The organism is Cryobacterium sp. TMT1-2-1, from assembly GCF_004403955.1.
GTDB lineage: Bacteria > Actinomycetota > Actinomycetes > Actinomycetales > Microbacteriaceae > Cryobacterium > Cryobacterium psychrotolerans.
In genome coordinates, this window is the sequence record NZ_SOHC01000030.1 from 1 (window position 1) to 56,483 (window position 56,483).

At 66.8% G+C, this 56,483-nt stretch carries 55 protein-coding genes, 2 tRNA genes and 2 pseudogenes (1 of these 59 running past the window's edge); 24 read left to right on the plus strand and 35 right to left on the minus strand.

The features are described from left to right. The 5 genes and pseudogenes from E3T33_RS05320 to E3T33_RS05340 form a co-directional block, all read right to left on the minus strand. Positions 1-753: pseudogene (locus tag E3T33_RS05320) on the minus strand (hypothetical protein); the annotation flags it as partial. Between the two features lie 52 nt (positions 754-805). Beyond that, positions 806-2,176 carry a dihydrolipoamide acetyltransferase family protein gene (locus tag E3T33_RS05325; RefSeq protein ID WP_092322731.1) on the minus strand — a complete coding sequence of 457 codons (1,371 nt, stop codon included), beginning with the start codon at positions 2,174-2,176 and terminating at the stop codon, positions 806-808. Positions 2,177-2,205: 29 nt separating this feature from the next. Then, positions 2,206-3,165: an alpha-ketoacid dehydrogenase subunit beta gene (locus E3T33_RS05330; RefSeq protein WP_241977232.1), complete on the minus strand. Its 960-nt coding sequence runs from the start codon at positions 3,163-3,165 to the stop codon at positions 2,206-2,208. Between the two features lie 68 nt (positions 3,166-3,233). Beyond that, positions 3,234-4,364 carry a thiamine pyrophosphate-dependent dehydrogenase E1 component subunit alpha gene (locus E3T33_RS05335; RefSeq protein WP_241977227.1) on the minus strand — a complete coding sequence of 377 codons (1,131 nt, stop codon included), beginning with the start codon at positions 4,362-4,364 and terminating at the stop codon, positions 3,234-3,236. Between the two features lie 4 nt (positions 4,365-4,368). Continuing rightward, entirely contained in the window at positions 4,369-5,475 is a 1,107-nt protein-coding gene (locus E3T33_RS05340; protein WP_174775363.1) for a histidinol-phosphate transaminase, read from the minus strand. A 73-nt stretch (positions 5,476-5,548) separates the two neighbouring features. On the opposite strand from E3T33_RS05340, the gene E3T33_RS05345 reads away from it, so the two are divergent. Then, positions 5,549-5,941: a phage holin family protein gene (locus E3T33_RS05345; RefSeq protein ID WP_092322728.1), complete on the plus strand. Its 393-nt coding sequence runs from the start codon at positions 5,549-5,551 to the stop codon at positions 5,939-5,941. Here the strand turns inward: E3T33_RS05345 and E3T33_RS05350 are convergent. Both E3T33_RS05350 and E3T33_RS05355 read right to left on the minus strand, forming a co-directional pair. After that, positions 5,925-7,391 carry a hypothetical protein gene (locus E3T33_RS05350; protein WP_092322726.1) on the minus strand — a complete coding sequence of 489 codons (1,467 nt, stop codon included), beginning with the start codon at positions 7,389-7,391 and terminating at the stop codon, positions 5,925-5,927. The genes E3T33_RS05345 and E3T33_RS05350 overlap by 17 nt on opposite strands. Positions 7,392-7,407: 16 nt before the next feature. Further along, a complete protein-coding gene (locus E3T33_RS05355) occupies positions 7,408-7,707 on the minus strand; it encodes a hypothetical protein (RefSeq protein WP_092322725.1) in 300 nt (99 codons plus the stop codon). A 130-nt stretch (positions 7,708-7,837) separates the two neighbouring features. On the opposite strand from E3T33_RS05355, the gene E3T33_RS05360 reads away from it, so the two are divergent. Beyond that, positions 7,838-8,365, plus strand: coding sequence for a low molecular weight protein-tyrosine-phosphatase (locus E3T33_RS05360; RefSeq protein WP_092322723.1), 528 nt, complete (start codon positions 7,838-7,840; stop codon positions 8,363-8,365). After that, positions 8,362-9,744, plus strand: a complete 1,383-nt coding sequence (gene purB / locus E3T33_RS05365) for an adenylosuccinate lyase (protein ID WP_092322720.1) — start codon at positions 8,362-8,364, stop codon at positions 9,742-9,744. Before E3T33_RS05360 ends, purB begins: the two co-directional genes overlap by 4 nt. Before the next feature lie 138 nt (positions 9,745-9,882). Here the strand turns inward: purB and E3T33_RS05370 are convergent, their stop codons facing one another. From E3T33_RS05370 to E3T33_RS05440, 15 genes and pseudogenes are all read right to left on the minus strand, one after another. Next, positions 9,883-10,137 carry a hypothetical protein gene (locus tag E3T33_RS05370; RefSeq protein WP_241982832.1) on the minus strand — a complete coding sequence of 85 codons (255 nt, stop codon included), beginning with the start codon at positions 10,135-10,137 and terminating at the stop codon, positions 9,883-9,885. Beyond that, positions 10,134-10,754: a hypothetical protein gene (locus tag E3T33_RS05375; RefSeq protein WP_241977225.1), complete on the minus strand. Its 621-nt coding sequence runs from the start codon at positions 10,752-10,754 to the stop codon at positions 10,134-10,136. Before E3T33_RS05375 ends, E3T33_RS05370 begins: the two co-directional genes overlap by 4 nt. Positions 10,755-10,850: 96 nt before the next feature. Then, the gene (locus tag E3T33_RS05380) at positions 10,851-12,224 is read right to left on the minus strand and encodes an NAD(P)(+) transhydrogenase (Re/Si-specific) subunit beta (protein WP_134574921.1); all 1,374 of its coding nucleotides are present in this window, start codon (positions 12,222-12,224) and stop codon (positions 10,851-10,853) included. Beyond that, entirely contained in the window at positions 12,221-12,529 is a 309-nt protein-coding gene (locus E3T33_RS05385; RefSeq protein WP_092322717.1) for a proton-translocating transhydrogenase family protein, read from the minus strand. The genes E3T33_RS05380 and E3T33_RS05385 overlap by 4 nt, the downstream gene beginning before the upstream one ends. Beyond that, entirely contained in the window at positions 12,529-13,677 is a 1,149-nt protein-coding gene (locus E3T33_RS05390; protein WP_092322716.1) for a Re/Si-specific NAD(P)(+) transhydrogenase subunit alpha, read from the minus strand. The genes E3T33_RS05385 and E3T33_RS05390 overlap by 1 nt, the downstream gene beginning before the upstream one ends. A gap of 214 nt (positions 13,678-13,891) precedes the next feature. Continuing rightward, positions 13,892-15,277: a replicative DNA helicase gene (gene dnaB / locus E3T33_RS05395; protein WP_092322714.1), complete on the minus strand. Its 1,386-nt coding sequence runs from the start codon at positions 15,275-15,277 to the stop codon at positions 13,892-13,894. A gap of 464 nt (positions 15,278-15,741) precedes the next feature. Continuing rightward, entirely contained in the window at positions 15,742-16,191 is a 450-nt protein-coding gene (gene rplI, locus E3T33_RS05400; protein ID WP_092322713.1) for a 50S ribosomal protein L9, read from the minus strand. 9 nt (positions 16,192-16,200) lie between these two features. Continuing rightward, positions 16,201-16,464, minus strand: coding sequence for a 30S ribosomal protein S18 (gene rpsR, locus E3T33_RS05405; protein WP_035835236.1), 264 nt, complete (start codon positions 16,462-16,464; stop codon positions 16,201-16,203). Between the two features lie 53 nt (positions 16,465-16,517). Next, the gene (locus tag E3T33_RS05410) at positions 16,518-17,021 is read right to left on the minus strand and encodes a single-stranded DNA-binding protein (protein ID WP_092322711.1); all 504 of its coding nucleotides are present in this window, start codon (positions 17,019-17,021) and stop codon (positions 16,518-16,520) included. A gap of 249 nt (positions 17,022-17,270) precedes the next feature. Continuing rightward, positions 17,271-17,618: pseudogene (rpsF, locus tag E3T33_RS15525) on the minus strand (30S ribosomal protein S6); the annotation flags it as partial. A 242-nt stretch (positions 17,619-17,860) separates the two neighbouring features. Then, positions 17,861-18,859, minus strand: a complete 999-nt coding sequence (locus E3T33_RS05420) for a hypothetical protein (protein ID WP_092322708.1) — start codon at positions 18,857-18,859, stop codon at positions 17,861-17,863. A gap of 192 nt (positions 18,860-19,051) precedes the next feature. Further along, positions 19,052-20,386 (minus strand): sugar ABC transporter substrate-binding protein, encoded by a 1,335-nt coding sequence (locus tag E3T33_RS05425; protein WP_092322707.1) that lies wholly within the window; start codon positions 20,384-20,386, stop codon positions 19,052-19,054. A gap of 45 nt (positions 20,387-20,431) precedes the next feature. Then, complete coding sequence (locus E3T33_RS05430) at positions 20,432-21,253, minus strand: carbohydrate ABC transporter permease (RefSeq protein WP_092322705.1); 822 nt, start codon at positions 21,251-21,253, stop codon at positions 20,432-20,434. Positions 21,254-21,259: 6 nt separating this feature from the next. Beyond that, positions 21,260-22,156: a sugar ABC transporter permease gene (locus E3T33_RS05435; protein ID WP_092322704.1), complete on the minus strand. Its 897-nt coding sequence runs from the start codon at positions 22,154-22,156 to the stop codon at positions 21,260-21,262. Next, complete coding sequence (locus E3T33_RS05440) at positions 22,146-23,576, minus strand: CCA tRNA nucleotidyltransferase (RefSeq protein WP_092322702.1); 1,431 nt, start codon at positions 23,574-23,576, stop codon at positions 22,146-22,148. The genes E3T33_RS05435 and E3T33_RS05440 overlap by 11 nt, the downstream gene beginning before the upstream one ends. A gap of 129 nt (positions 23,577-23,705) precedes the next feature. Between E3T33_RS05440 and E3T33_RS05445 the strand changes: the two genes are divergently transcribed. From E3T33_RS05445 to E3T33_RS05470, 6 genes are all read left to right on the plus strand, one after another. Next, complete coding sequence (locus E3T33_RS05445) at positions 23,706-25,925, plus strand: DUF6049 family protein (protein ID WP_135109375.1); 2,220 nt, start codon at positions 23,706-23,708, stop codon at positions 25,923-25,925. Continuing rightward, entirely contained in the window at positions 25,918-27,549 is a 1,632-nt protein-coding gene (gene murJ, locus E3T33_RS05450; RefSeq protein ID WP_241982833.1) for a murein biosynthesis integral membrane protein MurJ, read from the plus strand. The genes E3T33_RS05445 and murJ overlap by 8 nt, the downstream gene beginning before the upstream one ends. 159 nt (positions 27,550-27,708) lie before the next feature. Further along, complete coding sequence (gene trxB, locus E3T33_RS05455; protein WP_134476113.1) at positions 27,709-28,683, plus strand: thioredoxin-disulfide reductase; 975 nt, start codon at positions 27,709-27,711, stop codon at positions 28,681-28,683. A gap of 10 nt (positions 28,684-28,693) precedes the next feature. Continuing rightward, positions 28,694-29,017: a thioredoxin gene (trxA, locus tag E3T33_RS05460; RefSeq protein WP_092322696.1), complete on the plus strand. Its 324-nt coding sequence runs from the start codon at positions 28,694-28,696 to the stop codon at positions 29,015-29,017. 140 nt (positions 29,018-29,157) lie between these two features. Then, on the plus strand, positions 29,158-30,477 hold the full coding sequence (locus E3T33_RS05465) for a PLP-dependent aminotransferase family protein (protein WP_092322695.1): 1,320 nt from the start codon (positions 29,158-29,160) through the stop codon (positions 30,475-30,477). Between the two features lie 39 nt (positions 30,478-30,516). Then, a complete protein-coding gene (locus E3T33_RS05470; protein ID WP_092322693.1) occupies positions 30,517-31,473 on the plus strand; it encodes a D-alanine--D-alanine ligase in 957 nt (318 codons plus the stop codon). Positions 31,474-31,701: 228 nt separating this feature from the next. Here the strand turns inward: E3T33_RS05470 and E3T33_RS05475 are convergent, their stop codons facing one another. From E3T33_RS05475 to rpmH, 9 genes are all read right to left on the minus strand, one after another. Continuing rightward, the gene (locus E3T33_RS05475) at positions 31,702-32,058 is read right to left on the minus strand and encodes a hypothetical protein (protein WP_134574923.1); all 357 of its coding nucleotides are present in this window, start codon (positions 32,056-32,058) and stop codon (positions 31,702-31,704) included. 1,563 nt (positions 32,059-33,621) lie between these two features. Next, positions 33,622-34,599 carry a ParB/RepB/Spo0J family partition protein gene (locus tag E3T33_RS05480; RefSeq protein ID WP_134574924.1) on the minus strand — a complete coding sequence of 326 codons (978 nt, stop codon included), beginning with the start codon at positions 34,597-34,599 and terminating at the stop codon, positions 33,622-33,624. Positions 34,600-34,604: 5 nt separating this feature from the next. Further along, entirely contained in the window at positions 34,605-35,528 is a 924-nt protein-coding gene (locus E3T33_RS05485; protein WP_134476109.1) for a ParA family protein, read from the minus strand. An 88-nt stretch (positions 35,529-35,616) separates the two neighbouring features. After that, positions 35,617-36,246, minus strand: a complete 630-nt coding sequence (gene rsmG / locus E3T33_RS05490; RefSeq protein ID WP_134574925.1) for a 16S rRNA (guanine(527)-N(7))-methyltransferase RsmG — start codon at positions 36,244-36,246, stop codon at positions 35,617-35,619. A gap of 14 nt (positions 36,247-36,260) precedes the next feature. Then, positions 36,261-36,764, minus strand: coding sequence for a R3H domain-containing nucleic acid-binding protein (locus tag E3T33_RS05495; RefSeq protein ID WP_241982842.1), 504 nt, complete (start codon positions 36,762-36,764; stop codon positions 36,261-36,263). Positions 36,765-36,849: 85 nt separating this feature from the next. Further along, positions 36,850-37,824, minus strand: a complete 975-nt coding sequence (gene yidC, locus E3T33_RS05500) for a membrane protein insertase YidC (RefSeq protein ID WP_092322687.1) — start codon at positions 37,822-37,824, stop codon at positions 36,850-36,852. 8 nt (positions 37,825-37,832) lie between these two features. Then, the gene (gene yidD / locus E3T33_RS05505) at positions 37,833-38,150 is read right to left on the minus strand and encodes a membrane protein insertion efficiency factor YidD (RefSeq protein WP_174843273.1); all 318 of its coding nucleotides are present in this window, start codon (positions 38,148-38,150) and stop codon (positions 37,833-37,835) included. Further along, positions 38,151-38,489, minus strand: a complete 339-nt coding sequence (gene rnpA, locus E3T33_RS05510; protein ID WP_134574926.1) for a ribonuclease P protein component — start codon at positions 38,487-38,489, stop codon at positions 38,151-38,153. It lies immediately after the preceding gene. Positions 38,490-38,495: 6 nt separating this feature from the next. Further along, positions 38,496-38,633, minus strand: a complete 138-nt coding sequence (rpmH, locus tag E3T33_RS05515; protein WP_010204566.1) for a 50S ribosomal protein L34 — start codon at positions 38,631-38,633, stop codon at positions 38,496-38,498. A 398-nt stretch (positions 38,634-39,031) separates the two neighbouring features. On the opposite strand from rpmH, the gene dnaA reads away from it, so the two are divergent. The 10 genes from dnaA to E3T33_RS05565 all read left to right on the plus strand — a co-directional run bounded on the left by dnaA (position 39,032) and on the right by E3T33_RS05565 (position 49,904). Beyond that, positions 39,032-40,462 (plus strand): chromosomal replication initiator protein DnaA, encoded by a 1,431-nt coding sequence (gene dnaA, locus E3T33_RS05520; RefSeq protein ID WP_092322684.1) that lies wholly within the window; start codon positions 39,032-39,034, stop codon positions 40,460-40,462. Positions 40,463-40,821: 359 nt separating this feature from the next. Continuing rightward, complete coding sequence (dnaN, locus tag E3T33_RS05525) at positions 40,822-41,970, plus strand: DNA polymerase III subunit beta (protein WP_134574927.1); 1,149 nt, start codon at positions 40,822-40,824, stop codon at positions 41,968-41,970. Positions 41,971-41,998: 28 nt separating this feature from the next. Continuing rightward, positions 41,999-42,886, plus strand: coding sequence for a phosphogluconate dehydrogenase (NAD(+)-dependent, decarboxylating) (gnd, locus tag E3T33_RS05530; protein ID WP_134574928.1), 888 nt, complete (start codon positions 41,999-42,001; stop codon positions 42,884-42,886). A 6-nt stretch (positions 42,887-42,892) separates the two neighbouring features. Continuing rightward, positions 42,893-44,068, plus strand: a complete 1,176-nt coding sequence (gene recF / locus E3T33_RS05535; protein WP_134574929.1) for a DNA replication/repair protein RecF — start codon at positions 42,893-42,895, stop codon at positions 44,066-44,068. Beyond that, complete coding sequence (locus tag E3T33_RS05540) at positions 44,061-44,549, plus strand: DciA family protein (protein WP_134574930.1); 489 nt, start codon at positions 44,061-44,063, stop codon at positions 44,547-44,549. Before recF ends, E3T33_RS05540 begins: the two co-directional genes overlap by 8 nt. Before the next feature lie 122 nt (positions 44,550-44,671). Beyond that, positions 44,672-46,648 carry a DNA topoisomerase (ATP-hydrolyzing) subunit B gene (gene gyrB / locus E3T33_RS05545; RefSeq protein WP_092322676.1) on the plus strand — a complete coding sequence of 659 codons (1,977 nt, stop codon included), beginning with the start codon at positions 44,672-44,674 and terminating at the stop codon, positions 46,646-46,648. A 31-nt stretch (positions 46,649-46,679) separates the two neighbouring features. After that, positions 46,680-49,226, plus strand: coding sequence for a DNA gyrase subunit A (gyrA, locus tag E3T33_RS05550; RefSeq protein ID WP_241982843.1), 2,547 nt, complete (start codon positions 46,680-46,682; stop codon positions 49,224-49,226). Continuing rightward, the gene (locus E3T33_RS05555) at positions 49,219-49,623 is read left to right on the plus strand and encodes a DUF3566 domain-containing protein (protein ID WP_092322673.1); all 405 of its coding nucleotides are present in this window, start codon (positions 49,219-49,221) and stop codon (positions 49,621-49,623) included. Before gyrA ends, E3T33_RS05555 begins: the two co-directional genes overlap by 8 nt. Before the next feature lie 97 nt (positions 49,624-49,720). Continuing rightward, positions 49,721-49,794, plus strand: a tRNA-Ile gene (locus tag E3T33_RS05560). 37 nt (positions 49,795-49,831) lie between these two features. Then, positions 49,832-49,904, plus strand: a tRNA-Ala gene (locus tag E3T33_RS05565). Between the two features lie 130 nt (positions 49,905-50,034). Here the strand turns inward: E3T33_RS05565 and E3T33_RS05570 are convergent. Beyond that, positions 50,035-50,559: a hypothetical protein gene (locus E3T33_RS05570; RefSeq protein WP_092322569.1), complete on the minus strand. Its 525-nt coding sequence runs from the start codon at positions 50,557-50,559 to the stop codon at positions 50,035-50,037. A gap of 122 nt (positions 50,560-50,681) precedes the next feature. On the opposite strand from E3T33_RS05570, the gene E3T33_RS05575 reads away from it, so the two are divergent. Then, positions 50,682-51,221, plus strand: coding sequence for a peptidylprolyl isomerase (locus tag E3T33_RS05575; RefSeq protein WP_092322567.1), 540 nt, complete (start codon positions 50,682-50,684; stop codon positions 51,219-51,221). Positions 51,222-51,233: 12 nt separating this feature from the next. Continuing rightward, positions 51,234-52,073, plus strand: coding sequence for a rhomboid family intramembrane serine protease (locus E3T33_RS05580; protein WP_092322566.1), 840 nt, complete (start codon positions 51,234-51,236; stop codon positions 52,071-52,073). Between the two features lie 82 nt (positions 52,074-52,155). Here the strand turns inward: E3T33_RS05580 and E3T33_RS05585 are convergent, their stop codons facing one another. Beyond that, entirely contained in the window at positions 52,156-52,398 is a 243-nt protein-coding gene (locus tag E3T33_RS05585; RefSeq protein ID WP_092322564.1) for a cell division protein CrgA, read from the minus strand. Between the two features lie 85 nt (positions 52,399-52,483). Here E3T33_RS05585 and E3T33_RS05590 point away from each other — a divergent pair, with 85 nt between their 5' ends. The 3 genes from E3T33_RS05590 to E3T33_RS05595 are packed head-to-tail and all read left to right on the plus strand — an operon-like array spanning position 52,484 to position 54,093. Next, the gene (locus tag E3T33_RS05590; RefSeq protein ID WP_241982834.1) at positions 52,484-53,287 is read left to right on the plus strand and encodes a class E sortase; all 804 of its coding nucleotides are present in this window, start codon (positions 52,484-52,486) and stop codon (positions 53,285-53,287) included. Between the two features lie 9 nt (positions 53,288-53,296). Beyond that, positions 53,297-53,458 carry a hypothetical protein gene (locus tag E3T33_RS15200; protein WP_166784409.1) on the plus strand — a complete coding sequence of 54 codons (162 nt, stop codon included), beginning with the start codon at positions 53,297-53,299 and terminating at the stop codon, positions 53,456-53,458. Beyond that, a complete protein-coding gene (locus E3T33_RS05595) occupies positions 53,455-54,093 on the plus strand; it encodes a gamma-glutamyl-gamma-aminobutyrate hydrolase family protein (protein ID WP_092322563.1) in 639 nt (212 codons plus the stop codon). Before E3T33_RS15200 ends, E3T33_RS05595 begins: the two co-directional genes overlap by 4 nt. Positions 54,094-54,146: 53 nt before the next feature. On the opposite strand, the gene pknB is transcribed toward E3T33_RS05595, so the two are convergent. Both pknB and E3T33_RS05605 read right to left on the minus strand, forming a co-directional pair. After that, positions 54,147-55,844: a Stk1 family PASTA domain-containing Ser/Thr kinase gene (pknB, locus tag E3T33_RS05600; protein WP_092322561.1), complete on the minus strand. Its 1,698-nt coding sequence runs from the start codon at positions 55,842-55,844 to the stop codon at positions 54,147-54,149. A 58-nt stretch (positions 55,845-55,902) separates the two neighbouring features. After that, on the minus strand, positions 55,903-56,483 hold the end of the coding sequence (locus tag E3T33_RS05605; RefSeq protein WP_092322560.1) for a serine/threonine-protein kinase. The gene runs 1,120 nt beyond the window's last position; only the last 581 of its 1,701 coding nucleotides appear in the window; its start codon lies off the right edge, out of view; the stop codon is at positions 55,903-55,905.

Consider the following 56,483-nt stretch of genomic DNA (forward strand, 5'->3'; position numbering starts at 1 on the left):
GTCCGTCGCTGCCGCTGCAGGCGCCGTCGGCGTCGTGGTCGGCGTCGTGGTCGGCGTCGTGGTCGGCATCGTGGTCGGCATCGGGTCGGCGCCCGCGGCCAGTCCGAGCAGGAGCGGGGTGCCGGGCTTCAGCTTCGCGACCGCGGCGAGCGCGCCGTCCGCGGTCACGGCGTCCGCGGTCACCGCCTCCGCGGCGAGCTCGCGGGGCAGGATCGCGACCACCGCGTCCGGCGAGGCGACCACGTGGAACTCCTCCCTCCCCGCCGCATCGGTGCCGACGTGCCGGGCCGCGGGATCGCCGCCCACCTTCAGCAGGTGGGATGCCCCGAGGCGGCCGAGTTCGTCTTCAAGCGCTGCGGCCGCGGCCGTCGCATCCGGCGTTGGCGTGAGCAGGAGCGGGACACCGAGCGCCACCGCGGCAGAGGAGGCCAGGAGCTGGGCAGCCAGGTCACCCACCGACGCCGTGACGACCAGCCGCGACTCGGAGTACAGGGCGGCGCTGGCGGCGATGGCATTCCGCACCGGATCGGCGTCGGCTATCACGGTGAGCGGAGTGCCCGGCCGGGCCGTTGTCGCGTCGAGCACGGGCGAGGGCACCCGCCCGGGCACGCTCGGGCGCTCGCTCGCTGCGGGGGCATCCGTCTGCGGTGCCGGTTCGGCCACGCAGCCCGACAGGAGGAGGGCGCCCAGGAGAAGGGTGCCGAGGATGCGGGCGCCGGCGCCGCGGGTGGCGCCCCGGACTGAATGCCCCATCGACCCCTCCCCTGCTTCCCCGATGACGTGCTTCCCGGACGACTGCGGCCCGCTATTCGAGCAGCAGCGCCGGTTCCTCGATGATGCTCGCCACGTCGGCGAGGAACCGGCTGGCGACATCCCCGTCGACGACGCGGTGGTCGAAGCTCGCCCCGATCGTGGTGACGTACCGCACGCGGACCTCACCGTCGACGACCCACGGTTTCTGCTTGATCGTGCCCAGCGCGACGATTCCGGCCTCGCCGGCATTGAGGATGGGCGTTCCGGTGTCCATGCCGAACACGCCGATGTTCGTGATCGTGATCGTGCCGCCGGCCATCTCGGCGGGGCTCGTCTTCCCGTCGCGGGCGATGATCGTGAGCCGTTCGAGAGCAGAAGCCAGCTCGAGCAGGCTCATGTCCTGGGCCTCCTTGATGTTGGGCACGATGAGCCCGCGCGGTGTCGCCGCGGCGATGCCCAGGTTGACGTAGTGCCGGATGATGACCTCGTCGTCGGTGAAGGTCGAGTTGACGGTGGGGTTGCGGCGCACCGCCCAGATCATGGCCTTGGCCATGATCAGCAGCGGCGACACCCGCACCCCGGCGAAGTCGGTCGACGCCTTGAGTCGCTTCACGAACTCCATCGTGCGGGTGGCGTCGACGTCGACGAAGAGGCTCACGTGCGGCGCGGTGAACGCGCTCTTGACCATGGCCTGGGCGATGGCCTTGCGCACCCCCTTGACCGGGATGCGTTCCTCGCGGTCGGCGGGCCACTCCGGGGTCTCGATGTTGCGGAAAACGCTCACCTGGGTCGCCTCGCGCAGCACGTCCTCGCGGGTCACGTCCCCGATCGGGCCGGTCGGGGTGACCTGGGAGAGGTCGACGCCGAGGTCCTTGGCGAGCTTGCGGATCGGCGGTTTGGCGAACACCGGTCCCACCGGGGCGCCGGGCACCTGCTGCGGGAGTGGGGTGGCAGCCGGGCGAGCGGATGCCGCGGCGGGCGGGGCCATCGACTCGTGCGCCACGCGGGCGCCGCTGTGCCGTTTGCGGCGGGTCGGCATCGTCGCCGCGGCGCCGCGGCCGACGAGGACCGCGGCCGATCCGTCCTCGGTGATCGTGTTGGCGACATCGGCGGCCGCGTCGGCAGCCTCCCTGATCGGCGCCGGCACGTCGGCCCCCGGCGCAGCGGCGGCGTCCGAGGCCGCGTCCGACCGGATCGTGATGATCGGCGTCCCGACGTCCACCGTCGTCCCGGCCGGCACGAGGATCTCGCCGACGACGCCGACGAACGGGGACGGCAGCTCGACCAGCGACTTGGCGGTCTCGATCTCGACGAGGACCTGGTTGATGGTCACCGTGTCGCCGGGAGCCACCTTCCACTCGACGATCTCGGCCTCGGTGAGTCCTTCGCCGACATCCGGGAGGGTGAACTTCGACACGGTCATGCTGTGCCTTCCTTGAGACGAATCATGGGTCAGTAGGCGAGGGCGCGGTCGATGGCCTCGAGGACGCGGTCGGGGCTCGGCAGGAAGTGGGTCTCGACGGCCGCCGGCGGGAACGGGGTGTCGAAGGCCGAGACCCGCAGCACGGGGGCCTCGAGCGTGTAGAACGCCTTCTCGGCGACGGTCGCGGCGATTTCGGAGCCGACGCTGACGAAGCCGTGCGCCTCCTGGGCGACGACCAGGTGGGCCGTCTTCTCCACGGAGGCGAGGATCGGTCCGTAGTCGATCGGGGAGAGCGAGCGCAGGTCCACGACCTCGATGCTGATGCCCTCCGCCTGGGCGATGTCGGCGGCCTGCAGCAGCACGCTCACCATGGCGCCGTGGCCGACGACCGTGACATCCGTGCCGGTGCGCACGACGCGGCTCGCGTGCAGCGGGCTGCCGCTCTCACCGAACTGCACCTCGCCCTTGGGCCAGTACCGGCTCTTGGGCTCGAAAAAGATCACCGGGTCGTCGGAGGCGATGGCCTCCTGCATCATCCAGTAGGCGTCGTGCGGGTTCGACGGGCTGACCACGCGCAGGCCCGGCGTGTGCGCGAAGTACGCCTCCGGGCTCTCCTGGTGGTGCTCGATCGAACCGATGTGGCCGCCGTAGGGGATGCGGATGACGACGGGCATGACCAGCTGCCCCTCGTGGCGGTTCCGCATCCTGGCGAGCTGGCTGGTGATCTGGTCGAAGCCGGGGAAGACAAAACCGTCGAACTGGATCTCGCAGACCGGGCGGAAGCCGCGCATGGCCAGGCCGATCGCCGTGCCGATGATCCCGGATTCGGCCAGCGGGGTGTCCAGCACGCGCTTGTCGCCGAATTCGGCGAAGAGCCCCTCGGTCACGCGGAAGACGCCGCCGAGCGGGCCGATGTCCTCGCCCATCAGCAGCACCTTCGGGTCGGCCAGCATCGCCTGCCGGAGCCCGGCGTTCAGGGCCTTCGTCATGGGCAGGTTCGCGGATGCCGCGGGGGCGCCGTCGGTGACGGTCGGGCCGGTGGTCACCGTCTCGTCGTTCATGCCTGGCCCCCTTCGAAGGATGCCTCGTAGCGTTCGAGCCAGGTCTTCTGTTCAGTGATGAGCGGGTGGGGCTCGGCGTAGACGTTGTCGAAGATGATCGAGCGTTCCGGCGCGCGGATCTCCAGCGCCCGGCGGCGCACATCGGAGGCGTAGTCGGCGGCTTCCTCATCGACGGAGTCGAGGAACTCCTGCTCCACGCCGAGTCCCTGCAGATAGGTGCGGAACCGCGCGATCGGGTCGCGGGCGACCCACCGGGCCAGCTCGTCCGGGTCGCGGTACTTGGTCGGATCGTCGGCCGTGGTGTGGGCGCCGACCCGGTAGGTGAGAGCCTCGATCAGGGCCGGGCCGCGGCCGGCGCGCGCGTCGTCCATCGACTTGGCGGTCACGGCGTAGCTGGCGAGCACGTCGTTGCCGTCGACCTGGATTCCCGGGATGCCGAAGCCGCCCGCGCGGAGGTACAGAGGCGTGCGCGACTGGCGGGTGACCGGCACCGAGATGGCCCAGTGGTTGTTCTGCAGGAAGAACACCTGCGGGGTCTGGTAGCTGGCCGCGAAGACGAGCGCCTCGTTGGCGTCGCCCTGCGAGGACGCTCCGTCGCCGTAGTAGACGATCACGGCCTGGTCGGTCTCCGGGTTGCCGGTGGCCGTTGATCCGTCAAGCTGCATGCCCATCGCGTAGCCGGTGGCGTGCAGGGTCTGCGAGGCGAGGACGAGCGTGTAGAGGTGGAAGTTGCCGTGGTCCTCAGGGTTCCAGCCGCCGAGGGTGACACCGCGCAGCATCCGGAGGATGTCGACGGGGTCGAGCCCCCTGATCATGCCGACGACGTGTTCGCGGTAGGAGGGGAAGACGTGGTCTTGCGGCCTGGTCGCGTAGGCGGAGCCGACCTGGGCGGCCTCCTGGCCGTGGCTGGGCACCCACAGGGCCAGCTGGCCCTGGCGCTGCAGGTTGGCCGCTTCGGTGTCGAACTTCCGCACGACGACCATGTCGCGGTAGAACCGGCGGTGGTCGTCCTCGGTCAGCCGCTCGAGGTAGGGCAGGAACTCGGCCGCGGCGTCATTCGGCCGGAACACGCCCTCCGTGGAGAGCAGCTGCACGGTCGGAAGTGCGTCATTGGGGGTGGCTGCCACGGTTCTAACCTAACCGGCGGGCCGGGTTGCCCGTCGGTAGATTTCCGACAATGTCAGCCGCGATCCGTAGGAGTTCCTCCACAGCCGCTTCCTCGCCGATCGAGACCCGGATGCCGTCCGGCTGGAAGGCACGCACGACGAGGCCTGCGTCGAAGAGCCGGTCGGTGACCTCGGTCGTCTGCTCGCCCGTGGGCAGCCAGAGGAAGTTGCCCTGGGGGTTCGGGATGTTCCAGCCCTGCTCGCCGAGCGCCCGCCAGGCCGCGTCGCGGCGCTTGGCGATGACCGTGACCCGGGCGAGCAGCTCGCGTTCGACGTCGAGGGAGGCGATGGCGGCGGCGGCGGCGGGCCCGGTGACGGAGAGGGGGATCGCCGTCGAGCGGGCGGCGTCGAGGATCGGGACCGGGCCGAGGGCGTAGCCGACCCGGAGTCCGGCGAGCCCGAAGGCCTTGGAGAAGGTGCGCAGCACGACCAGGTTGGGGTACCGGGCGAGCAGCAATTGCCCGTTGACCGCGTCGGGGGCGGTCACGAACTCGGCATAGGCCTCGTCGAGGATGACGAGGAGGTCCCGCGGAACGACGGCCATGAACGCGTCGAATTCCTCGGCCGTGACGATGGTGCCGGTCGGGTTGTTCGGGCTGCAGACGATGACGACCCGGGTGCGGTCGCTGATATTCGCCGCCATCTCCGGCAGGTCGTGGCCATGGTCGGCGCGGTTCGGGACCTGCACGCTGGTCGCCCCGCTGACCGTGACGAGGCCGGGGTAGGCCTCGAACGAGCGCCAGGAGTACAGCACCTCGTCGCCGGGTCCGGCCGCGGCGAGGATCAGCTGGGCCAGCAGCGCCACCGACCCGGAGCCGACGTGCACCTCGTCGGAACCGACACCGAACCTGGCGGCGAGGCGTTCCCGGAGCGCCAGGGCGGAGGCATCCGGGTAGCGGTTGAACGCGGTGACGGCGTTCACCGCCTCGATGACGCTGGGGAGCGGGTCGAACGGGTTCTCATTGCTCGACAGCTTGAACGCCGACGCGTCGGCCGGTTTGCCCTGGCGGTAAGCAGGCAGGGCAACGATCTCGGGACGCAGACGGACTGATGGCAGGTCAGAGGGGCTCACTCGGCGAGTCTACGCCGCGGCATATTCACCTGACCGCATGCGCACGGCCCCGGTCCGGTGCCATAGTGGACGCATGGGCAGATTCCTGATCAAGCTGATCCTCAACACGGTCGCGCTGTGGCTGACAACCCTGATCGTCACCGGGGTGCATGTCGAGCCGTACGCGGACACGACCGTGGCAGCCGTCCTGACCTTCGCGCTGGTTGCCCTGATCTTCGGCCTCGTCAACACCGTCATCGGCACGCTCGTCCGCATCATCGCGTTGCCGCTGTACATCCTCACCCTGGGCCTGCTCGCGCTGATCGTGAACGGCCTGCTCCTGATGCTCGTCGCCTGGATCTCCGAGCTGATGGGCTTCGGCCTCGTCGTCGACGACTTCTGGTGGGGCGTGCTCGGCGCGCTCGTGCTCGGCATCATCAGCTGGCTGCTCGGGATTCTCGTGCGGCCGGTCACTGCGCGCCGCTAGAACCCGATCGGGTTCCCCGCCACCGGGAGGCGACGCCGGGGGCCGTACCCACGGTCGCCGCGAGCAGCGTGCGGAAGTCGGCCAGCGCCGGAGCCGGGGAGGCGTCGATCATGCGGGCGGTCTCCCGGTAGGTCACCAGTCCGTGAGCCGGTAGCGGCGAGGCGGGCACCGCCGCGTCGGCGTACAGCTCCCGGCTCACGGTGAGCCGGGCCGCGGCATCGCGGGCGGCGCCGCCGAGCGCGGGCACGAGATCCTCGGAGTGCTCCACCGCGATCACGGGCAGCCCGGGCGGCACCGGCACCTTGGCGACCGGTGCGCCGAAGGTGGCCACCGCGACGGTGTTGAATTCCCCCGCCGCGGCCAGCTGCGCCGCGACCAGGCCGCCCTGGGAGTGGCCGACCGGGATCACCGCGTCGGTGGGGCGGATGCCGGCCTCGTGCATGGCCTGGACGACCGCCCGGTACGAGCCCGCGCCCTGCTCGGCGACCGCGGTGATGTTGGAGGTCATGTCCCACGGTTCGCCGGCGGAGACCGGGCTCCACTCGGCCGTGCCGCCGATGTACACCAGCCAGGCGGCGTCCGCGGCGCCGCCGTACCGCTCGATGCGCACCTGCGGCCCGCCCGTTGAGACGCGGGGGATCCGGGCGGCGAGGTCCGCGAACCCGCCCGGCGGCCTGGCCGGTCGCGGCTTCCCGACGCGGGTGACCGTGACCGGCGTCTCCCGCAGCATCCCGATCGAACGCGCCACGGCGAGCGTGCCGGCCGCGGTCGTCGTCACCCCGAACAGCCCGGCCCCCTCGTCGCCGAGGGCGGCGGAGACCGGGAAGGGCACACCGACCGCGCCGGCCGCCACGTCATCGACCGAGGACACCAGCACCCGCACCAGGGCGACCACGGCCGGGTTCGCCAGCAGGCGGGGGTCACCGATCCACAGCCCGGCGACGTCCGGGCCCGGGCTCCGGGCGGTGCCGGGGCCTCTGCTCCGGGCGGTGCCGGGGGCGTCGCGCCGCAGCAGGCCCCCGAGCAGCCAGGCCACCGCGCCTGCCGTGGCGGCCGGGATCGCGGCGGCGAAGACCAGCGGAGCCAGCCGGCCCAGGCTGTGCCCGAGCCAGGCCCCCGTCATGCGGGCGAGCATCGCGGCGGTGCGATCGGCCTGCCCGTATGCCTCCGCGGCCACCACGAGCGATTCGGCCAGCTCCCCGCTGCGGGCTTCGACCGCGTCGATGGTTTGCCGGGCCGCGAACACCGCGAGGCCTGGGTCCTCGGCCGACCAGGCCGGCGCCGGAAGGGCCTCCAGGGCGCGGATGCGTTCCAGTCGAGCCTGCCAGTCCCTCGCGTCGGCCCGCAGGAGCGCCAGCCGCGCCGCCTGCGCCAGGAGCGCGTCGGTGGAGACCATCGTGGTGCCGCCGCCGGAGAGCACGAGCGCGCCGGGGGCGTCGTCTCCGTTCATTGCGCTGCCCGGCCGGTCATGGGGCCGTGAGCCTCGAAATGGACGCGTGCACGGCGTCGAGGGCGTCGTCGAGCTGCCGGCCGGCCCGGCACAGGTCGCCGGCCAGGTCGCCGAGGCGTGCCGCGTAGCCCCGATGCGCCGCCGACTGCCACGAGTCGCCCAGATCGGCGGCGGCCACCGAGCCTGCTGCCAGGTGCACCTCGTCTCGGAGGTCGCGCAGCAGCATCCGTTGCTCGCGCAGCGCCCAGAGACGCTCGGCGTCCCGCTCGGCTGCCGTCGGGTCGCCGAACAGTCCCGCAGGCAGAAGACCCTCCACGGCACCTCCTCCATCGACTTTCCCGAGCCTGCCCGACCGCGCCCGCCCGCCCCCGGCCGCGCCCGGGTTTGTTCAGTGTTCACGAAAAGGGCGGGTGTGCAGGACAGGAAACGGGGTCCACAATGGGTGAATGAGTTTCGCCGCCCTCAACCCCGATGAGGCGACACCCTTCCGCATCATTTTCGTGTGCACCGGCAACATTTGCCGCTCGCCGATGGCGGAGGTGATGTTGCGCGACCTGATCACGCGCTCCGGGTTGAGTCGACTGATCACCACGAGTTCGGCCGGCACCGGGGACTGGCATGTGGGCGAGCAGGCCGACCGGCGCACGATCACCGCCCTCGCCAAACGCGGCTACGACGGCAGCCACCACCGTGCGCGCCAGTTCGACCCCACCTGGTTCACCGACCTCGACCTCGTCGTGGTGCTCGACCGCTCGCAGGAACGCATCCTGCGCAACTGGGCGGGCACGGAGCACGACCGCGGCAAGGTGCGCCTGCTGCTCAGTTTCGACCCGGATCAGGCCGTCCTCCAGGACGTTCCCGACCCGTATTACTCCGACGATGCTTTGTTTGACTCGGTTTTAGGCATGATTGACAGTGCGAACCAGGCGCTTTTCAAGCAGCTCGCACCCGCAATCAGACAGGGAGTCCGATGAGTCCACTACCCCCCCAGGTCCTCAGCCCGCTCGACGGCCGCTACCGCGCAGCCGTCACCGAACTGGGCGAGTACCTGTCAGAGGCGGGACTCAACCGCGCACGCGTGCAGGTCGAGGTCGAATGGCTGATCACGCTGACGGACCACAAGCTGTTCGGCTCCTCCCCGCTGGACGCGGAGCAGAAGGCAGCCCTGCGCCACATCGTCACCTCCTTCGGCCAGGCCGAAATCGACGAGCTCGCCGCGCTCGAGGCCACCACCCGGCACGACGTCAAGGCCGTCGAGTACCTCGTGCGCCGCCGCCTCGTCCCCCTCGGCCTGGAGCACATCAGCGAACTCACGCACTTCGCGGCCACCAGCGAAGACATCAACAACCTGGCCTACGCACTGACCGTGCGCGCGGCCGTGGGCGATGTCTGGCTGCCCAAGCTTCGCGCCGTCATCGAGGCCCTGCGCGGCCGGGCCGTGGAATACCGCGCGGACGCCATGCTCGCCCGCACCCACGGCCAGCCGGCGACGCCGACGACCATGGGCAAGGAAATCGCCGTCTTCGTCTACCGCCTGGAACGCATCGCCGGCCAGGTCGAGGGCAACGACTACCTCGGCAAGTTCAGCGGCGCCACCGGCACGTTCGCCGCCCACGTCGCGGCAGAGCCATCCGTCGACTGGCCGGCCATCTCACGGGAGTTCGTCGAGGGCCTCGGTCTCACCTGGAACCCGCTCACGACTCAGATCGAGTCCCACGACTGGCAGGCCGAGCTCTACACCAGGGTCTCGCACGCCAACCGGGTGCTGCACAACCTGGCCACGGACATCTGGAGCTACATCTCGATCGGCTACTTCCGTCAGATCCCGCAGGCCGGGGCGACCGGCTCGTCGACGATGCCGCACAAGATCAACCCGATCCGGTTCGAGAACGCCGAGGCCAACCTGGAGCTCTCGAGCGCCATCCTGGACTCGCTCTCGGCCACGCTGGTCACCTCGCGCCTGCAGCGCGACCTGACCGACTCGACCACGCAGCGCAACATCGGCGTCGGATTCGGCCACTCCCTGCTCGCCCTCGACAACATCGTGCGCGGCCTCGGCGAGATCGACATCGACCGAGTGCTGCTCGCGGCCGACCTCGATGCGAACTGGGAGATCCTGGGCGAAGCGATCCAGACCGTGATCCGCGCCGAGGTGACGGCCGGGCGCTCCACGATCGCGGACCCTTACGCGCTGCTCAAGGAGCTGACCCGCGGCAAGCGCATCGGGCAGGCCGACCTGGCCGCGTTCGTCTCGGGCCTCGAGATCGGCGACGCCGCCAGGGCGCGTCTGCTCGCCCTCACCCCGGCCGGCTACGTCGGTCTGGCCGATCCCCTGATCGACCACCTGCGCTAACCCCTCCCGCGCCGCTTGCCTGCAGTCGCGCATCCGCGCATCCGCGCATCCGCCGAGTTTGGCACTTCCGGTCGAGTTTGCCTGGCGCACCAGGCAAGGTCGACCGGAACGGACAAACTCGGCGGTGTTCGGTGGGCCTTAGGCGCCGTGGTTCTGCTCGTCGAGGTCGGTCTTCTCGGCGTCGTTCGGCTTCATGTTCAGCGTGAACATGGCGACGGAGATGAGCACCACGATGAACGTGACGCCCAGGGAGATCACGGACAGCACGACCTGGCGCGTGCTCATCAGCACGACGAGTCCGACGACCAGTGCCAGCACTCCGGAGAATCCGATGAGCTCGGCCGGCTTCATCCTGTCGGATCGGCTGGGCTGGTGCGGGGTGTTCTGGGTCACGAAGGGTCCAAATCGTTGGGGACGGATGCCGGGGCCGGCTCATCGGTCGGCGCCCACTTGAGGGAGAGGCCGGCAATGACGAGGTACACGCCCAGGATGACAAGGTAGGCGCCGAACAGGCCGACCGCGACGACGGCGTTGGGTGGCAAGAGCAGGAAGGCGAGGGAGAGCCCCGCGGTCAGGCCGCCCACGAGCATCCAGTCCCGGGAGGATGCCGACCGCCCGCGCACGCGGACACCGCTGTACAGCTCGAGGAAGCCGGTCACTGCGGCCCAGACGCTGACCAGGTAGAGGAAGAAGCCGAGCCCGCCACCGTTAAGTGCGAGGGCGAGCGCTCCGGCAACGACGCCGACCGCGCCCTGCACCGCGAAGAGCATGCGTTCGCGGGGGTCGCCCAGCGTGCGCCAACTCAGTCCGGCCAGCAGCAGGCCGCCGGCGAGGGCGAACGCGCCGAAGACCAGGAGCCCGAACTGGGCGGCATGATCGGCCGTGAAGGTGATGACCGCCGCCGGGATGAGGGCCAGGGCGGCACGAATGACGGGAACCGTCCAGTACCGCGCGCCGGACCGGACATCGAGCCGCGCACCAACGGTGCCGGCTGCCTGGGCTTTCGCCACGCGCACCTCTTTCGTTACGGAATCTCGTACCGGCCCAGTCTACGCGCGGGCGGTGCGGGCCCCGGAGCGGGCGGGCAAACGACAGAGGTCGCCCGGTCAGAGGGCGTTGACGGCCCCCAGCACCTTGGTCAGCGAATCCTTCGCGTCGCCGAAGAGCAGCGAGGTCTTCGGGTCGTAGAGCAACTCGTTCTCGATCCCGGCGAAGCCGGGGCGCATCGAGCGTTTCAGGAAGATGACCTGCCGCGCCTGCCCGACCTCGAGGATCGGCATCCCGTAGATGGGTGACCCGGGAGAGGACTTGGCCGCCGGGTTGACCACGTCGTTCGCACCGACGACGAGGGCGACATCCGCGTGCTTGAACTCCGGGTTGACCTCGGCCATCTCCTTGAGCGACTCGTACGGCACGTTCGCCTCGGCCAGCAGCACGTTCATGTGCCCCGGCATCCGGCCGGCGACGGGGTGGATAGCGAAGTCAACCTCGACCCCACGGGCGGCGAGGGTGGTGGCGAGTTCGGCGATGGTGTGCTGGCCCTGGGCGACGGCGAGCCCGTAGCCGGGCACGATCACGACCCGCTGGGCGTAGGCGAGGAGCACGGCGACGTCCTCCGGCCCTGACGAGCGCACCGGGCGGTCGCTCTGCGCGGTCGACCCGGCGGTCGATCCGCCGCGGAACGCCCCGAACATGATCCCGCTGACGCCGCGGCCCATGGCGGATGCCATCGCGCGGGTCAGGATCGTGCCGCTGGCGCCGACGAGGGTGCCGGCGACCACGAGCAGCAGGTTGCCGAGCACGATTCCGGATGCCGCGACCGCGAGCCCGGTGAAGGCGTTCAGCAGGGAGATGACGATGGGCACGTCGGCCCCGCCGACCGGCAGCACGAGCAGGAGCCCCGCGGCGAGGCCGAGCAGCAGCAGGGCGATCGCCCAGCCGGCCGACCCGGTGGCGATGACGAAGCCCCCGACGACGAGCGCTGCGATCAGCACGGCCGACATCACCCAGCGCATGCCCGGGAAGATGACCGGTCGCGTGGTGATGAGTTCCTGGAGCTTGGCCACCGTCACGGCGGAACCGGAGAAGGACACAGCGCCGACGAGCATCGTGAAGACCACGGCCACCCGCACCGAGGTGTCGGCGTTGTGTCCGAGTTCCAGCACGGCCACGAGCGCGGCCGCCCCGCCGCCGACGCCGTTGAAGAGGGCCACAAGCTGAGGCATTTGGGTCATTTGCACGCGCCGGGCGATCGGAGCGGCAATGGCCGAGCCGACGGCGATCGCCGCGAGGATGAGCGGAATGTTCTCGAGCCTCGACGACAGGAACACCGTCACGACGGCCAGCAGGGCCCCCGCGGCGCCGATCAGGTTGCCTCGCCGGGCGGTGCGCGGGGAGTTGAGTCCCTTGAGCGCCAGGATGAAGCAGACGGCCGCGATCAGGTAGAGGATCGCCGTCCATTCGGGAGACAGCAGGCTCATTTGGTGCCCTTCCCGGCGTCGGTCGTGGGCTTTCGGCCCCGGAACATCCCCAGCATCCGGTCGGTCACCACGAAGCCGCCGACGAGGTTGGCGGTGGCGAGCACGACGGCGACCAGGGCGACAACCAGCAGTCCGGGTTCGGTCGTCTGTCCGGCGACGATGATCCCGCCGATCAGGATGATCCCGTGGATCGCGTTGGCGCCGGACATCAGCGGGGTGTGCAGCGTGCTCGACACCTTCGAGACAACCTCGAAGCCGACGAAGACGGACAGCACGACCACGGTCAGGAGTGTGATCGGTTCCATTAGCGTTCTCCCTCCAGGGCGGTGGCCGTCGGCGCATGTGTGACCTTGCCGTCGTGGGTCAGACAGGCACCGGCGAGAACCTCGTCGGTGAAATCGGGGGCGACGATGCCGTCGGCGGAGGTCATCAGCGCGAGCAGGTTGGCGACGTTCTTCGCGTACAGCCTGGAGGCGTCGGTGGGCATCGCGGATGGCGCGTCCTTCATGCCGACCAGGATCACCGCCCCGTCGCCCGCGGTCGTCGGGACCCCGACATCCTGCCCGGCGACCACGCCTTCGACGTTGCCGCCGGTTTCGGCGGCGAGGTCGATGACGACGGATCCGGCCCGCATGGCGGCGACCATGGCGCCGGTCACCAGCAGCGGGGCCGGCCGGCCCGGGATGGCCGCGGTGGTGATGAGCACGTCCGCGGCGGCGACGTACGGCGCGAGCAGCTCGCGCTGGCGCACCGACCGGTCTTCGCTGAGCTCGCGGGCGTAGCCGCCGGCTCCCTCGACCGCGTCGAGGTCCAGGTTGATGAAGGTGCCGCCCATCGACGTGACCTCGTCGGCGGAGGCGGGGCGGACGTCGTAGGCGGAGACGCGCGCGCCGAGGCGCTTGGCGGTGCCGATGGCCTGCAGGCCGGCGACGCCGGCGCCGAGCACGAGCACTCGGGCCGGCGGGATCGTGCCGGCCGCCGTCATGTAGAGCGGGAAGAACCGGGGAAAACGGATGGCCGCCTCGAGCACCGCGCGGTAGCCGGCGACCAGGGACTGGGAGCTGAGCGCGTCCATCGACTGGGCGCGGGAGATCCGCGGCACCAATTCGAGCGCGAAGGCGGTCACGCCTGCGGTGGCGAGGGCGGACACGGTGTCCAGCTCGGCGGCCGGCGAGGCCAGGCCGATCGTGATCGTGCCGCGGCTGAGGCCGGTCGCTTGTGCGGGCGTGAGCGGCCGCACGTGGCAGTAGACGTCGAGCCCGGCGGTGTCGAGTTGCGGCACGACGCGGGCGCCGGCATCCGTGTACGCAGAATCCGGGTAGCCGGCCGCGGTTCCGGCGCCGGCTTCGATCTGGATCTCGACCCCAAGGTCCTTCAGCTGGCCGACCGTCTCCGGTGTGGCCGCGACGCGACGCTCACCCTCACGGCTCTCTCGTGGCACTCCAACTTTCACGGTTTCCCCTTCGTTGCGGTACGTCGGGGGCGGTCGCGACCGGTAGCGGACCCGACCACGTGCGCGACGGTGCTGCACTGGTCCTCGTAGCGTAGCGGGGGCGACGCCCGCGACGCGGTTGCCATTCCGAGAACAGCGCCGATGATGACGACGTCACGTTCGATGGTGGCCATGGTTCCTCCTGCACTGTTTGCCAGCGCAGTACAGCGGCGGGCTACGCGCCGGGAACCATGTCCGCGAAGCGGGAGTAGTGGCCGTGGAAGGCGACCGTGACCGTGCGCGTGGGGCCGTTGCGGTGCTTGGCCACGATCAGGTCGGCCTCGCCCGCGCGCGGGTTGTCTTTTTCGTAGGCACTCTCGCGGTGCAGCAGGATAACCATGTCGGCATCCTGTTCGAGGGAGCCGGACTCGCGGAGGTCGGAGATGGCCGGCATCTTGTCGGCGCGCTGCTCGGGGCCACGGTTGAGCTGCGAGAGCGCGATGACGGGGACCTGGAGTTCCTTGGCCAGCAGCTTGAGCGCCCGGGAGAACTCACTGACTTCCTGCTGGCGTGACTCGACGCGCTTTCCGGAGGTCATCAGCTGCAGGTAGTCGATGATGACCATCTTGAGCCCGACGCGCTGCTTGAGCCGACGGCACTTGGCGCGAATCTCCACGAGGGTCATGTTGGGGCTGTCGTCGATGTAGAGCGGGGCGTCGTTGATGCGGCCGCGGGTCTGGGCGATCGTCGTCCAGTCGCGGGCATCGACGGTTCCCTTACGCATGCTCTGCAGCGGCACGGATGCCTCCGCGGCGAGCAGGCGCATCGCGATCTCACTGCGTCCCATTTCGAGGGAGAAGAAGATGCTGGGCATGTCGTGGTGGATCGAGGCGGACCGGGCGAAGTCGAGCGCGAGCGTCGACTTTCCGAGCGCCGGCCGGGCCGCGACGATGATCAGCTGCCCGCCGTGGAACCCGTTGGTGAGCTCGTCGAGGTCGGCGAACCCGGTGGGGACGCCGCTCATCTGGCCGTCCTTGAGCTTGGCGGCCTCGATCTCGTCGATCGCGGCGGTGACCGCGTCGGTGAGGGGGACGTAGTCCTCGGTCTGGGTGCCGCCCGTGACGGAGTAGATCTCGGCCTGCGCGGTGTTGACCAGGTCGAGCACTTCGCCCTCGCCGGAGTAGCCCATCTGCGCGATCCGGGTGCCGGCCTCGACGAGGCGGCGGAGCAGCGCCCGCTCGGCGACGATTGTGGAGTAGAAGCCCGCGTTGGCCGCGGTGGGAACGAGGCTGGTGAGCGTGTGCAGGTACTCGGCGCCGCCGGCCCGGGAGAGTTCGCCGATCTTCGTGAGTTCGTCGGTGACGGTGATGACGTCGGTCGGTTCGCCGTGCGAGTAGAGCGAGAGGATCGCGTCGAAGATGATCTCGTGCTTGGGGATGTAGAAGTCCGTCGAGCGCACCGTCTCGACGACGTCGGCGACGGCGTCCTTGCTCAGCATCATGCCCCCGAGGGCGCTCTGTTCGGCGAGGAGGTCGTGCGGCGGGGTGCGCTCACGGTATTCGGTGGCACCGCGTGGATCTGCGTTGCGCGGGTCGGCCAGACCCAGGTGAGCGATCGACACTCCGCCTCCTTTTTGTGTATTTGTTACCGGTGTATCAGGACCCGCTGACAGTCGCGGCCCGGCGCGCGCGCACTCCGGGAAACCCCGCGTTGCCAGACTAGGGATCGGCGTGCACCGGGCCAAACGGCCCTGTGGACAAGCCTGTGGATAATCTGCGCGAAACGCCGTGGGAGTTGTGCACAACCTGTGGACTGATCTGGGGATAACTTAAGAGCATTTCGTAATAAATGCCTTTTGACCAGGAAATAAAACTATGCACACCTGTGTGTAAATACTTGTCTAAAGTGCGCCTTGAACGTTGTGTGTGCTGGTGATTCCTGTGTATAAACGCCGCTATGAGTCGGCCCGAATTGACCCCCACACTGGGCGCGCTGGAGGCGTTGTCCAGGGGTAGCGGTGGACCTTAAACAGGTGTAGCGGCGAACCCCCGAGGGGATCCGCCGCTACGCCGCCGAGATCGTCGCTTACTTAGCGGCGACCACCAGCAGGGTGATGGTGGCGCTGAGCTCGTCACGGAGACGAACAGTCGCCGTGTGCTCACCGACCATCTTGATCGGGCTGAGCTCGATCTTGCGCTTGTCGATCGCACCGAGACCAGCAGCCGCGACTGCTTCGGCGACATCGGTGGTCTTGACGGAGCCGAAGAGGCGTCCGCCCTGGCCGGCCGTGACGACGAGCTTGACCTTGGTGTTCTCGAGGGCCGCCTTGAGGGCCTGCGCCTCTTCCAGGGTGGCGTGCTCGCGGGCTACGCGGGCTGCCTTGATCTGGTTGATCTGCTTCTCGCCACCGCGGGTCCACGCAACAGCGAAGCCCTGGGGAACGAGATAGTTGCGGGCGAAGCCGTTCTTAACTTCAACGACGTCGCCGGGTGCACCGAGTCCGGAGACCTCGTGCGTCAGAATCAATTTTGACATGAGGGCTCCTTACCTGCCTGAGCCCGCGTAGGGCAGCAAGGCCATTTCGCGGGCGTTCTTGACGGCACGGGCGATGAGGCGCTGCTCCTGGACGGAGACGCCGGTGATACGGCGGGCACGGATCTTTCCGCGCTCGGAGATGAACTTCCGGAGAGTGGGGACATCTTTGTAATCGATGACACCAACCCGGATCGACTTCGCGGGAGCGGCGTTCTTGCCACCCTTAGCTCCGCGAAGCGGCTTGCGGCGGTCGCCGCTCGACTTTCCAGCCATGATTTCCTAACTTTCTAAAAAGTGTGATTCAGCCAACAACCGTGAGGTTGGGCTTAGAAGGGAGTCTCGTCGCTGAAGTTTCCCGGGCTGTTCCAGACGTCTCCGCCTGAAGCTGCTGCCGGTGCGGCGGGAGCGCTGGCTGCCCAGGGCTCGTCGCCGCCACTCGAGGCGGGTGCGCCGCCGCGAGATGAAGACTGCGCGCGGGTGAGCGAAGCGGTTGCGTAGCGCAGCGAAGGACCAATTTCGTCGATCTCGAGCTCCATGCTCGTGCGCTTCTCACCTTCCTTCGTCTCATACGAACGCTGTTTGAGACGCCCGGTAGCGATGACACGGGAACCCTTGGTCAATGATCCGGCGACGTGCTCAGCGAATTCACGCCAAACGCTCGCGCGCAGGAACAATGCGTCGCCATCTTTCCACTCGTTTGCTGCGCGATCGAAATTGCGCGGAGTGGATGCGATGGTGAAGTTGGCAACCGCCAGCCCGTTCTGCGTGTAACGCAGTTCCGGATCGCTGGTGAGGTTGCCCACCACGGTGATTACGGTCTCGCCGGCCACGGGCTACTTGTCGCTTGCCTTGTCGGCGTCAGCCTTGGCGGCTGCGGGCTTTGCTGCGGCAACCTTGGCGGCCGGAGCGGCAACCTTGGCGTCGGCCTTCGCTTCGGTCTTGGCCTCGGCCTTGACCTCTGCCTTGGCCGGAGCCTCGGTAGCGTCGGCCTTGGCTGCAGCAGGCTTGACCGCTGCGGCAACCTTGGCGGCCGGGGCGGCAGCCGCGGCTTCAGCCTTGGCGGCAATCACCTTGGGGTTGGCAGCCTTGCGGGCGGCCTTCTCTGCGGCGAGCTTGGTCGCAACGACGACCTGGGCAATGCCCTCTTCGGCGCGGAGAACCTTGGTGCGCATGACTGCTTCGGAAAGCTTCAGCTGACGGTCGAGCTCGGCCGTTGCGGATGCGTTCGCGGTGAAATCGACGACGGCGTAGATGCCTTCGGACTTCTTGTTGATCTCGTACGCGAGACGACGACGACCCCAGACATCAACCTTGTCAATGGTTCCACCATCGTTGCGAACAACGTTGAGGAACTTGTCAAGGCTGGGAGCTACGGTGCGCTCATCGATCTCGGGATCGAGGATAACCATCAATTCGTACTGGTGCATGACTAACCCACCTCCTTCGGACTAAACGGCTGCAGAATCTCTGCAACAGGAGGGTTGTGACATGTGTTGAACGCGGAGGCCGGGAATCCGGCGCACAGACAACCTGCCCAGACTACCGGATGCGGCGGCCCTCCGCCACCACGCCCGTCCTTCGTCCCGCCCGCCGAGTTTGACCGTTCCGGTCGAGGTTGCCCGGTACGCGGGGCAAACTCGACCGGAAGCCTCAAAGTGGGCGCCCCGGCTCATCGCTCCGGCCTCAGTCCGGCATTGATTAATCGTGCCCGGAGAGCGACGGGATTCAACGCGACATCCCACAGCCAGCGGACCATTCCGCGTCCGGGGGCGCGGAGCCGGTCTTCGCGAACCTTCTCCCGCCAGACGATTTCTTCGATCGGGAGTCCGTGTGTGTATTCGTTGCGGGTGTACTTGACCTTGCCGTCGAACTCTCCGAGGACCGGGACCCTGCGAACATGGTGCCGCGCCTCCCAGGTGAAATCGACGATGTCCTCCCCACCTTCGATTCGTGGGTAGGACACCTGCAGAAGCGGGGCCGGGAAGCCGGACAGGAAGATGTTCGCGCGGCTCGCGGATTCGCCCGGAGAGCCCGACAGCCCGTCCGCGAAGCCGGCGGCCAGCCGAGCGCCGCGACATCCGCGAACTGAGCCGAGGCGCGCGACGGCTTCGACGAGCTCTCCTTTGGCGATGTCGCGGTCGCGCTGCCCATCAGGCAGTCGGTATGCGGCGCTGAGCCCGGCGTCCAGGCTCACCACGGCCGAGAGGAACCGGGTGCTCCGAGCCAGGTCGACGAGCGTGCGCAGCCTGCTGGTCACGAGGAAGCCGTCGATGTCCGTGACCTCATCGTCCGGCAGCGAATCGTGATGCCAGACGATGCCGTACTTCGACCCTCGAGTCCCTCCGCCGCGGGCCATCAGGTGAACCTCGCGGGGCCAGGACCCGAGGATGGGAATGCCCCAGACCCGCGCGGCCGAGAAATGTGAGAGCACTGGGCGCGCCTGCCTGGTCAGCACGACGGACTTCACCCGCAAGAGGTACCGGGCGTCGTCATCCGCTGCGTCCCACACTCGAGCTGAAAGGTACACGCCACGCGAGAGGCGGTTCTTCTCGCCGTTCTGATGTGCCCGGCGCAGTGCCCGGCCGTCCAGCCCGACCAGGGCCTGGTCGCGCGTGAGCTCAAGCTCCGCCTGCGTTGGGAGATCGCGGCTGTCCATGCCGACGATCATGCAAGGCGCCCTGGTCGCGGCGGCGTGGCGGTGCCGAGCTGTGCACAAAGATCAGGCGCGGCATCCTCGGGAGGAGGCTGCTAGTGCCGCCGAGGTTGCCTGTTGCGGTCGAGTTTGACTGGTGTGCCGGGCAAACTCGACCGGAACCGTCAATCTCGGCGAAAGGGGCGGGGCGGGCGGGGGCGGGGGCGGCTACTTTGCGGTGGCGGCGTTCGCCGCGTCCTGGGCGGCGCGCACGCCCTCGGCCACGGGGGTGCGCCCGAGGAAGACCTCCTGCAGGAGCGGCCGCATCGCGTTGTCGGCGGCGGGCCAGCCGGATCCCTTCGGCGCCGGGGCCGTGCCGTTCTCGAGCACGTCGTAGAACGGGCTGATGTCGACGTCCAGCGACGCCCAGTAGTCCGAGTAGTCCTGCTGCGCGGCGAGCACTGCCGGCGAGGCCGAACCGCCGGCGCCGATGAAGCCCGACCCCTTCGCGCTGCCCAGCCAGGCCAGCACGCGCTTCACCTCGGCGGGATGCTCGGACGCCGTGCTGCCCGCGGCGACGATGCCGTCGACGCCGCTGATGGCGCCGGCCGGTCCGGCCGGAAGCCGGGCGACCCCCCATTCGAAGTCGGCGCCCTCGTTGACGTTGGCCAGGTTGTACACCCCGCTCTGGAACAACGCCATCTTGCCCTGCAGGAACTGGTCTCGGCTGAAGTCACCGTTCGTGTTGGTATCCGCGGCGGACGGCGACACGTGGTGCTTATTGATCAGGTCGACCATGTACTGGAAGGCCTCAACGCCCTTCGGCGACGCGAACGCGTACTCCTCGCCGTCCTGGAACTCCGCGCCGTTCGAGGCCAGGTAGTTCAGCAGGATCGCCTGCACGTCGTAGGCCGAGTTGTAGCCGAACTGGGCCAGGCTGCTTCCGTCGAAGCCGGCGCTGTCGGCCGTCTGCCCGGCGGTGTCCCGGGTCAGCCTCTCCAGCAGGGGCAGGAGTGTGTCATCGGCGCCGGTCGGGTCCCAGCGCAGGCCGTCGAGGTCCGCCGCGGTGAGGCCGGCATCGGCGAGCAGTTCGGCGTTGTAATAGACAGCGATGCCGGGGTCGGCCAGCTGCGGCACTCCCCAGAGCACCCCGTCGCGCGTGTACTGGTCGACCACGGCCGGCGCCCACGCGGACGAGGCATCCGGCCCCAGCGTCTTGTCGATGTCGAGCAGCGCGCCCGCGTCGGCGTAGACGGGGTAGTTGCCGCCGTCGACCCAGAAGATGTCGTCGACACTCTGGCCCGCGACATCCGTGCGCAGTTTCTCCCAGTAGTCCGCCCAGGGGATGACGCTCAACTCGACGTTGACGTCGGGGTTGTCCTTCTCGAATTCGGCGAAAGATGCTTCATAGGCCTTGGCGACCTGGTCGTCCCAGAGCCGCACGGTGACGGTGGTCTGGTCGGCCGGGCCCTGGCCCGACACGGTCAGCGCGGTGACGACCCCGGCGATGACGAGAACGACGGCCGCGGCACCCGCGGCGAGAACTGTTGAACGCTTGGGCATGGTTTCCTCTGCTGCTCCGGCGAACGGCCGGGAATTCCTCTCAGATTACTTCAACCCGGAGAAGGTAATGGAACGCACGAACTGCCGCTGGAAGACGAGGAAGAGCACGAGCAGCGGCACCAGGGCGAGCGTCGTCGCCGCCATCACGAGGGTCCAATTGCCGTTGAACTGGCTTTGCAGGGATGCCGTCGCCACCGTGACAACGCGCCATTCGCTGCCGCTGGTGACCACGAGCGGCCACATGAAACTGTTCCAGTGGCTCACGATCGTGATGAGTGTCAGGGTGGCGATGATCGGCCGGGACAGCGGCACGACGATTTCGACCAGCACGTCGAGGGTGCTGGCGCCGTCGAGCCGGGCCGCGTCAATCAGTTCCTGGGGGATGCCGCGGAAATACTCGCGGAGCAGGAAGATCGCGTACGGCGACGCGAACGCGAACGGCAGCACGAGGCTCCAGAAGCTGTTGCGCAGCCCGGCCTCGGTCATCATCAGGTAGAGCGGCACCACGAGCACCACCGGCGGAATCATCAGCGTCGACAGGTAGACCCAGAACAGCGCGTTGCGGCCGGGGAAGTCGACGCGCGCGAACGCGTAGGCGGCCAGGATCGACGAGATCAGCTGTCCGACCAGGATGAGCGTGGCCGCGAGCAGGGTGACCAGGATGGCGCGGCCGAACTGCGCGGGACCGGTGATGAGCGCCACGATGTTATCGAGCGTGAACGGGTCCGGCCAGGCGAGCGCCGACTCCCGGGCGAACTGTTGCCTCGGCTTGAACGCGGTCAGGACGCTCAGCAGGAACGGTGCCAGGGTGAAAACGGCCCCGGCCACGAGCACGAGGTAGACGGCGGCCGGCCGGGTCCAGCGCATCAGGACTCACTCCATCTCATAGGTGACCCTCCGCCGGAAGTAGAGCTGCTGGGCGAGCGTGATCGTGACCAGGATGACGAGGAGAACGACCGCCATCACCGCCGCGCGGCCCAGGTCGAACGCGCTGAAGGCCTCATAGTAGATGCGCGCCGCGACGACGTCGGTCGTGCGGGCGGGACCGCCCTGGGTCAGCGCGTACACCTGGTCGAAGACCTGGAACGCCGAGATGACGGTCGTCACCAGCACAAAGAACATCGTCGGCCGGAGCAGCGGCAGTTTGATCTGCCAGAACAGCGACATGCCGCCGGCCCCGTCGATCCTGGCCGCCTCGAGGACCTGGTCCGGGATGTTCAGCAGCCCGGCCATGAAGAAGAGCGTCACGTAGCCGACGTTGGTCCAGATCACGACGGCGGCCACCGACGGCAGCGCGAGCGAGGGGTCGCTCAGCCATTCGATCCGCTGGCCGATCAGCGTGTTCAGCGCCCCGTCGGTCGGCGCGAGGATCCATTTCCAGACGACGCCCAGGGCGAGCGGGGCGGCGATCCACGGAAGCACGTAGATGGTGCGGAACCAGGCGGAGCCCGGCAGCCCGCGGGTCAGGAGGGTTGCCGCCCACAGGCCGATGGCGGTCTGGATCGGCACCACCAGCGCCACGAAGACCAGCGTGACCAGGAGCGAATTGCCGAACACGCCGTCGGTGAGCACCGACCGGTAGTTGTCGAGGCCGACGTAGGAGATCGGCCCGATCAGGTCCCAGCTCTGGAAGCTGAGCCAGACGACGACGAGCACCGGCAGCAGCAGGAAGCAGACGACACCGAAGAGGCTCGGCGCCAGCAACGAGTACCCGGTGAGGGCGTTGCGCCGTCGGATCGCGCCACGACGGGCGACACCGCTACCGGCCACGCCCCGCCCACCAGGCCTGCAACCGCCGGGTTGCCTCTTCCTCGCCCAGCGGCCCGTCGTCGAGACGCTGCTCGAGCAGGTACCGGTAGGCCTCGCCCACCTCGCGTCCGGGCTTCACGCCGAGGATGGCCATGATCTGCTCGCCGTCGAGATCGGGGCGAACCGCCGCCATCTCCTCCTGCTCGGCCAGCTCGGCCACCCGCTGCTCGAGGTCGTCGTAGGCGAAGCCGAGCCGGTCGGCCTTGCGGCGGTTGCGCGTGGTCACGTCCGCCCGGGTCAGGATGTGCAGGCGCTCGAGCTGGTCGCCGGCGTCGCGCACGTAGCGGCGCACGGCCGAGTCGGTCCAGGCGCCCTCGGTGTAGCCGAAGAAACGCAGGTGGAGTTCGACCAGCCGCCCCACGGCGTTGATCGTCTCATTGTCGAAACGCAGGGCACGCAGGCGCTTCTTCGCCAGCTTCGAACCGACCACGTCGTGGTGGTAGAAACTGACCACCCCGCCCGGCTCGAGCCGCCGCGTGGCCGGCTTGCCGATGTCATGAAGCAGGGCGGCCAGGCGCACGACCAGGTCGGGCGCGGGCAGGTTGCCGCGCTCCCGTTCGTAATCGATGGCCTGCTCCAGCACGGTCAACGTGTGCTGGTAGACATCCTTGTGGTGGTGGTGTTCGTCGACCTCGAGCCGGAGGGCCGGAATCTCGGGCAGCACGATCTCGGCCAGCCCGGATTCCACCAGGATTTCGATCCCGGACCGCGGACGGTCCGCTTTCAGCAGCTTCGACAGCTCCTCGCCCACGCGCTCGGCCGAAATGATCCGGATGCTGTCCGCCATGGCCGTCATCGCGGCCCTGGTGTCCGGGTCGAGGGTGAACCCGAGCTGAGCGCTGAACCGGGCGGCCCGCATCATTCGCAGCGGGTCGTCACCGAAAGACACCTCCGGCGCGGCGGGGGTGCGCAGGATCCCGGCGAGCATGTCGTCGATGCCGCCGGAGGGGTCGACGAGTTTCACCTCGGGCAGCCGCAGGGCGAGCGCGTTCACGGTGAAGTCGCGCCGCACGAGGTCGTCTTCGAGGCTCGCGCCGAAGACCACGTCCGGCCGCCGCGTCTGCCCGTTGTAGCTGTCGGCGCGATAGGTCGTGATCTCGACCGTGTCGTCGCCGACCTTTGCCCCGATGGTGCCGAACGCACGACCGATGTCCCAATGCGCGTCGGCGAGGGGCTTCACGATCTTCAGGATCTGGTCCGGAGAGGCATCCGTCGTGAAGTCGAGGTCGTTGGTGACTCGATCGAGGAAGGCGTCGCGCACCGGTCCGCCGACGAGGGCAAGCTCGTGCCCCGCGGCGGCGAATGCGTTCGCCAGTCGGGACACCGTGGGGGAGGCAGCCAGGTCGCCCAGCCGCGCGAGGGCTGCCGCGACGCTCTGCATCTCCCCATGTTAGTTGCTGGGGGGAGCGACTGGCTGCCCGGCGGAGGCTTCTCCCGGCAAGCACGCCGTAGAATCGCCTCTATGGAGGCCGGGACTAAGCGCGCGCGTCGGCCTGTGCACCCGGGGGTCGTGCGCAGCCTGACCTCGCGACTGCGGATGCCGCTTTCGGTGCTGCTCGTCACCCTCCTCCTCGCCCTCACCGGGTTCGCCGGCACGTTCCCCGGCTCCTCCGCGGCCCACGCGGCCGCGACCCCGCCCGACACGGTGAGCATCGACGTGTTTCCCACCGGGTCGCCGATCCTGCGCCCCGGCCAGCCGCTTCCGGTCACGGTGCGCATCACAAACAGCACAGCAGACTCAATTCCGGCCGGCACCATCAAGCTCTACCTGGCCAAGCGCGCGCTGACTTCGCGGTCCGCGCTGGACTCCTGGCTGAAGCCCAAGGACATCGGCGATCCGGGCGACCGGATGCTGAGCCACCCGACGACGACCATCCAGCCCGGCAGCACGGCGAGCGTCAAGCTGAGCGTGCCCGCCGACGCCATCGGCCTCGGTGCCGCGAATGCGTGGGGAGCCCGCGGGATCGCGGCAACCCTGACGGCAGACGGGGAGGTGCTGGCGCAGGGACGCGGCACCTTCGTCTGGTACTCCGGCGACCCGGTCACCCCGGTGAAGCTGGCCGTTGCGATGCCGATCACGGCCCCGCAGTCATCGGCGGGCCTGATCCCGGCCGAGGAGCTGGAGACGTACACGCAGGAGTCCGGTCTGCTCTCACGCCAGCTCGACGGCGTGATCGACCGCCCCGTTGCCATCGCGATCGATCCGATGATCATCGCGTCGATCCGCATCCTGGGCAGCTCCGCGCCGCCGAGCGCAACCGAGTGGCTTTCCCGCCTCTCCGCGGCCACGAACGATATATTCCCTCTCAGCTATGCAGACGCCGACATCGCCCTGCAGGCCCAGGCCGGCTCGAAAACGGTGCTCTCCCCGATTTCGTTCGAGTGGCTCATCGACCCCGAACTCTTCACCGAGGCCCCGGCCACGCCCCAGCCGACGCCCGGCACCATCGCGCCGACTCCCGGTCAAGCGACCACTCCTTCGCCGTCCCCGACCCCGGGCGAGGTGACGCCACCCACGAGCGCGGGGCTGCTCGACTGGGACTACACGATGACGGATATCGGCTGGCCGGCGGCCGGCGTCGTGGCGAAGAACGATCTCGACGTCTTCGCCGCCAGCGGCCTCACCACGACGATCCTCAGCGGCAGCAATGTCACCCAGTCGGCGGACGACCCCACGCCCAACACCGTGCTCTCCCTCGGCAGCGGGCGGGGCCTCGCCACCGACGACGCCATCTCCCGGGCGTTGCGGACGGCCGCGCGCGCAACCACCGACGACGAGTGGCACGAGGCGGTGGCGGAGGCGTCGTCGCAATTGGCGGTGGTGTCGGCGGAACGTCCGGGCACCGCGCGCATCCTCCTCGCCACCTTTGACCGGGGCTGGCCGGCGAGTCCCAACCGGCTCGGCGAGACCCTCGACGCCCTCGCTGCCCTCCCGTGGCAGACCCCCGCCACGCTGAGGGAAGCGCGTTCCGCCCCGCAGGCCGCCACCGTGGCCTTCCAGGCCCAGGCGGAATCGGCAGCCCGGGTGGACCAGGGCCGTCAGCTCCTTCGACGTGAGGCCGAGGTCGGCGCCTTCGCCACCGCCCTCGAGGACCCCGTGCGCGTCACGGGCGCACACCGGCTCGAACTCCTGGCGCTGCTGTCCGCGTCGTGGGCCGACGATCCCGCAGCCTGGCAGCAGGCGACCGCGGCGAGTTCCGCCGCGTCCGGCGCCCTGCTGAGGTCCGTCACCGTGACCACCAAGGGCCCGATCAACGTCGTGGGCAGCAAGGTGGACATTCCGGTCACCTTGAGCAACGCCCTCGGCCAGGCCGTGAGCGTCAGGGTGCAGGTCGTGCCCTCCAACGGCCGTCTCGTCGTCGGGAATGACGTCGAGGCGACCATTGACGCCGAGTCGGCGCGCACCGTGAAGGTGCCGGTGACGGCCGCGGTCGGCAACGGAGACGTGACGCTTCGCGTCTCGCTCTACACACCGGCCGGCACGCGGATCGACCGTCCGGCGGAGATCGCGGTGAGCGTGCACGCCGACTGGGAGGGCCTGGGCGCCCTGATCTTCGCCGCCATCGTCGTGCTGTTCTTCGGTTTCGGCGTCTGGCGCAACATCCTGCGCCGCCGCCGTGAAGGCGCGGCCTCCGCGGGCGCCGGGACCGAGCCTGTCGCCGGGACCGGAACAGGGACGGGGGCGGCGACCGATGACGTCACCACACCCGCCGCGGAGCCGCGTGGTTAGCGCCGCCGACACCGCCGATACCGGCGGAATCGGCCGGGCGAGTGCCCTCCTCGCCTCGGGCACGATCGTTTCCCGGGTTCTGGGCTTCGTGAAACTGATCGTTCTCGCCGGGATGATCGGTGCGATCGGCAACGGCGCCGACGCCTTCGCCCTCGCGAACCAGCTGCCCAACACCGTCTACGTCATCGTCGCGGGCGGCATCCTCACCGCGGTACTCGTGCCGCAGATCGTCCGAGCGAGCCTGAACGCCGACGGCGGCGCCGCCTACATCAACAAGCTCCTGACCGTGGCCCTGCTCATTCTCGGCGCGACGACGATCCTGGCCACCCTGCTGGCCCCGGCCATCACGGGGTTCATCGGGCTCCCCCTGAAGGGCGACCAGCTCGGCCTCGCAATCGCGTTCGCTTACTGGTGCCTCCCCCAGATCTTCTTCTACGGGCTGTATACGCTGCTGGGCGAGGTGCTGAATGCTCGCAAGTCGTTCGGTCCATCCACCTGGGTCCCGGTGCTCAACAACATCGTCGCCATCGCGGGCCTGGTCATCTTCGGTCTCCTCTTCGGCGCAGACCCGAACGGCCAGCGACCCGCCGGCGCCTTCAGCCCAGAGATGATCGCCCTCCTCGCGGGCAGCGCCACCCTCGGCGTCGTGGCGCAGGCGGTCGTACTGTTCTACTTCTGGCGGCGAGCAGGGCTGCGCTACCGTCCGGACTTCCACTTCCGCGGAGTCGGTCTCGGCACGGCAGGCAAGATGGCCGGCTGGACCTTCGGAATGCTGATCCTGAGTACGGCCGCCGGGATCGTCGAAACGCAGGTCGCCCTCGTGGCCACCGGCAAGGCATCCGTCTTCGTGCTCGCCACGGCCTGGCTCATTTTCATGCTCCCGCATTCGGTGATCACCGTCTCGGTTGCCACCGCGTACTTCACCCGGATGAGTGAACATGCCTCGCGGGGCATGTACGACCTGGTGCGCACGGATGCCTCGTCCGCCATCCGCGGAACGACGCTCTTGATCGTGCTCGCGTCGGCCGTGATCGCGGTCTGCGCCTATCCGTTCGCAGCCGTCTTCGTCCGTCCGTTCGAGCAGGTGCAGGGCATCGGCAACGTGATTGTCGCCTTCATTCTCGGCCTCGTGGCCTTCTGCATCCTGTTCGTGCTCCAGCGCACGTTCTACGCCCTGGGCGACACGCGCACGCCGTTCTTCTTCACGCTGTTCCAGGTCGTGCTCATCGTGGCCGGGGTGCTGGGGTGCACGCTGCTGCCGAAGGAGTGGATCGCGGTCGGCATCGCACTCGTCGTGACGGTCTCGGGCATCGCACAGACCGGGCTGGCTGCCCTGCTCCTGCATCGCCGCCTCGGGGGGATCGATGGACGCCGCATCCTGGGCAGCCTGGCCAAATACCTCGTCGCCGTGCTGCTGCCGCTCGCGCTCGGCCTGGCCCTGCTCTGGATACTCGGCGGCGCCCGGGAGGGCGGCTTCGCCGTCTCCGGCCGGATCCCGGCGATCCTGTCGATGCTCCTCATCGGAGTGGTCATGTCGGCGGCCTACTTCGGGATGCTGCTGCTGATGCGCAGTGCCGAACTCCGCTCCGTCATCGTCCCGCTGCGTGCCCGCCTCCGGCGCTAGACCAAATCGGCGGGAGCCCCCTCCGAACCTCCTGTGCGCCCGCCCGCCGAGGGGAAGGCGCGGAATAGCATCCGATTAGGATGTGTTGTACCGGGCAGTGAGCGACGTTCCCGATCGCCTTCTACCGGCTTTCCCCCAGAATTCAAGGAGTGTGCACGCGTGCGCCAGATCATCATCATCGGTTCCGGCCCCGCCGGCTACACGGCCGCCATTTACGCCGCACGGGCCAACCTCAAGCCCCTGCTGATTGCCAGCTCGGTCGAGGCCGGCGGCGAGCTGATGAACACGACGGACGTCGAGAACTTCCCCGGATTCACCGATGGCGTGCAGGGCCCGGAACTCATGACGAAGATGCAGGAGCAGGCCGAGCGGTTCGGCACCGAAGTTGTCTACGACGACGTCACCGCCGTTGACCTCACCGGCCCGATCAAGACCGTCACCCTCGGCTCGGGCGAGACGCACGAGGCTCTGGCCGTCATCGTCGCCACCGGCTCGGCGTACCGAAAGCTGGGCCTGGACGACGAAGAGCGACTGTCGGGCCACGGAGTCTCCTGGTGCGCCACGTGCGACGGTTTCTTCTTCAAGGCCAAGACCATCGCCGTTGTCGGCGGCGGGGACTCGGCGATGGAAGAAGCGACCTTCCTCACTCGGTTCGCCAGCAAGGTCTATGTCATTCACCGAAAAGACACCCTGCGCGCTTCCAAGATCATGCAGGATCGCGCTTTCGCCAACGACAAGATCGAGTTCATCTGGAACTCCGAGGTCGTCGGCATCCTGGGCGCGGATGCCGTTGAAGGCGTCCAGTTGCGCGACACCGTCTCAGGCACGGAGAGCACCCTCGAACTGGATGGGCTGTTCGTGGCCATTGGCAACGACCCGCGCACGCACCTCGTGCACGGCCAGCTGGACCTCACCCCCGAGGGCACCATCTCCGTCGGCGGCCGCTCGTCCAAGACCAGCCAGGCCGGTGTCTTCGCCGCCGGCGACGTGGTCGACCCCACCTATCGCCAGGCCGTGACGGCCGCGGCATCCGGTTGTGTCTCCGCGCTCGACGCCGAGCACTACCTCTCCACTCTTCCCGAGGATCTGCTGGCGAAGGCCGGCGAAACCGAACTTGCAAGCGTTACCAACTAAGGAGAATGACATGACTGCACGTGCCGTTACAGAGGCAACCTTCGACCAGGAAGTCATCAAAAACGAGAAGACCGTTCTGGTGGACTTCTGGGCGGAGTGGTGTGGCCCCTGTCGCGCCGTCAGCCCGATCCTGGACCAGATCGCGCATGAGCACGCCGACAAGCTCGACATCGTCAAGCTGAACGTCGATGACAACCCGGGCCTGGCCGCGAAGTACCAGATCACCTCCATCCCCGCGATGAAGGTGTTCCAGAAGGGCGAGGTCGTCAAGACCGTCATCGGCGCCAAGCCGAAGCCTGCCCTCGAAGCCGACCTGGCCGCCTACCTCGCGTAGCCGACCGGCTGGTTCCTGAGGAACGAAGACCCGTCCGGCTCACGCCGGGCGGGTCTTTTCTTGTGCTCCCGGCCGGGACACACTTCGAGGGCGCCGCAGAAGACCCCATACGATGAAGAGCACACCAGATCGGACGTGACGTGACAGAACAGGGCTCCTCCCAGGCCGGCAACAACCTCGACCCGTGGTATCACCACTACGCGGACCGGGCCGCTGGATTGCGCGCCTCGGAGGTGCGCGCCCTGTTCGCCGTGGCATCCCGCCCCGAGGTCGTCTCGCTGGCCGGCGGCATGCCGTACGTGGCCGCCCTGCCGCAGAACCTCGTGATCGACGCCATGGAACGTGTCATGCGCGAGCGCGGCGCCGCGGCGTTGCAGTACGGCTCGGGGCAGGGCATTCCCCTGCTGCGCGAGCAGATCCTCGACGTGATGGCGCTCGAAGGCATCCGGGCCAACGCCGACGATGTCGTTGTGACGACCGGATCGCAGCACGCGCTGGAACTCGTCAGCAAGCTCTTTCTCGACCCGGGGGACGTTGTCCTCTCCGAGGGGCCAAGCTACGTCACGGCCCTCGTCATCTTCAAGTCCTACCAGGCCGAGGTCGAGCACGTCCCGATGGACGAGAACGGTCTCATCCCGGAAGCGCTGCGCGAGCACATTGCCCGGCTGAAGTCCGCCGGGAAGAGGATCAAGTTCCTGTACACGATCCCGAGTTTCCATAACCCGGCCGGCGTGACTCTGAGCTGGGAGCGGCGCCTCGAGGTGCTCGAGATCGCCAGGCAGAATGACATCCTCGTGCTGGAAGACAACCCCTACGGATTGTTGTACTTCGACCGCCCCGCGCCGGATGCCATGCGCTCGGTCGAAGAGGACGGCGTCGTGTACCTGGGCACCTTCTCCAAGACCCTGGCACCGGGCTTCCGCGTCGGCTGGGCGCTCGCTCCGCACGCCATCCGGGAGAAGCTCGTGCTCGCGAACGAGGCCGCCGTGTTGTCGCCCAGTTCGTTTACCCAGTCCGTGATCTCCGAGTATCTGTCCACCGCCGATTGGAAGGGTCAGATCAACACGTTCCGCGACGTGTACCGTGAGCGCAAGAACGCCCTGGTCGGCGCCCTGGAGGAATACCTCCCGGAGCTGACCTGGACGAACCCCAACGGCGGCTTCTATGTCTGGGTCACGCTGCCCGATGAGCTCGACTCGAAGGCAATGCTTCCCCGAGCGGTCACCGAGCTCGTGGCCTATACGCCGGGGACCGCCTTCTTCGCGAACGGCGATGGGCGCCGGAACATGCGCCTGTCGTTCTGTTACCCGACCCCGGATCAGATCCGGCTCGGTGTGCGCAGGCTGGCCACGGTCATCCGGGACGAACTGGACCTGCTCGACACCTTCGCCGGAACCGGCTCACTGCATGCCCCCAGCGCCGATTCGCGCTTCGGCTCCCCGCCGCCCGACGCCTCCTGATCTCGTCCGCCTCAGTTAGAGCAAGGAAACTCCCTGATCATGACCGAATTCGTACCCCTCGACATCGTTGTGCTGGCGGGCGGGATCTCGCACGAACGTGAGGTGTCCCTTCGCTCGGGACGCCGCCTGGCCGATGCCCTGACCGGAGCGGGCCACGACGTCACGGTGATCGACCCGCACGCCGGGCTGCTCTCCGAACTCGTCGATCGCAACCCGGATGTCATCTGGCCAACGCTGCACGGGGCGACCGGTGAAGACGGTGCGCTCCTCGCGTTGATCGAGACCACGGGTATCCCCCACGTCGGCGCGCGCGGCGAAGCGGCCGCCCTGGCCTGGTCCAAGCCCACGGCGAAGGTACTCGTGCGCCGGGCCGGTTACGCGACGCCGGCATCCGTCGCCCTCTCGAAGGAGACCTTCCGCGACCTCGGCGCGACGAGTGTTCTCGAACGGCTGCTCGCCGCCCTGCCCGCGCCCCTCGTGGTCAAGCCGGCTCAGGGCGGGTCCGCGCAGGGGGTGACTATCGTCACCGCCGCGGCCGGACTGCCGCGCGCGATGGTGGACGCCTATGCCTACGCCGATGTCGCCCTGGTCGAGTCCCGCATCTCCGGCACGGAGGTTTCGGTGACGGTTATCGACAAGGGCGAGGGCCCCATCGCCCTCCCCGCGGTCGAGATTGTTCCCCTGAGCGGGGTGTACAGCTTCGAGGCGCGCTACAACGCCGGCGAGACCCTGTTCTACGCTCCCGCTCGCATGGACCCGACCGTCCTTGCGGCTGTCGAGTCGACTGCGGTTGCGATCCATTCGCTCCTGGGCCTCCGCCACCTGTCCCGGATCGACCTCATCGTCGACGCGGCGGGGACGCCGTGGTTCCTGGAGGCCAATGTTCTGCCCGGGCTGACCGAGACGTCGCTGGTCCCGCAGGCGATCGAGGCATCGGGCGAGTCGCTCGGCGCGGTCTACGCGGCGCTCGCCCGGGCGGCTGTCGCCGAAGCCTGATTTTTTTCTTCCGTCCCGGATCCGTCGAGGGAGAACCCCTCCCCCGGGGCGCCGCAGGCCCGGGAACTGTTTGTGCGACCTGGGCCCCGGTGGTGCTCCGGGTGCGGGTGCGGTCGATGTTTCACGTGAAACACTCCCGGCGTCGCCCGACTGCCCGGTGTGTCAGCTCAAACAAACCGCGTAATCGACGCGCGCTGACACACTAGCTCGTCTATAGAAAATTGCTGATCAAATGGCATATCCGGTCATGTTCTTGCTTTGCGACAGCAGCAGCTTCTTCCGTAGCAACAGCAGCAGCAGCGCCGCAGGACGAGTGCTATCGGGCCGGCATCCCGGGAAATCGGAATGCGGTGCACGAATCTCCGATCGACGCACGCGTCCTCCGGCGACGGCCGAGTTCATCCGGGGCCCGCTCAGCAGATTCCGGCCACGCGGGCCGAACCAGTGCGCGAAAACCACCTGCGGGCCCCGGACCTCCTGAGTTGACCTCTCCCCCGGTTCCCGTACGGGGATATCGCGTGCCTCAGTGTCACTCTTTCCCGGCGCCCAGGACGCCGAACGCAACGTGTTTCTCTGCTTGCCCACGGCACATCGCCTTGTCACACCAGACAAGGTCCATCCGCCACCCGTTCAGCCCACCCGCACCCCGTTCAGCCCACCCGCACCCCGTTCTGCCCACCCGCGCCCCGTTCTGCCCACCTGTTCCGCTGTCAGTCCCGCGTAGAGCGCCAGCGTGGGGCTAACTCAGGAAATTCCGCCGGCGACAGCCGGAGCAGTCCGGTCGGACCCTCGAAAATCTACGGATCTCCTGAGTTGGCCACACGTTCCGGGCGCCAGGGACCACTCGTGGCGTCCGGATTCGTCATGTTTCACGTGAAACACTGCTGGTTCACCGCAAGCGGCCCTTAGCTGGATCAACCCAGCGTAAACGTTCGACGCGAGACGAATCGATTTCTGGGGATAGTGGTCTGGTCGGCCGGGGCTGCGCCCCTGGATGACCAAGCTCCCACGAATCTCCTGATATCGCCACCCGGGGGCACCCACCTGTTCCCGCGAGACCTGTCCCGAGACAAGCAGGGGCAATGTTTCACGTGAAACCCCATGGTCTTTGGGGCTGCATTCTTGGAACGTTGCCCCACAACGCCTTCAGGCGGGGCATTTTCGGGGCCGATCTGCAAAGTTCGGCTCTCTCTCCGGAAAGGAGCCTCACCACGACAGCGGTGCGTGCACGCCTGGAGCCTAAGTTGGCACGCGCGAACCGACTCGCATGTTTTCTGTAAGACTTACTGGGTGCAGCGGAATGGCCGCAACTCTCGGCCGCGCAGAGGGCATGTTTCACGTGAAACATTGCTGGGCACTCATGGAACCCATCCCCGTCAATACGGCACACACAGGGAAAGTCGGCCCTCAGGATGGCCTCCACTGCGGGAAATCGGCGTCACATCGGGGCACGCCCGGGCGGCGTTGGGGAAAGATTCAGGCTTGCAAGGGCACGCTCCGCCCCGGAACCACTCGCTATCGGGCATGTTTCACGTGAAACGTGCGGCACGGTGCGCGTAAGAGACCCGGGCCTGATGGAACTCGTGCGCGGATTACTGCCGTGGGAAACACTCTCCGACGGAAGCGCGAACCTACACAAGGTGGTCATGATCGCACCAGCAGGGGAGAGTTCATGGGGTTCCGTCCCTGCGCCGAAGTCTCACCGATTTGGGTCCGCCTGGGCCGCTTGGACCCGCCGAAGACCACAGATGTCGTCGGGGGTGCTGATGTTTCACGTGAAACGTACACTCCCCCATAACGGGGACCGCCCAAAGGATCAAAACTACCGACACGCTGGCGTGCTCGTGAAGTCCCTTCGCCCGCCGTGGGCGAATCATCCCGCGCGTCCCCATACGGCAGATAGGGGAACGCGGACCTCCGGCTGGCTGCGCCACGAGAAACACAGCAAGCAGCCCGCAAGCAGCACCGCTGAAACGGCCGGCAGCGAAGATGTTTCACGTGAAACATGCGGCCTCAGCCTGCGTGCCGGACTCGGCCCGAGGCGATCATCGGCGGCCCCAACGCCAGCTTCTGGTCGCAGATCCGGCGCAGAACTGAGGTGAATTTGGCGGTTTTCACCGCGTCAGGAACGATCCTGCGGGTCGAAAGCTAGTTCGCTCCGAAGCCGGGCTCGCCCAGGACGACGAGGATGCGGTTGAGGTCACCGATCGTAGCGAAATCCACTGTGATCTGGCCTTTTCTTGCTCCCAAGTTGATCTTCACACGCGTGTCGAGGCGGTCGCCGAGGCGTTCCGCGATCTCGTCTAGGTGACCCTGCCGCTTCCCCGGCGCGGGGCGCGTCGACGCCGCCTTGGGCACCGCGGTCGCGGCCGCCTCGGCCGCGCGAACCGAGAGGTCTTCGTTGACGATCTTGTCGGCGAGGCGCAACATCCCCTGGTGGTCTCCCACGGACAGGATCGCCCGCGCGTGGCCGGCACTGAGCACACCCGCGGCCACCCGAAGCTGCACCGGTTCCGGAAGTTTCAGCAGACGCAGGGTATTCGTGATTTGCGGCCGAGACCGACCAATCCGCGTCGCGAGCTCCTCCTGCGTGATGCCGAAGTCGGCCAGCAGTTGCTGGTACGCCGACGCCTCTTCGAGCGGGTTGAGCTGTGCGCGGTGCAGGTTCTCGAGCAGGGCGTCGCGGAGCATGTCGACATCCGCGGTCTCACGAACAACGGCGGGAATGCTCGACAGCCCGATCGCCTTGCTCGCCCGCAGGCGACGTTCGCCCATAACCAATTCGTACTTGCCCGGCTGTTCCAGGAGCGGTCGCACCACGATCGGCTGCAAGACGCCGACTTCGCGGATGCTGTGGATCAGTTCCGACAGGTCGCTCTCGTCGAAGACGGTGCGGGGCTGAACCGCGTTCGGAACGATATCGGCCGGGTCGAGGTGCGCGAGCCGGGCCCCGGGCACGGGGAGGAGATCCTCCGGTTCATCCGCCACGTCCGCGGCCGGCGCCTTGTCGGGGTCCTGCCCTTCCGCGTAGGGGAAGAAGACGTCCACCGGGCGGGAGAGCCGAGCCGGGTCCTGAACCGGAATCAATGCGCCAATGCCGCGGCCGAGGCCAGTCCGTTTCGCCATTATTGCTATGCTCCTGTTTCTGGGGCGCCCCGCCGGGCGATTTCTGCCGCTGCTTCGAGGTAGGAAAGCGATCCTGCGGAGTTCAAATCGTAACTGATCACACTCTGCCCGTAGCTGGGAGCCTCGGACACCCGCACGGAACGCGGAATCAGGGTATCCAGCACCTGATCCGGGAAGTGGTCGCGCACATCCTGGGCCACCTGGTTGGCCAGGTTCGTTCGGCTGTCGTACATCGTGAGCAGGATCGTTGAGACCGCGAGGTCGGGATTGAGGTGCTTCTCGATGAGTTCGATGTTCTTGAGAAGCTGGCTTAGGCCCTCGAGCGCGTAGTACTCACACTGGATCGGGATCAGAACTTCCCGGGCAGCGACGAAGGCATTGATTGTGAGCAGGCCAAGCGACGGGGGACAGTCGATGAACACATAGTGATACGGATCCGTCATTTCGCGCAGGTGCAGATCCAGTGCGCGTCGAAGCCGCTGTTCGCGCGCAACCAGCGAAACCAGTTCGATTTCCGCTCCAGCCAGGTGAATCGTCGCCGGAACGCAGAACAGCGCACCGAATTCCGGGCTCTTCTGAACGACATCGGCGAGCGGCATGTCGTTGATGATGACGTCGTACACGCTGCGGGTTTCGGCCCGATGCTCGACTCCGAGCGCCGTTGAGGCGTTGCCCTGCGGGTCCAGGTCGATCACGAGTACCCGGGCGCCCTGCCTCGCCAGCGCGGCGGCGAGATTGACCGCGGTGGTCGTCTTACCCACCCCGCCCTTCTGGTTCGACACCGTCAGAACCCGTGTTTTCTCGGGCTGGGGGAGGCGTTCGGAGGCGAGCGCCTGGCGTCGGCGGGTCAGGTCCGAAATCTCACGAGCGAGCGGCGTGTCGAATCCCGCTGGGCTGCTGACTTGCTGGTCTTCACCAGGATGTTTCACGTGAAACCTTTACGTTCGACGGTTGATGAGCCACCCGAAAGGGAACCTCGGTCCGACTCTCACTGAGGGCGAGTGGCGGTACCTGGGACTAATCCACTGTAGCCCGTATGACCCTCGTGACCTCGTCCAGCACGCCCTCACCGAGCGTAATCACCTCAACATTGCTCAGCCGGTACTTGCGAATCGCCTTGGCCGCCGAGTCGACCTCCGCTTGTGCGCCGGCGCCCTTCATGAGCACCATCTCACCGCCGGGCCGAAGCAGGGGAGCGGTGAGGGGGATGAGGGTCCGGAATGCGCTCACGGCCCGAGCGGTCACCTGATCCAGCGGCTGCTCGAGGCGCACATCCTCGGCCCTCGCCCGCAGCACGGTCGTGTTCTCGAGGCCAAGTTCGTCCACCTGGTCGTTCAGCCAGGCAACCCGGCGCTCCATCGGTTCGATCAGCACGAACGAGACATCGGGACGTGCAATCGCCAGCACCAGGCCAGGCAACCCCGCACCCGACCCGACATCGCCGACAACGCCCGGCCGCAGCAGGGGGGCCACGATCGCACAATTCAGGATGTGCCGGCTCCACAGACGAGGAAGTTCCAGCGGCCCGATCAATCCACGAATCTCGCCCTGATCAGCCAAATTGTGCGCGAACGCACGTGCGATCCCAATTCTCTCCCCGAAGAGTCCCGCTGCGGCGGCAGGTTCGTGCTCGAGTTGTTCCGTCATCGTGTCGCGTTCGATCAGGCGCGGGAGATGACCGTGTGGCGGTCGCGGCCCTCGCCATTGGACTCGGATACGAAACCGCGTTCCGAGACCAGGTCGTGCACGAGCTTGCGCTCATACGACGACATGGGGGGCAGGGCCGCGTCGGCGGCGCCGGCCTCGATACGTTCGATCGCGCGACCGACCAGCGCAGACAGCTCGGCCTGGCGTGCCTCACGGGACCCGCCGATGTCCAGGATCAGGCGCGAGAAGGAGCCGGTCTTGTTCTGCACGGCCAGGCGCGTGAGCTCCTGGAGCGCGTTGACCGTGTCCGGCTTCGACAGCACGCGCAGCGTGTCTCCGTCGGCGGCGTTGACCGACACATAGGCGCGGCCGTTGCGGGCATCGATGTCGATATCGCCGTCCAGGTCGCAGATGTCGAGGAACTCCTCAATGTAATCCGCGGCGATGTCGCCCTCCTGCTCGAGCTGGTCGACAGTGGGGGAGTCGTCGCCGTGGGCTGCGCCGCCCTCGGGGCTCACGGGCGTCTCGGGCACGGTGGAATCTGCTGCGGTGTCGGGCACGGTCGCGTCGGTTTCAGTCACGTCAGTCACGTCGGTCTCTCGTCTACTTCTTCGGGCCGGGTTGCTTTTTTGAACGGTTCTTGCCGACCGGCTGCTGGCGCTGCGCGGGCTTCTTCGGTTCCTCGACGATGATGATGTCGCCGTCTTTCGCCACAAGCTTTCCCTTGCGGGCCAGGCGTTCCTCGCGGGCCTTGGCCGCCTCGCTTCCGGGGGTGGGCATGTTGCGGATCACGATGAACTGCTGAACCATCGTCCAAATGTTGGAGGTGAGCCAGTAGAACATGACGCCGAGGGGGAACGCGACGCCCGAGAAGGCGAAGACGAGGGGGAGCAGGTACAGCATGATGCGCTGCTGCTTGAACATCGGGCTCGCCTTGGTCTCCGGCGACATGTTCTTCGAGACGATCTGCAGCTGGGTGATGAACTGCGAGGCGGTCATCAGCACGACCATGACGGCCGCGATGACCATGACGGCGACGCTGTACGGGTTACCGGCCATCATGAGGGTCCACTGGCTGGCGAACGACTCACTCAGCGGGGCCTGTCCGAACAGGGATGCGTTGCCGAAGCTCTGCGCCCGATCGACGTCGAGCGGTCCGACACCGGCCTTGAGGTGCTGGGCATCGTTGAGCACGGAGAACAGGGCGAAGAAGATGGGCATCTGCAGCAGCAGGGGCAGGCAGGAGCTCAGCGGATTCGTTCCGGTGCGCTTGTACAGCTCCATGGTCTCGCGGGACATGGACTCGCGGGAGAACTGGTCCTTCTTTCCCTTGTACTTGTCCTGGATCTTCTTGAGCTGCGGCGCAACCTCGAGCATCTTGCGCTGGCTCTTGATCTGCCTGACGAAGATCGGGATGAGGGCGGCTCGGACGACGATGACGAGGCCGACGATGGACAGCACCCAGGTGATTCCGTCGTTGTAGCCGAGGCCCATGTTGGAGAACAGCCAGTGGAAAGCGACAAGAAGCAGCTCCACCGCCCACTTCAGTGGCCAGAGGATGATTCCTAGGAGGTCCATACTTCGGGTCAGCCCTTTCCGTGGCTTGGTGCGACAACAAATCCAAAGGATGTCACTCGGTAGCGGCGTGTGCGCTTGAGCGGGACATCATCCACTCCGCCTTCGGCCCACGGATGACACCGGGCGAGACGCCTCGCGCCGAGGGCAGATCCGATCACGAGGCCGTGTTCCTGGACCGCGCCCAGGGTGTACGCCGAGCACGAGGGGTAGTACCGGCAGACGTCCCCATAGAGCGGGGAAATCACAGCGCGGTACGCACGCAGGAGGAGAACCCCCACGTTGCGGGGGAACAGCACAATCGTCGCAATCACCCTGTTCACGGCCATCTACCGGGCGCCGCCCTTGACGAGCGCATCGGAGAGTTCGGCCTTGAGCGCGGGCCAGCTCGTGTCCAACGCCGAGGGCAAAGCACGCACCACGACATCCGTTCCCGGTCGGACCGACGTCAGGATCTCGTAGCTCGCGGCCTTCAGCCGCCGACGAACGCGATTGCGGCTCACTGCGCCACCCACATTCTTTGCGACGATGAAACCAAAACGCGCCGGGGAATCTTCACGGCTCTTGCGAACATACGTAACCGTATGGGGTGCGACGTAGCGCAAACCCCGTCGAACAACGGCTTTGTAGTCGCTCCCGCTCGTGATGCGATTGGCCCCGGCGAGCATCGGAGCCTAAGCGGAGAGTTCGGTGCGACCCTTGCGACGGCGGGCACCGAGGATTGCGCGGCCGGCGCGGGTGCGCATACGCAAACGGAAGCCGTGCACCTTCGCGCGACGACGGTTGTTCGGCTGGAACGTTCTCTTGCTCATTGCTCAATCTCCACGTGTTGGATATCCGCAGGCCAGGACAATGGCCGGGAAAGAAGTAGCTAGCCCTCGGGCTGGGGTCAACCTACTAAAACTACGGCCTCACCCTGTTCTGGTCAAACCCAGCAAGCCCAAACGACCGATTCTGCACAAGAATTCCGCTAATCGTCGGAGTGACACGCGGCGGGATCGTGGCTAATTTGGACTGACTATCGGCGAGTGACTACCGTGAGGACAAGTTATCCACAGGTTTGGGCAGGAAACCTGTGAATTCGACCGGATTTACACACAGGCGGTGGATAACTTTGTGGATGCTTTGTTCGGCGATTAAATCGATGTCCAGAGCGCGGCACCAACCCAGCGGCTTCCGGCCCAGTCGGAATTTCAGAGATTAGGCAATCATGGCAGACGGAGAACAGCCCATAACGGACACCTGGCGGTCGGTGCTGACCACTCTGGAGTCCGACGACAGCATCACACCGATGCTCTACGGCTTTCTTACCCTGGTCGAACCCAAGGGAATTGCGGCCGGAACCTTCTACCTGGAGGTGCCCAACGAATTCACGGCGAGCATGCTGAACCAGCGCATGCGCGTTCCGCTGCTGATGGCGATGGGCCAGCTCGACGAAGCCAGCGCGGTATCAAGTTTCTACGTGGTGGTCAATCCCGAACTCGAACAGGAATCGTTGCGTCCCCAGCAACCGCCGCAGCTCGACTCCCCCACTCGCCCGATCGCCGAAACACCGGCCGCGCCGTTGTCGGTCTTTGAGACCACCTCGCCCGAGCGCCCCCACGACACACGTCTCAACAACAAGTACAGCTTCGACAACTTCGTGATCGGCCAGTCCAATCGATTCGCCCATGCGGCAGCCGTCGCTGTGGCCGAGGCTCCCGCGAAGGCGTACAACCCGCTCTTCATCTACGGCTCGAGTGGCCTCGGCAAGACCCATCTCCTGCACGCCATCGGCCACTACGCCATGAGTCTGTATCCGGGCATCCGCGTTCGGTATGTCAGTTCCGAGGAATTCACGAACGACTTCATCAACTCGATTGCCAACAACCGCGGGTCCGCCTTCCAGTCGCGCTATCGCAACATCGACATCCTGATGATTGACGACATCCAGTTCCTGCAGGGCAAGGCGGAGACGCAGGAAGCCTTCTTCCACACCTTCAACACCCTGCACGACCACAACAAGCAGGTGGTCATCACCAGCGACCTGCCGCCCAAGCACCTGACCGGTTTCGAAGACCGGATGCGGTCGCGCTTCGAGTGGGGTCTGATCACGGATGTCCAGGCTCCCGACCTCGAGACCCGCATCGCCATCCTCCGCAAGAAGGCCCAGAGCGAGAAGCTCCAGGTTCCCGACGACATCCTCGAGTTCATGGCCTCGAAGGTGTCCTCCAACATCCGGGAACTCGAAGGAACACTCATTCGCGTCACGGCGTTCGCCAGCCTGAACCGCACACCGGTTGATATGGACCTGGTTCAGACGGTACTCAAGGACCTGATCACCCTCGATGAGGACAACGTCATCGCACCGGTCGACATCATCACCAACACGGCCGACTACTTCAAACTCACCGTCGATGACCTCTACGGCTCTTCCCGGTCCCAGGCCGTCGCCACTGCCCGGCAGATAGCCATGTACCTGTGCCGGGAGCTCACGAATCTCTCGCTGCCCAAGATTGGCCAGCTGTTCGGCAACCGCGACCACACCACGGTGATGTACGCGAACAAGAAGATCAGCGAGCTGATGAAGGAGCGCCGTTCCATCTACAACCAGGTCACTGAGCTCACGAACCGCATCAAACAGAACCACCGGTACAAGTAACTGACAAAAACCCAGAGTTTTCTACCTGTGGAAAACCCTGTGGAAACTCTGACAACAACAGGTCGCAATCTGTTGAAACTCGACGGTCGCCTGTGAAAACTCGTCTCGGGCCGATCCGGACCTCGCAACTCCTTGTCATTTAATCCCACAGGCCGCTAACAACTTACAAACGTGTAGTTCCCAGTGATCACGCTGTGTCCACAGAGTTATCCACAGTTTCCACAGCGGTTAAGACCATTAACAAGAATTCTTATATCTCTCCATCCGACAACCTTTACTGCCCAGCGCTGCTGGTCACCGGCCCGCTCCGGAAGACGACTAGCATTGAGCCACCCACCGCCTTCGACAGGAGTAACTTCGTGAGATTCCAGGCCAACCGGGACGTTTTCAGCGAAGCTGTATCGTTCGCGGTCAAGCTTCTCCCCCAGCGCACCACCCTGCCGATCCTCAGTGGAGTTCTGATCGAAGCGACGGAGACCGGGCTGATCCTGTCCTCGTTCGACTACGAGGTTTCCGCCCAGACCGAAATCGCCGCCGATGTCGAAGAAACCGGCAAGGTCCTCGTCTCCGGCCGGCTCCTCGCCGAGATTGCCAGCCGGATGCCGAATGCCCCCGTTCGGTTCTCTACCAACGAGTCCCGCATCTCGGTCAGCTGCGGCTCCGCGAACTTCACACTCTTGTCCATGCCGGTCGAGGAATATCCGAGCATTCCGCAGGTGGGAGCCCAGTCCGGGCTCGTGCCGGCCGAAGAATTCTCCATGGCCGTCGCGCAGGTCGCCGTCGCGGCATCCCGTGACGACGTGACCCCCGTGATCACGGGCGTACAACTCGAAATCAGCGAGAACAGCCTGAGCATGGTTGCCACTGACCGCTATCGGGTTGCCGTTCGCGAAATCGACTGGGATCGCGGCTCAAACGAGGCCCAGGGCACAATCACCGCCCTGGTTCCCGCCCGCACCCTGCAGGAGGTCGGCAAGACATTCGGGCACAGCGGAACCATCTCGGTGGCGATCACGAGCACCGACGACCGTGAGCTCATCGCCTTCACGGCGGAGAAGAAGACCGTGACGTCGTTGCTGATCAAGGGTAATTTCCCGCCCGTCCGGCGTTTGTTCCCCGAGACCGTCGACAACTACGCCGTGATCAACACCGCGGAGCTCATCGAAGCGACCCGCCGGGTGCAGCTCGTCCTCGAGCGGGAGGCAGCCCTGCGTTTCACCTTCGCCGCCGACGGATTGACCCTGGAGGCCATCGGCTCCGAACAGGCCCAGGCTTCGGAGAAGATCGACGCCATCCTCTCCGGCACCGAGACCGTCGTCTCCCTGAAGCCGCAGTTCCTGCTGGACGGACTGGGAGCGGTGCACTCGGAGTTCGTGCGCATTTCGTTCACCAGAACCGAGAACCCGAACAAGCCGGGCCCGGTTCTCATCACCAGTCAGAACTCACGCGACCAGCCGGGAGCCGACAGCTACAAGTACCTGTTGCAGCCGAACCTCCTCCTGCGCTGAGGCTCGAGTTCCCGTCAAAGGACACGAAATGCACATTGGCATCATCGGCCTGGGCAGGATGGGTGCGAACATGCGCACCCGGATGCGCGCGGGCGGCATTGAGGTCACGGGGTACGACCGCAATCCGGACCTGACCGACGTCGCATCCGTCGCCGAGCTCATCCAGGCCCTTCCGGCACCCCGGATCGTCTGGATCATGGTGCCGGCGGGCGAGGTCACAGACTCGGTGGTCGGGGAACTCTCGGGGCTGCTGGCCGCCGGCGATCTTGTCATCGAGGGAGGCAACTCACGGTTCACCGACGACTTCCGTCATGCCACACTCCTGGAGAAGACCGGTGTGCACTACATCGATGCTGGCGTGTCGGGCGGAATCTGGGGACTGAAGAACGGATACGGCCTGATGGTCGGCGGCGCGGCGGACCAGGTCGAGCGGGCGATGCCTGTCTTCGACGCACTGCGCCCGGAGGGCGCGCGTGAAGAGGGTTTCGTTCACGCGGGAGCCGTCGGCGCCGGCCACTACGCGAAGATGGTGCACAACGGTATCGAATATGCGCTCATGCAGGCATACGCCGAGGGGTATGAACTCCTGGAAAAACGCGACGACCTGATGACGGATGTCCCGGCCGTTTTCACCGCCTGGCAGCGGGGAACCGTCGTGCGTTCCTGGATGCTGGAGCTTCTCGTCAGCGCCCTCAAGGAAGATCCCGACCTGTCCGACATCGAGGGCTACGTCGAGGATTCGGGCGAAGGCCGGTGGACGATCGAGGAAGCGATTGCCAACGGTGTCCCTGTGCCGACGATCAGCGCGTCGATTTTCGCGCGGTTTGTGTCTCGACAGGATGACTCACCCGCCATGAAGGCCGTCGCCGCCCTGCGTCATCAGTTCGGCGGCCACGCCGTGAAGAAGGCGGACTGACCCGGCGTGAGGGTCACACACTTGTCACTCACCGACTTCCGCAATTACGCGCAGGTCGACGTTCCGTTCCTGCCAGGACCCAACCTGGTCGTGGGACGCAACGGTCAGGGAAAAACCAACTTAATCGAGGCCCTCGGCTTTCTCAGCACCCTCGGTTCGCACCGGGTGTCGACAACCGGTGCCATGATCCGGGCCGGCCAGGACGCCGCGATCATTCGAGCGCGGCTCGAATACAACGGCCGGGACCTTCTCACCGAAGTCCAGATCAACCGATCGGGGCTGAACCGGGCGCAGGTCAACCGATCCGTGATCAAGACCCGCGAACTTCCGCGGTACTTCTCGAGCGTGCTGTTCGCACCGGAGGACCTCGCCCTGGTCCGGGGCGACCCATCCGGTCGGCGACGATTCCTCGACCAGCTCCTCGTGCTGCGCACCCCGCGCATTTCCGCCGTGCTGGCCGACTACGATCGGGTGCTCAAACAGCGGAACACTCTTTTGAAGTCCGCCCGGGCGGCGGGCGTGCGCCCGAATGCGCTGGGCACACTCGATATCTGGGACGAGAGACTCGTCGAACTGGGCTCCGAGATCATCGACGAGCGCGCCGAACTCATACGCCAGCTCGGCGAACCGCTGCGCGTGGCCTATCAGTCCGTGGCGGGCGAAGACCATGGACCGGCGCTGATCGCCTCGCTCAGCATCCTCGGGGCGGATGAAGATTCCGGGGTCGACGCGGGCGCAATCCGGGTCTCGACAGGCTCGACCACCGCGACAGGCTCGAGCACCGGGACTCGGGAGTTTTTCCGGGCGGCGCTGGCGAGTCTGCGGCCGAAGGAACTCGAGCGCGGGTTGACCCTGGCCGGTCCGCACCGGGACGACCTCGTTTTCATGCTCAATGCCCTGCCTGCCAAGGGCTATGCGAGCCACGGGGAATCGTGGTCGTTCGCCCTGGCCCTGAAGCTCGCCTCGGCCGAGCTCTTGCGCCGCGACTCCACGAGCGGAGATCCGGTTGTGATCCTCGACGACGTGTTCGCCGAGCTCGACCAATCCCGGCGCCGGCGCCTGGCCGATGCCGTCGCGGGTTTCGAACAGGTGATTATCACGGCCGCCGTTCTCGAGGACGTGCCAGAGGCCCTCGTGGCGCACACCGTCCACATCCGGGCGGGGGCTGTTGTCGATGGCTGAGCAGAGCGAAGCGGGCCGCGTCTACCTGCGCTTCAAAGACGTCTTCGGCGACCCGAATGCCAAACGATCCAGGGGCAAGCGCCGCACCCGTGACGAAACCGGTTCCAGCGTTCCGTTCGGGGCCGGCCGCGACCCGCGGGGGCTCGGCGATGCGATCAGTTCGCTCACCAGGCAACTCGGCTGGAACTCTCCCCTCGCCCAGTCCGAACTCCTCGCATCGTGGGTCGAGCTGGCCGGAGAGGAGACCGCGAAACACTCCACCCCCGCCGGAATCGAGGACGGTGTGTTGACCGTGAGCTGCGAGTCGACCGCGTGGGCCACGCAGCTGAGGATGATGCGCGTCGAGATCATGGGTCACATCGCCGTGAAGTATCCGGATGCCGGAATCGAGTCAATCCGATTTCAGGGACCCAACGCCCCCTCCTGGAAAAAGGGCCCCAGATCAATTCCAGGGCGGGGTCCACGCGATACCTACGGGTAACCGGGCAAATTCGGTCACCCTCGCAAATAAAACGCGCCAGACGCGCGTATGTGGCCGGGAGCGCTCGGCCCGTTTGGTAGACTGAATGGTCGCCCGTGCGACGGTCAGGAGCCCACTTTCAGATGTCAGTTGAACCAAAGACAGAGCCGGCGCACGAATACGGCGCAGACGATATCCAGGTTCTCGAAGGACTTGAAGCCGTACGCAAACGACCCGGAATGTACATCGGTTCGACGGGTCCCCGCGGGCTGCACCACCTCGTCTACGAGATCGTCGACAACTCCGTCGACGAGGCGCTGGCGGGATACTGCGACACCATCGGAATCCGTATCCTCGCCGACGGCGCGGTTCGGGTCGAGGACAACGGCCGCGGCATCCCGGTCGACATCCACAAGGCCGAGGGCCGCTCGACCGTTGAGGTAGTGCTGACGGTCCTGCACGCCGGCGGAAAGTTCGGCGGCGGCGGCTACTCCGTCTCCGGCGGACTGCACGGAGTCGGAAGCTCGGTCGTCAACGCGCTGTCGTCCCGCCTCGAGGTCGAGGTACGCCGCCAGGGACATGTCTGGCGCCAGAGCTTCGCCGACGGCGTGCCCAACGCTCCGCTGGAAAAGGGTGAAGAATCCAGCGAGACCGGCACGACCATCACCTTCTGGCCGAGCACCGAAACGTTCGAGACCGTCGAGTTCGACTACGAAACGCTCCGCGCCCGGTTCCAGCAGATGGCCTTCCTCAATAAGGGCCTGCGCCTCACGCTCGCCGACGAGCGGCCCGAACACGCTGACGACGAGGGCAACCCCGTCACCAATACCTTCATGTACGAGCAGGGCCTGGTCGACTACGTCGCCTACCTGAACCGTGCCAAGAAGGCCGACCTGGTCAACGACGAAATCATCTCCTTCGAGTTCGAAGACAAGGAGCGCAAGATCGCGCTCGAAGTGGCCATGCAGTGGACCACCGCGTACACGGAGAGCGTGCACACCTACGCGAACACGATCAACACCCACGAGGGTGGAACCCACGAAGAGGGTTTCCGGGCCGCGCTCACCACGCTCGTCAACAAGTACGCCCGCGAGAAGGGCATCCTCAAGGAAAAGGATGACAACCTCACCGGCGACGACGTGCGCGAGGGTCTGACCGCCGTCGTGTCGATCAAACTCGCCGAACCGCAGTTCGAAGGACAGACGAAGACCAAGCTGGGCAACACCGAGGCCAAGGCATTCGTGCAGCGCGTCGCGGGCGACCAGCTCTCGGACTGGTTCAACCGCAACCCGAACCCGGCTCGCGAGATCATCCGCAAGGCCCTCCAGGCCTCGAACGCCCGGATGGCCGCGCGCAAGGCCCGGGAAACGGCCCGCCGCAAGGGCCTGCTCGAGGGCGGCGGCATGCCCGGCAAGCTCAAGGACTGCCAGAGCAAGGACCCCTCCCTCTCCGAGATCTTCATCGTCGAGGGTGACTCGGCCGGCGGTTCCGCCGTGCAGGGACGCAACCCCGAGACCCAGGCGATCCTCCCCCTCCGAGGCAAGATCCTCAACGTCGAGAAGGCTCGCCTCGACCGCGCGCTCGGCAATAACGAGGTGCAGGCCATGATCACGGCGTTCGGCGCCGGCATCGGCGAGGAATTCAACCCGGACAAGGTGCGTTACCACAAGATCGTGCTGATGGCCGATGCCGACGTCGACGGCCAGCACATCACCACCCTGCTGCTTACATTGCTGTTCCGGTATATGCGCCCGCTGATCGACCTGGGCTACGTCTACCTCGCCCAGCCGCCGCTGTACCGACTGAAGTGGGCCAACTCGGCGCACGAATACGTGTACTCGGACCGAGAGCGCGACGCCCTGCTGGCGGATGGCGCCGCGGCCGGCAAGCGGATTCCCAAGGACAACGGCATCCAGCGCTACAAGGGTCTTGGCGAGATGGACTACAAGGAACTGTGGGAAACGACCATGGCTCCGGAATCCCGCACGCTGCTGCAGGTCACCCTCGATGACGCGGCGGCTGCCGACGAAATCTTCTCCACCCTGATGGGCGAGGACGTCGAGTCCCGCCGTAACTTCATCCAAAAGAACGCGAAGGACGTGCGTTTCCTTGACATCTAAAGACACCCCCGACACCCCGGGCGAGAACACCGTGGAGGCCGCCGAGGCCGCGGCCGCGGCGAAGCACCTGATCCAGCACGGCAAGATCGACCAGGTCGACCTGCAGCTGGAAATGCAGCGGTCCTACCTCGACTACGCGATGAGCGTCATCGTCGGGCGCGCGCTGCCCGACGTGCGCGACGGTATGAAGCCCGTGCACCGCCGCGTGATCTACGCCATGTTCGACGGCGGCTACCGCCCCGACAAGGCCTTCTCGAAGTGCGCCCGCGTCGTCGGCGACGTGATGGGGCAGTTCCACCCGCACGGTGACTCTTCGATCTACGACGCCCTCGTGCGGCTCGTCCAGCCGTGGAGCCTGCGGTACCCGCTGGCCCTCGGCCAGGGCAACTTCGGCTCCCCCGGCAACGACGGTGCCGCCGCCCCCCGGTACACCGAAACCAAGATGGCTCCGCTCGCGCTCGAGATGGTGCGGGACATCGACGAAGACACCGTCGACTTCCAGGACAACTACGACGGCCGCACGCTCGAGCCGACCGTGCTGCCCGCCCGGTTCCCGAACCTGCTGGTCAACGGCTCCGTGGGCATCGCCGTCGGCATGGCCACGAACATCCCGCCGCACAACCTGCGCGAGGTGGCCGCCGGCGCGCTGTGGTACCTCGAGAACCCCGAGGCCACCCGTGAGGAGCTGCTCGAGGCCCTGATGCAGCGGATCAAGGGCCCCGACTTCCCCACCGGCGCCCAGATCCTCGGCACCAAGGGCATCCAGGATGCCTACCGCACCGGCCGCGGCTCCATCACGATGCGCGCCGTGGTCAACATCGAGGAGCTCCAGGGTCGCACCTGCCTCGTCATCACCGAGCTGCCCTACCAGGTCAACCCGGACAACCTCGCGATCAAGATCGCCGACCTGGTCAAGGACGCCAAGATCAGCGGCATCGCCGACATCCGCGACGAGACATCCGGTCGCACCGGCCAGCGCCTCGTCATCGTGCTCAAGCGCGATGCGGTCGCCAAGGTCGTGCTGAACAACCTGTACAAGCACACCCAGCTGCAGGACAACTTCGGCGCGAACATGCTCGCCATCGTCGACGGCATCCCGCGCACGCTCGCCCTGGACGGCTTCATCACCGCGTGGGTCGCGCACCAGATCGAGGTCATCGTCCGGCGCACGCAGTTCCGGCTGAACAAGGCCGAGGCCGACGCGCACATCCTGCGCGGCTACCTCAAGGCCCTCGACGCGCTCGATGAGGTAATCGCCCTCATCCGCCGGTCGAACACCGTCGACGACGCCCGCGAAGGCCTGATGGCCCTGCTCGACGTCGACAAGCTCCAGGCCGACGCGATCCTGACCATGCAGCTGCGTCGCCTGGCCGCCCTCGAACGACAGAAGATCATCGACCAGGCCGCCGAACTCGAGCTGCAGATCGCCGAGTTCAAGTCGATCCTGGCCAGCCCCGAGCGCCAGCGCACGATCATCAGCGAAGAACTCGGCGAGATCACCGCCAAGTTCGGCGACGACCGGCGCACCGAGATCATGTTCGGCTTCGACGGCGACATGTCGATCGAGGACCTCATCCCCGAAGAGGAGATGGTCGTCACCGTCACCCGCGGCGGCTACATCAAGCGCACCAGGAGCGACAACTACCGCAACCAGCACCGTGGCGGCAAGGGCGTCAAGGGAGCCCAGCTCCGGGCGGATGACGTCGTGGAGCACTTCTTCGTCACCACCACGCACCACTGGCTCCTGTTCTTCACGAACACCGGCCGGGTCTACCGCGCCAAGGCGTACGAAGCAGTCGAATCCGGCCGCGACGCGAAGGGCCAGCACGTCGCCAACCTGCTCGCGCTGCAGCCGGGTGAGGAAATCGCGCAGATCCTCGACATCCGCGATTACGGGGTGGCCCAGTACCTCACCCTCGCCACCCGCGACGGCCTGATCAAGAAGACCGCGCTGCGCGAATACGACACCAACCGCACCGGCGGGATCATCGCGATCAAGCTCAGAGAAGGCGACGAACTCGTCTCCGCGCTGCTCGTCAATGACGATTCCGACCTGCTGCTCGTCTCCCGCAAGGGCATGTCCATCCGGTTCACCGCGACGGATGAGGCCCTGCGGCCGATGGGACGCAGCACCTCCGGCGTCATCGGCATGCACTTCCGGGGCGAAGACAAACTGCTCGACGCATCCGTTGTCTCCAATGACGGATTCGTCTTCGTGGTCACGGAAGGCGGCTACGCCAAGCGCACAGCGGCCGACCAATACCGCCTGCAGAACCGCGGGGGCCTCGGCATCAAGGTCGCCAAACTCAACGAGGACCGGGGCGACCTGGTGGGCGCCCTGATCGTCGATGAAGGCGACGAGGTGCTCGTGGTCCTGGCCAGCGGCAAGGTGGTACGCTCTGACGTCGCGGAAGTCCCGGCCAAGGGACGCGACACGATGGGCGTGGTCTTCGCGAAATTCGCGTTGCAGGACAGGATCATTGCCATAGCGAAGAACACCGAACGCAATCTGGTGGCCGAACTCGTTGAGGCCGCACCGGAGACCGACGCGGAGAAAGAAGAATCAGTAGATGAGTAGCGTCGCAGAAAAGCTTGCCAAGAAGTCGACCCGCCGACCGTCCACGAAGCAGGTGCGCCTCAAGCTGGTGTACATCGACTTCTGGTCGAGCGTGAAGCTCTCGTTCCTGGTCGCCGTCTGCCTGGCCGTCGTCACGATCGTGGCCACGTTCCTGATCTTCACGGTGCTCAACCAGACGATGATTTTCGACACGGTAGACGACCTGTACACCTCGATCGCCGGCGACTCGTCAGACCTCGCGAGCATTCTCTCGCTCGGGAACGTCATGGGGTTCGCCACCGTGGTGGCCGTGCTCAACACGGTCGTCATCACCGCGCTGGGGGCCATTTTCGCCCTGCTGTACAACCTCAGTGTGAAGATGACCGGCGGACTGCTCGTCGGTTTCACCAACAACTAGGCAGAAATACACGTTTCACGTGGAACCCGCCGCGGTTTTCTCTCGTCTCGATTGGGAGAAACCGGCTGGTTCCGGTAGTCTCAAATCTGCCCAATAGGGGGATATAGCTCAGTTGGTTAGAGCGCTTCACTGATAATGAAGAGGTCCCAGGTTCAAATCCCGGTATCCCCACGTGCGACCTCAAGGTGACTTGTCACCTGTGATTCGCGGGGCCATAGCTCAATTGGTAGAGCGCCTGCTTTGCAAGCAGGAGGTCCGGGGTTCGATTCCCCGTGGCTCCACACATGACAGACGCCCGGCCCGCTCCAGCGGCCGGGCGTTCTTCGTTTAAGGGCACGAGCCGGAATCGCACCCGTTAACAGACCAGGGCCCGTATCCGGAAGATACAGGCCCTGGTGAAGCTATGGACGGTTAGTCCTCGTTCGGCGTGCGCTCGGGCTCGTCAGCGGCCACCCAGAGCTCGTCGTCGGCACGGAACGTCTGCCAGACGGCGTAGGCGACGCCGGCTGCGGCGGCCAGGCCGATTCCGATGGCGATGTACGTGCCGGCGCCCAGGCCCTGCTTCTCAACCACGACGGGCTTCTGGAAGCGAAGGCGGTTCATGGCGGCGCGCACCCGCGCATCCTTGGCGACGTCCCCGACCGACATGACGGTGCCGATCGCGGTCCCGATGCCGGGGAGCACGTCCTCGACCAGGCGGCGGCGAACGCTGTCGGCGACTTCCTGGCCCGCGTGAACTCCGGGGCGAACGTAGTGCTCGTATCCCTCGCGTACGCGCGGGACGACTTCCTCGCGAGTCAGGCTCCCCGCCTGACGTGCGGCCTCGCGTGCGATCTCATTCGCACGGTCGAGAACCTCCTGCTGGTGGTTCCATAGTTCGTCTGCGCTCTTGCGCAGCCGGTCAAGTTCCTTGCGGCGCTTGCGTGACAGGCTCATCTGGACCCTCCATCGATGTCGTGTGGCGAACACACCCATCTTGCCACTGAATCGGCTGGGAGCGCTCTGGGTATCGGATCCTGGTCAGGAGACGGCAATAGTGCTGTGCAAGAATTACCGTTATGTCTAAGCACACCGCAGTCGCCACCCTGAACACGACCCTCGGACCGATCAAGGTAAACCTCTACGGCAATCACGCGCCGAAGACCGTGAAGAACTTCGTCGGCCTCGCCACGGGCGAGATCGAATGGAAGCACCCGGCCACCGGCCAGACCTCGAAGACGCCCCTCTACGACGGCACCGTCTTCCACCGCATCATCAAGGACTTCATGATCCAGGCCGGCGACCCGCTCGGCCAGGGCACCGGCGGACCCGGCTACCAGTTCGACGACGAAATCAACCCGGAGCTCGACTTCACCCAGCCCTACGTGCTCGCCATGGCGAACGCCGGCATCCAGGGCGGCCGCGGCACCAACGGCTCGCAGTTCTTCATCACCGTTGTTCCCACCACCTGGCTGCAGGGCAAGCACACCATCTTCGGCGCCGTCGAGGACGCGGATTCCCGCGCCATCGTTGAGAAGCTGGCCACGGTCCCCACCGACGGCCGCGACCGCCCGCTCTCCGATGTTTTCATCGAGAGCGTCACCGTCGAACAGGTCTAGGCCCCGCCCCGGATGACCGACCTGCCCGGTACCGCCGCGAATTACTGCTACCGGCATCCGGGCAGGCCCAGTTACATCCTGTGCCAGCGCTGCGGACGCACGATCTGCCCTGAGTGCCAGACCCAGGCCGCCGTCGGCGTCATCTGCCCCGAATGCATGCAGGAGCAGCGCCGCAACGCTCCGCGCACGAAGTCGGCCGTGCTGACCCGGCTCACGGGCAGCGGCGCACCCGTCGTCACGTACGGCATCATTGCCGTCACGCTCTTCGTGTTCGTGCTTCAACTCATTCCGGGCCTCGGAGTCACGGACAGGCTCTTCTACGCCGGTGCGTTTTCCTACCCCGCGCTCTTCGAGCCCTGGCGGATGCTCACCAGCGTCTTCCTTCATTCGACCGGCTTCATCTTCCACGTGCTGCTGAACATGTACATGCTGTGGATCTTCGGTCCGCAGCTGGAGGCCATGCTGGGACGCTGGCGCTTCCTCGCGCTCTACCTGCTGAGCGGGTGGGCCGGTTCCCTGGGCGTCCTGTTCCTCGCCGACCCGCGTGTGGGCGTTGTGGGGGCATCCGGGGCAATCTTCGGGCTGGTGGGCGCCATGTTCGTCATCCAGCGCCGCCTGGGGGGCAACTCCACCCAGCTGCTGGTGCTCCTCGGCATCAACTTCGTGATCGGGTTCCTGCCGGGGACCAACATCTCCTGGCAGGCGCACCTCGGCGGGCTGATCGGCGGCGCGATCGTGGGCCTCATCTTCGTTCAGACGAGGAAGCGCTCCCAGGCGACCCTGCAGACCGCGTTGATCGTTGTTTTCGCGCTGATCCTGGCGGCCCTCAGTTGCGTGAAACTACTGGGCTAGAGGCCTGTGGAAAAGTTATCCACAGGAGTTTCCACATGGGGATAATTACACCGGTGTAATTGGTCCGCCGAAATGGGGACAGTCAGCGCCAGCGGGTCGTCATCAGGAAGCCGATGAAGGCGATCCCGAAGCCGACCAGGATGTTCCAGGAGCCGAGCGCCGGCACGGGGAAACCGCCCTGGCTCACGTAGAAGACGATGATCCAGGCGAGGCCGAGGAGCATGAAGCCGAACATGACCGGCTTGAACCAGACCGGGTTCGGTGCGTCTTCGGAGCGGGAAACCACGTCGCGTGCGGGCTTGGTGCGGGGGTTTGTGCGTGCCATGCCTCAGATTCTAGCGTCCCCGGCTGGGCGGGCCCCGGTCCGCCATTCGGGGAAAGCCCGGCGGGAGCCCGATTAGGATTACGTCATGACCGAAATGGCCGAGCCTGTCGCCGCGCCCGCCCGTGGCAGACGCGGCCGGAAGTCGTCTCGGCGCCCGGTCACCGTATTGGGAGTGCTCGGAGAGTTGCTCATCACCGCGGGCGCCGTCGTGCTCCTCTTCATCGGCTGGCAGCTCTGGTGGAATGACGCGTTCGTCGCGGGCGAGCAGTCGAAGGCCGCCGCCGACCTCAGCAACGGTTGGATCGCGCAGGACCGTAACGCCCGGGACGCCGACAAGCCTGCCCCGGTACCCGCGGACTACGGTGACCCGATCGTGTCAGCGGCGCCGGGCGCCGGGGATGCCTTCGCCGTGCTCTTCGTGCCGCGTTTCGGTGCCGACTACCACCGCACCATCGCGGAGGGTGTCGGAACGGGCGTCCTGAACAGCACCCGCCTCGGCATCGGGCACTACCCCGACACCCAGATGCCCGGTGAGGTCGGCAACTTCGCCGTGGCCGCACACCGGAGCGCTTACGGAGGGGGCATGCACCTGATCAATGAACTGCAACTCGGCGACGCAATCTACGTGCAAACGGCCGACGGCTACTTCACCTACCGTTTCCGGGACATGGAATACGTTGCGCCGAGCGAGGTGGCTGTGCTCGCCCCGGTTCCCGGCGCAGTGGACAAGGCCGCCACCGACGCCCTCATCACCCTGACCAGCTGCAACCCGCTGTACTCGACGGCGGAGCGGATCATCGCCTACGGCGTCTTCGAATCGTGGCGGCCGACATCCGCCGGCCCGCCCGCGGAGCTCGCACCGATCATCGCCGCGCAGGCGAAGGGCTAGGAGGCTCACATGTACGCAGCGCTGTGGCAGATCCTGCCCGGTCCGGCCTGGCTCCGGATACTGCTCCTGCTTGTCCTGCTGGCCGGCGTTCTGCTCGTCCTGAGCACGTGGGTGTTCCCCTGGGTGGACGAGATCATCAACACAGAGGAAGCGACGGTGGGCGGCTCATGACCCGCATTCTGGTTCTCGACAATTACGACAGCTTTGTCTACACCCTCAACGGGTACCTGATGGAGCTCGGCGCGGAGACCGAGGTGTTGCGCAACGACGCGTTCGACGCATCGGAGGCGGCCGAACGACTGTCCCACTACGACGGCGTCCTTGTCTCGCCGGGGCCCGGCAAGCCATCCAATGCGGGCGTCTCCATTCCGATCGTCGAGGCGGCCTTCGCCTCAGGCACGCCGCTTCTCGGGGTCTGCCTGGGCCACCAGGCGATTGCGGAGGCCTTCGGGGCCACCGTGACCAATGCCGAGGAACTCATGCACGGCAAGACGTCGCTGATCACGCACGACGAAAGCGACTTCTACCAGGGAGTGCCGCAGCCCTTCACGGCGACCAGGTACCACTCCCTCGCCGTGGTCGATTCCACGGTTCCGCGCGAGCTCATCGTCACCTCACGCACGCAGGGCGGCGTGATCATGGGACTCCGGCACGAGTCAGCGCCCATCTTCGGGGTGCAGTTCCACCCGGAGTCCGTGCTGACCGAGGGTGGCTACCGGATGCTCGGCAACTGGCTGGCCCTGGCCGGCCTGCCTGAGGCGCGCGAGACGGCCAAGGGCCTCACGCCGCTGCTCAAGCTCAGCTGACCTCCCCTTCTTCTCCCGCCCGCACATCCCGCGAAACTGCAGTTTCGCGGGATTTAGCCGGCGCAGTAGGTGAGGAGGACCTCGGACTTCTGGGGCACTTCACCCGGGGGCAGTGACTGCTTGGTGACCGGGGAACCGGCCTCCGAGGCGCACGTGGAGTCGGGCGTCGGAATGGGAACCAGCTGGAGGTCCTGTGCGCTGAGAAGATCGCTCGCCGCGCTGAGCGACTGGCCGGTGAGGTCGATGAGGGTCACGAGCCCGCTGGACACCACGTAGTTGACCGTGGAGCCGGCCTGGACGGTGCTGGTGGCCTCCGGGTCGGTGCGCAGAACGATGCCCGCGGCCATCGTCGGTGAGTTCTCCTTGGTGACAGAGCCTGATTCGAGCCCGGCCCCCTTGACGGCTGCTTCCGCGGCCTCGACGGGCTGGTTCGTGACATCAGGGACCTCGACCGGCTGGGCGCCGGTCGACACGAAGACCTTGATCACCTCGGCCGGCTGCACGATCGTGCCGGCGGGCGGATCGGTGCGGATGACCTCGTCCTTCGGAACCGTGGCGCTGGCCTCCTCGGCTTTCGTGGCCGCGAGGTCCAGGTCGAGAAGGGAGTTCTGCGCCGCGTCGTAGCTCTGCCCGGTCAGTGTGGGCACCTTGCGCGAACTGTCCGGGATGTCGCCGCTCGGCGTGAGACTGAATACCCAGAACATCACCGAGACCACGATCACGACGACGGCCACGATTCCGGCCCAGATCCAGCTCACCGGTGGTCGGCGCTGGGTGCGCACCATCGTCTGGTCTTCGGCGAGCTGCTTGAGGGCGAGCTCGGACCCGGATGCGATGACGGGCGCCGGGCCGAACAACCCGGCGGCCGTTTCGTCGAGCGGTCGATGCACGGGGATGTGCCCGGCGGCGGCTGTCTCGACGTCGGCGCGGAACTCGACGGCGCTCTGGTACCGGGCGAACCGGTCCTTCGTCAGGGCCCGCAGCACGACGGCGTCGAGGGCCGGCGAGACCTTCGGGTTGACCGAGCTCGGTGTGACCGGGGCCTCGCTCACGTGCTGGTACGCGACGGCGACGGGGGTGTCGCCATGGAACGGGGGCCGTCCGGTGAGCATCTCGAACAGGACGACGCCGGTGGAGTACAGGTCGGTGCGGGCATCGACCGATTCGCCCTTGGCCTGCTCCGGCGAGAAGTAGGCGGCAGTGCCGAGGATCGCCGTGGTCTGGGCGACCGTGGTCGCCGAGCTCGAGATCGCCCGGGCGATGCCGAAGTCCATCACCTTGACCTGGCCGGTCCTGGTGATCATGATGTTGCCCGGCTTGATGTCTCGGTGCACGACGCCGGCGCGGTGGGAGTACTCGAGGGCCGTGAGAACGCCCTCGATGATGCGCACGGCCTCGGCGGACTCGACGGGGCCCTCGCGGATGATGTCCTTGAGCAGGCGTCCGTCGACATGCTCCATGACGATGAAGGGAACCTGAGCCTCGTGGCCGCCCGGTTCGGTGACCGTCTCTTCACCGGCGTCGAAGACCCGCACAATGGTGGGGTGAGCCATCCGGGCCGCGGCCTGGGCCTCCTGGCGGAAGCGGGTGCGGAACGCGGGGTCGGTGGCCAGGGTCGACTTGAGGAGCTTGATGGCCACCGTGCGCCCGAGGCGTGAGTCTGTGCCGACGTGGACATCCGCCATTCCGCCACGGCCGATGAGCGCGCCTACGCGGTAGCGACCAGCGAGCAAACGGCCAACCTCAGTCAATGCATCACTCCCAGCTCGCGAACACAATCTCGCCTATGGTACCCGCACGGGGCATGGACTACGGCGCAGCCGTGACGACCACCGGGGTGGATGCCGGCGAGTATTCGGACGGGAAGCCTCCGCACAGGTAGCGGAACTTCACGGTGAACGTGCCCGCATCCGGACCCGTGGTCACCGACGTCGTGGTCGCTGCGGGGCTGGCAACGGGGGGCGAGGTCGCGCCGGTACCTTCGACGAGCACCTCGTAGCCGGTCAGTTGCAGGCCGCTGGGGCAGGACTGGGCGGTCCACGTGACGACCACGTCGGTGCCGGCCACGGCCGTGGCCGGGGCAACGGTCGGCGCAGTGGTCGGCGCATCGGGTGTGGGTGCGGCAACGAAGTACTTGACCGTGATCTTCGTGCCCTTCTGGACGGTTCCGGTCGGGTTGACGTCGTAGACCCGGTCGACCTTGTCCGGCGCATCGGCGATGTTCCCGGGAACCATGTCGGCGACGAGTTCCAGGCCGACGAGCTTGTCGCGTGCCTCGGCGCTGGTCAGGCCCACAAAGTCCTTGGACAGCACGCTGACCGCGGTGCTCGTCGGGGTTGGAGTGACGGTCGGCGTGGCAGTGGGCGTCACCTTCGGGGTGCTCGACGCCG

What these genes read in the sequence shown, in the direction of transcription:
- E3T33_RS05325 (WP_092322731.1), bottom strand. Translation starts at nt 2,176, where the DNA reads ATGACCGTGTCGAAGTTCACCCTCCCGGATGTCGGCGAAGGACTCACC.
- E3T33_RS05330 (WP_241977232.1), bottom strand. Translation starts at nt 3,165, where the DNA reads ATGACGAAGGCCCTGAACGCCGGGCTCCGGCAGGCGATGCTGGCCGAC.
- E3T33_RS05345 (WP_092322728.1), top strand. Translation starts at nt 5,549, where the DNA reads ATGGGCAGATTCCTGATCAAGCTGATCCTCAACACGGTCGCGCTGTGG.
- E3T33_RS05350 (WP_092322726.1), bottom strand. Translation starts at nt 7,391, where the DNA reads ATGAACGGAGACGACGCCCCCGGCGCGCTCGTGCTCTCCGGCGGCGGC.
- E3T33_RS05360 (WP_092322723.1), top strand. Translation starts at nt 7,838, where the DNA reads ATGAGTTTCGCCGCCCTCAACCCCGATGAGGCGACACCCTTCCGCATC.
- purB (WP_092322720.1), top strand. Translation starts at nt 8,362, where the DNA reads ATGAGTCCACTACCCCCCCAGGTCCTCAGCCCGCTCGACGGCCGCTAC.
- E3T33_RS05380 (WP_134574921.1), bottom strand. Translation starts at nt 12,224, where the DNA reads ATGAGCCTGCTGTCTCCCGAATGGACGGCGATCCTCTACCTGATCGCG.
- E3T33_RS05385 (WP_092322717.1), bottom strand. Translation starts at nt 12,529, where the DNA reads ATGGAACCGATCACACTCCTGACCGTGGTCGTGCTGTCCGTCTTCGTC.
- rplI (WP_092322713.1), bottom strand. Translation starts at nt 16,191, where the DNA reads ATGTCAAAATTGATTCTGACGCACGAGGTCTCCGGACTCGGTGCACCC.
- rpsR (WP_035835236.1), bottom strand. Translation starts at nt 16,464, where the DNA reads ATGGCTGGAAAGTCGAGCGGCGACCGCCGCAAGCCGCTTCGCGGAGCT.
- E3T33_RS05420 (WP_092322708.1), bottom strand. Translation starts at nt 18,859, where the DNA reads ATGATCGTCGGCATGGACAGCCGCGATCTCCCAACGCAGGCGGAGCTT.
- E3T33_RS05425 (WP_092322707.1), bottom strand. Translation starts at nt 20,386, where the DNA reads ATGCCCAAGCGTTCAACAGTTCTCGCCGCGGGTGCCGCGGCCGTCGTT.
- E3T33_RS05430 (WP_092322705.1), bottom strand. Translation starts at nt 21,253, where the DNA reads ATGCGCTGGACCCGGCCGGCCGCCGTCTACCTCGTGCTCGTGGCCGGG.
- E3T33_RS05440 (WP_092322702.1), bottom strand. Translation starts at nt 23,576, where the DNA reads ATGCAGAGCGTCGCGGCAGCCCTCGCGCGGCTGGGCGACCTGGCTGCC.
- trxA (WP_092322696.1), top strand. Translation starts at nt 28,694, where the DNA reads ATGACTGCACGTGCCGTTACAGAGGCAACCTTCGACCAGGAAGTCATC.
- E3T33_RS05470 (WP_092322693.1), top strand. Translation starts at nt 30,517, where the DNA reads ATGACCGAATTCGTACCCCTCGACATCGTTGTGCTGGCGGGCGGGATC.
- E3T33_RS05480 (WP_134574924.1), bottom strand. Translation starts at nt 34,599, where the DNA reads ATGGCGAAACGGACTGGCCTCGGCCGCGGCATTGGCGCATTGATTCCG.
- rsmG (WP_134574925.1), bottom strand. Translation starts at nt 36,246, where the DNA reads ATGACGGAACAACTCGAGCACGAACCTGCCGCCGCAGCGGGACTCTTC.
- yidC (WP_092322687.1), bottom strand. Translation starts at nt 37,824, where the DNA reads ATGGACCTCCTAGGAATCATCCTCTGGCCACTGAAGTGGGCGGTGGAG.
- yidD (WP_174843273.1), bottom strand. Translation starts at nt 38,150, where the DNA reads ATGGCCGTGAACAGGGTGATTGCGACGATTGTGCTGTTCCCCCGCAAC.
- rnpA (WP_134574926.1), bottom strand. Translation starts at nt 38,489, where the DNA reads ATGCTCGCCGGGGCCAATCGCATCACGAGCGGGAGCGACTACAAAGCC.
- rpmH (WP_010204566.1), bottom strand. Translation starts at nt 38,633, where the DNA reads ATGAGCAAGAGAACGTTCCAGCCGAACAACCGTCGTCGCGCGAAGGTG.
- dnaA (WP_092322684.1), top strand. Translation starts at nt 39,032, where the DNA reads ATGGCAGACGGAGAACAGCCCATAACGGACACCTGGCGGTCGGTGCTG.
- gnd (WP_134574928.1), top strand. Translation starts at nt 41,999, where the DNA reads ATGCACATTGGCATCATCGGCCTGGGCAGGATGGGTGCGAACATGCGC.
- E3T33_RS05540 (WP_134574930.1), top strand. Translation starts at nt 44,061, where the DNA reads ATGGCTGAGCAGAGCGAAGCGGGCCGCGTCTACCTGCGCTTCAAAGAC.
- gyrB (WP_092322676.1), top strand. Translation starts at nt 44,672, where the DNA reads ATGTCAGTTGAACCAAAGACAGAGCCGGCGCACGAATACGGCGCAGAC.
- E3T33_RS05555 (WP_092322673.1), top strand. Translation starts at nt 49,219, where the DNA reads ATGAGTAGCGTCGCAGAAAAGCTTGCCAAGAAGTCGACCCGCCGACCG.
- E3T33_RS05570 (WP_092322569.1), bottom strand. Translation starts at nt 50,559, where the DNA reads ATGAGCCTGTCACGCAAGCGCCGCAAGGAACTTGACCGGCTGCGCAAG.
- E3T33_RS05575 (WP_092322567.1), top strand. Translation starts at nt 50,682, where the DNA reads ATGTCTAAGCACACCGCAGTCGCCACCCTGAACACGACCCTCGGACCG.
- E3T33_RS05580 (WP_092322566.1), top strand. Translation starts at nt 51,234, where the DNA reads ATGACCGACCTGCCCGGTACCGCCGCGAATTACTGCTACCGGCATCCG.
- E3T33_RS05585 (WP_092322564.1), bottom strand. Translation starts at nt 52,398, where the DNA reads ATGGCACGCACAAACCCCCGCACCAAGCCCGCACGCGACGTGGTTTCC.
- E3T33_RS05590 (WP_241982834.1), top strand. Translation starts at nt 52,484, where the DNA reads ATGACCGAAATGGCCGAGCCTGTCGCCGCGCCCGCCCGTGGCAGACGC.
- E3T33_RS15200 (WP_166784409.1), top strand. Translation starts at nt 53,297, where the DNA reads ATGTACGCAGCGCTGTGGCAGATCCTGCCCGGTCCGGCCTGGCTCCGG.
- E3T33_RS05595 (WP_092322563.1), top strand. Translation starts at nt 53,455, where the DNA reads ATGACCCGCATTCTGGTTCTCGACAATTACGACAGCTTTGTCTACACC.